The 46434-nt window shown below is 44.3% G+C and carries 39 protein-coding genes and 1 other annotated feature; of the genes, 1 reads left to right on the plus strand and 38 read right to left on the minus strand.

Going from position 1 to position 46434, the window contains the following annotated elements; translation table 11 throughout:
- Positions 1-149 precede the first annotated feature (149 nt).
- From yabP to WMO75_RS10830, 28 genes are all read right to left on the minus strand, one after another.
- Positions 150-431, minus strand: coding sequence for a sporulation protein YabP (gene yabP, locus WMO75_RS10695; protein WP_022214787.1), 282 nt, complete (start codon positions 429-431; stop codon positions 150-152).
- A gap of 85 nt (positions 432-516) precedes the next feature.
- Positions 517-759 carry an RNA-binding S4 domain-containing protein gene (locus WMO75_RS10700; protein ID WP_118251644.1) on the minus strand — a complete coding sequence of 81 codons (243 nt, stop codon included), beginning with the start codon at positions 757-759 and terminating at the stop codon, positions 517-519.
- Between the two features lie 65 nt (positions 760-824).
- Complete coding sequence (locus WMO75_RS10705; RefSeq protein WP_022214789.1) at positions 825-1100, minus strand: HU family DNA-binding protein; 276 nt, start codon at positions 1098-1100, stop codon at positions 825-827.
- A 155-nt stretch (positions 1101-1255) separates the two neighbouring features.
- Positions 1256-1636 (minus strand): MazG nucleotide pyrophosphohydrolase domain-containing protein, encoded by a 381-nt coding sequence (locus WMO75_RS10710; protein ID WP_022214790.1) that lies wholly within the window; start codon positions 1634-1636, stop codon positions 1256-1258.
- Positions 1637-1651: 15 nt separating this feature from the next.
- Positions 1652-3385, minus strand: coding sequence for a phospho-sugar mutase (locus WMO75_RS10715; RefSeq protein WP_022214791.1), 1734 nt, complete (start codon positions 3383-3385; stop codon positions 1652-1654).
- A gap of 154 nt (positions 3386-3539) precedes the next feature.
- Entirely contained in the window at positions 3540-4523 is a 984-nt protein-coding gene (locus tag WMO75_RS10720) for a CotS family spore coat protein (RefSeq protein WP_022214792.1), read from the minus strand.
- A gap of 115 nt (positions 4524-4638) precedes the next feature.
- Positions 4639-5955 (minus strand): CCA tRNA nucleotidyltransferase, encoded by a 1317-nt coding sequence (locus WMO75_RS10725; RefSeq protein ID WP_118698106.1) that lies wholly within the window; start codon positions 5953-5955, stop codon positions 4639-4641.
- 1 nt (position 5956) lies between these two features.
- Entirely contained in the window at positions 5957-7390 is a 1434-nt protein-coding gene (gene proS, locus WMO75_RS10730) for a proline--tRNA ligase (protein WP_022214794.1), read from the minus strand.
- Positions 7391-7466: 76 nt separating this feature from the next.
- Positions 7467-7685: a binding site (T-box leader), on the minus strand.
- Positions 7686-7765: 80 nt separating this feature from the next.
- Complete coding sequence (locus WMO75_RS10735; RefSeq protein WP_118698105.1) at positions 7766-9673, minus strand: LTA synthase family protein; 1908 nt, start codon at positions 9671-9673, stop codon at positions 7766-7768.
- A gap of 13 nt (positions 9674-9686) precedes the next feature.
- Complete coding sequence (locus tag WMO75_RS10740) at positions 9687-10175, minus strand: deoxycytidylate deaminase (RefSeq protein WP_022214796.1); 489 nt, start codon at positions 10173-10175, stop codon at positions 9687-9689.
- Between the two features lie 116 nt (positions 10176-10291).
- On the minus strand, positions 10292-10753 hold the full coding sequence (gene rpiB, locus WMO75_RS10745) for a ribose 5-phosphate isomerase B (RefSeq protein WP_022214797.1): 462 nt from the start codon (positions 10751-10753) through the stop codon (positions 10292-10294).
- The gene (locus WMO75_RS10750; RefSeq protein ID WP_022214798.1) at positions 10750-11814 is read right to left on the minus strand and encodes an L-threonylcarbamoyladenylate synthase; all 1065 of its coding nucleotides are present in this window, start codon (positions 11812-11814) and stop codon (positions 10750-10752) included. Before WMO75_RS10750 ends, rpiB begins: the two co-directional genes overlap by 4 nt.
- Before the next feature lie 159 nt (positions 11815-11973).
- On the minus strand, positions 11974-14223 hold the full coding sequence (locus WMO75_RS10755; protein WP_227221899.1) for a DUF2298 domain-containing protein: 2250 nt from the start codon (positions 14221-14223) through the stop codon (positions 11974-11976).
- Positions 14213-16204: a hypothetical protein gene (locus WMO75_RS10760; RefSeq protein ID WP_227221898.1), complete on the minus strand. Its 1992-nt coding sequence runs from the start codon at positions 16202-16204 to the stop codon at positions 14213-14215. Before WMO75_RS10760 ends, WMO75_RS10755 begins: the two co-directional genes overlap by 11 nt.
- A 119-nt stretch (positions 16205-16323) precedes the next feature.
- Positions 16324-17031 carry an N-acetylmuramoyl-L-alanine amidase gene (locus WMO75_RS10765; RefSeq protein ID WP_319638473.1) on the minus strand — a complete coding sequence of 236 codons (708 nt, stop codon included), beginning with the start codon at positions 17029-17031 and terminating at the stop codon, positions 16324-16326.
- Between the two features lie 103 nt (positions 17032-17134).
- A complete protein-coding gene (gene sigE / locus WMO75_RS10770) occupies positions 17135-17866 on the minus strand; it encodes an RNA polymerase sporulation sigma factor SigE (RefSeq protein WP_022214802.1) in 732 nt (243 codons plus the stop codon).
- A gap of 12 nt (positions 17867-17878) precedes the next feature.
- Entirely contained in the window at positions 17879-18730 is an 852-nt protein-coding gene (locus WMO75_RS10775) for a sigma-E processing peptidase SpoIIGA (RefSeq protein WP_022214803.1), read from the minus strand.
- 246 nt (positions 18731-18976) lie between these two features.
- Positions 18977-20938: a threonine--tRNA ligase gene (thrS, locus tag WMO75_RS10780; RefSeq protein WP_227221896.1), complete on the minus strand. Its 1962-nt coding sequence runs from the start codon at positions 20936-20938 to the stop codon at positions 18977-18979.
- Between the two features lie 415 nt (positions 20939-21353).
- On the minus strand, positions 21354-22748 hold the full coding sequence (locus WMO75_RS10785; RefSeq protein WP_349078012.1) for an aldehyde dehydrogenase family protein: 1395 nt from the start codon (positions 22746-22748) through the stop codon (positions 21354-21356).
- Between the two features lie 120 nt (positions 22749-22868).
- The gene (locus tag WMO75_RS10790; protein WP_022214806.1) at positions 22869-23147 is read right to left on the minus strand and encodes a BMC domain-containing protein; all 279 of its coding nucleotides are present in this window, start codon (positions 23145-23147) and stop codon (positions 22869-22871) included.
- A 22-nt stretch (positions 23148-23169) separates the two neighbouring features.
- Positions 23170-24234 (minus strand): galactitol-1-phosphate 5-dehydrogenase, encoded by a 1065-nt coding sequence (locus WMO75_RS10795; RefSeq protein ID WP_303223480.1) that lies wholly within the window; start codon positions 24232-24234, stop codon positions 23170-23172.
- A 33-nt stretch (positions 24235-24267) separates the two neighbouring features.
- Positions 24268-24918 carry a deoxyribose-phosphate aldolase gene (gene deoC / locus WMO75_RS10800; RefSeq protein ID WP_334290848.1) on the minus strand — a complete coding sequence of 217 codons (651 nt, stop codon included), beginning with the start codon at positions 24916-24918 and terminating at the stop codon, positions 24268-24270.
- Between the two features lie 171 nt (positions 24919-25089).
- Positions 25090-25878 (minus strand): triose-phosphate isomerase, encoded by a 789-nt coding sequence (gene tpiA, locus WMO75_RS10805; protein ID WP_227221893.1) that lies wholly within the window; start codon positions 25876-25878, stop codon positions 25090-25092.
- Positions 25879-25998: 120 nt separating this feature from the next.
- Positions 25999-26223 carry an HPr family phosphocarrier protein gene (locus WMO75_RS10810; protein WP_298089008.1) on the minus strand — a complete coding sequence of 75 codons (225 nt, stop codon included), beginning with the start codon at positions 26221-26223 and terminating at the stop codon, positions 25999-26001.
- 100 nt (positions 26224-26323) lie between these two features.
- Positions 26324-27328: a substrate-binding domain-containing protein gene (locus WMO75_RS10815; RefSeq protein ID WP_118251672.1), complete on the minus strand. Its 1005-nt coding sequence runs from the start codon at positions 27326-27328 to the stop codon at positions 26324-26326.
- A gap of 70 nt (positions 27329-27398) precedes the next feature.
- Positions 27399-28346 (minus strand): ABC transporter permease, encoded by a 948-nt coding sequence (locus tag WMO75_RS10820; protein WP_022214812.1) that lies wholly within the window; start codon positions 28344-28346, stop codon positions 27399-27401.
- Positions 28343-29851: a sugar ABC transporter ATP-binding protein gene (locus WMO75_RS10825; protein ID WP_022214813.1), complete on the minus strand. Its 1509-nt coding sequence runs from the start codon at positions 29849-29851 to the stop codon at positions 28343-28345. Before WMO75_RS10825 ends, WMO75_RS10820 begins: the two co-directional genes overlap by 4 nt.
- Positions 29852-29875: 24 nt before the next feature.
- A complete protein-coding gene (locus WMO75_RS10830) occupies positions 29876-31378 on the minus strand; it encodes an FGGY-family carbohydrate kinase (protein ID WP_118251674.1) in 1503 nt (500 codons plus the stop codon).
- A 373-nt stretch (positions 31379-31751) separates the two neighbouring features.
- Between WMO75_RS10830 and WMO75_RS10835 the strand changes: the two genes are divergently transcribed.
- Positions 31752-32720: a sugar-binding transcriptional regulator gene (locus WMO75_RS10835; RefSeq protein WP_022214815.1), complete on the plus strand. Its 969-nt coding sequence runs from the start codon at positions 31752-31754 to the stop codon at positions 32718-32720.
- A 104-nt stretch (positions 32721-32824) separates the two neighbouring features.
- Here the strand turns inward: WMO75_RS10835 and WMO75_RS10840 are convergent, their stop codons facing one another.
- The 10 genes from WMO75_RS10840 to WMO75_RS10885 all read right to left on the minus strand — a co-directional run bounded on the left by WMO75_RS10840 (position 32825) and on the right by WMO75_RS10885 (position 46116).
- Complete coding sequence (locus WMO75_RS10840; protein WP_022214816.1) at positions 32825-33982, minus strand: iron-containing alcohol dehydrogenase; 1158 nt, start codon at positions 33980-33982, stop codon at positions 32825-32827.
- Between the two features lie 117 nt (positions 33983-34099).
- On the minus strand, positions 34100-35227 hold the full coding sequence (locus WMO75_RS10845) for an alcohol dehydrogenase catalytic domain-containing protein (protein ID WP_022214817.1): 1128 nt from the start codon (positions 35225-35227) through the stop codon (positions 34100-34102).
- A gap of 23 nt (positions 35228-35250) precedes the next feature.
- Positions 35251-36786 (minus strand): xylulokinase, encoded by a 1536-nt coding sequence (locus tag WMO75_RS10850; RefSeq protein WP_158565271.1) that lies wholly within the window; start codon positions 36784-36786, stop codon positions 35251-35253.
- A gap of 29 nt (positions 36787-36815) precedes the next feature.
- Positions 36816-37802 carry a Gfo/Idh/MocA family protein gene (locus tag WMO75_RS10855; RefSeq protein WP_022214819.1) on the minus strand — a complete coding sequence of 329 codons (987 nt, stop codon included), beginning with the start codon at positions 37800-37802 and terminating at the stop codon, positions 36816-36818.
- A gap of 111 nt (positions 37803-37913) precedes the next feature.
- Positions 37914-38966 (minus strand): substrate-binding domain-containing protein, encoded by a 1053-nt coding sequence (locus tag WMO75_RS10860; protein ID WP_022214820.1) that lies wholly within the window; start codon positions 38964-38966, stop codon positions 37914-37916.
- A gap of 38 nt (positions 38967-39004) precedes the next feature.
- Positions 39005-39982 (minus strand): ABC transporter permease, encoded by a 978-nt coding sequence (locus WMO75_RS10865; protein WP_022214821.1) that lies wholly within the window; start codon positions 39980-39982, stop codon positions 39005-39007.
- Positions 39979-41478 (minus strand): sugar ABC transporter ATP-binding protein, encoded by a 1500-nt coding sequence (locus WMO75_RS10870; RefSeq protein ID WP_173905253.1) that lies wholly within the window; start codon positions 41476-41478, stop codon positions 39979-39981. Before WMO75_RS10870 ends, WMO75_RS10865 begins: the two co-directional genes overlap by 4 nt.
- Positions 41479-41717: 239 nt before the next feature.
- Positions 41718-42752 (minus strand): substrate-binding domain-containing protein, encoded by a 1035-nt coding sequence (locus tag WMO75_RS10875; RefSeq protein ID WP_022214823.1) that lies wholly within the window; start codon positions 42750-42752, stop codon positions 41718-41720.
- A gap of 5 nt (positions 42753-42757) precedes the next feature.
- Positions 42758-44404 carry a response regulator gene (locus WMO75_RS10880; RefSeq protein WP_349078018.1) on the minus strand — a complete coding sequence of 549 codons (1647 nt, stop codon included), beginning with the start codon at positions 44402-44404 and terminating at the stop codon, positions 42758-42760.
- Between the two features lie 2 nt (positions 44405-44406).
- Positions 44407-46116: a sensor histidine kinase gene (locus WMO75_RS10885; RefSeq protein WP_173905251.1), complete on the minus strand. Its 1710-nt coding sequence runs from the start codon at positions 46114-46116 to the stop codon at positions 44407-44409.
- Positions 46117-46434: the final 318 nt, after the last annotated feature.

Consider the following 46434-nt stretch of genomic DNA (forward strand, 5'->3'; position numbering starts at 1 on the left):
GTACAAAAGGTCAAAAAACGCCACAGATCTCCGCCCCGGAAACATCCAGCGAAAAATTCCCAGGACCCTGTAAAACAAAAACAGCCCTGCACCGGTTCCTGCCGCTATCAGAAACAGGAACGTCTCTCTTTCCATATAACTGCTCATTTTCAGCGAAACATCCGTTTCAGAAGTTTCTCGTCCTTCTTCGGGGTGTTTCTGGAAAGATAGATCAGGCTGTTTATTTTGCCCTCGATATCTGCCTCACCTTTTTCCAGGTTCAGTCGTTTAACATGAAGTCCTTCGCCTTTGATCTGGAGCTTCCCTTCCTCGGTCAGAAGAAGGATTTCCTGTTCATGAAAGGACTGGACATCCTGGACTCCCGAAATCATGCTTTTTTTCCTGTTTTCGAGGACCAGTCTGTGAGGCTGCCGTGCGGTGCTCTGTTCCATCTCTCTGCCTCCTGTCGTTCCATTTGATCCATTACATTTCAGTTTATGTAAAGATCAGGGCAGATAGACCGGGCATTATCTGCGATCAGAGATATTTATAAAGATTCTCCGCGTCTTCCTTGCGGACAGTATCCTTTACTTCCAGAACTTCTACTTTGACATTCTTGCCGCCGCCAAACTGGATCTCAATGGTATCGCCTGCCTTGACCTGTGCGGATGCTTTGGCAGGACGGTCATTGACAAGGACCCTTCCTGCGTCACATGCTTCGTTCGCCACGGTTCTTCTCTTGATCAGACGTGAGATCTTCAGATATTTGTCAAGTCTCATAAGTTTCTCCTTTAAATTCCGTTAAAAAATGGGGGAACTCATCGTTCCCCCAGCTTACGCTATAATTATTCGTTTACCAGATCTTTCAGAGCTTTTCCTGCTTTGAATTTCGGTGCTTTGGAAGCTGCGATCGTCATTGTCTCGCCAGTCTGAGGATTTCTTCCTTCTCTTGCTGCTCTTTCGCTTACTTCAAATGTACCAAAACCTACTAACTGGATTTTTCCACCTTTTTTTAATTCGGATGCCACAACGTCGGTGAAAGATTTTAAAACTGCCTCTACGTCTTTCTTGGAAAGGTTTGTTTCTTTCGCCATTGCTGCTACTAATTCTGTTTTATTCATGGTGTTTCCTCCTCTAAATAATCTCTTTCTTAATTTATTGCGTAATGCTTCCTGGCATATGCACGCTATTTACTATATATATACCTTTTGTGTCAAATTGTCAAGGCTTTTCCTGCCATTGGAGGCGGTCTCCTGTCGTTTTTTAAAAGAAAAAATCACTCTGATTTCTTCTGTCTTTCACGGGCTTTCAATTCATCCCAAGACAAAGACACTGCCTCTGCATCATCCGGTGAAAAAATCTTCGGATGACGGAATTTCATCTTGGATTCCACGCCCGAGATCACATCCTTGATCGTAAAAAGCCCTTCTTCCTCCGCGATCACACTGTGAAGTGCAACCTGGAACAGAACGTCTCCCAGTTCCTCGCAGAGATTCTGGCTGTCGCCCTCTGCATTCAGGTGATCGATCCCCTCGAGGACTTCCCCTGCTTCCTCCATAAGATATGGCTTTAGGCTTTCATGTGTCTGCACACTGTCCCACGGACATTTCTTCCGGAGTTCCCGGACAACTTCCATAAATCTGTCAAATTCCTGCATACGCCAGTTACCTGATTATTTCATGGAGTCAACCATATCCAGAACTGCCTTGCCCATGATGTCAGATTTCTCATCTGCATCTGCAAGGGAAGTTCCCTTAACGCCGTAGTAGAATTTAACCTTCGGCTCTGTTCCGGACGGACGAACGCATACCCATGCATCATCTGTCAGTTCATAGTACAGAACGTTGGAGTTCGGAAGTCCTGTAGGTTTCACTGCGCCTGTTGCCACATCTGTGATCGTGTCTGCCTTGTAGTCTCTTACAGCAACGACCTTGTGTCCTGCAAACTCTGCCGGCGGATTCTGACGCAGGGAGTTCATGATCTCCTGGATCTTCTGAAGCCCTTCGATTCCCTTCATGGTTACAGACTGGATCGCATCCTTGTAGTAACCAAACTGTTCGTACATCTCGATCATTGCATCCCAGAGAGTCTTGCCCTGAGTCTTGTAGTATGCAGCAGCTTCGCAGAGTGCCATTGTAGCTACGATCGCATCTTTGTCTCTTGCATATGTACCGATCAGGCAGCCGTAGCTCTCTTCAAATCCGAAGAGATAGCTTCCCTTGCCGCTCTGCTCGAATCCGAGGATCTGCTGTCCGATGAATTTGAATCCTGTCAGAACTTCGATCAGTTTTACGCCGTATCCTTTGGCGATCGCATCTGCCAGGTTTGTGGTAACGATGGTTTTGATCAGAGCGCCATCCTCCGGAAGACTTCCGTTGATCGCTTTCTTCTGGCTGATCTCATAGTTTGCAAGCAGGCAGCCTGACATGTTTCCTGTCAGATCGTGATATTCGCCGTTCTTGTCCTTGACACGTACACCAAGACGGTCTGCATCCGGGTCTGTTGCCAGAACGAGGTCTGCATCTACTTCTTTGGCAAGTTTCAGTCCAAGTTCGAATGCCTCTGCTGCTTCCGGGTTCGGATAGCTTACTGTCGGGAAATCTCCATCCGGCAGTTCCTGTTCTTTGACAACGTAAACGTTCTCAAATCCAAGTTCTTTGAGGATTCTTCTTGCCGGGATGTTTCCTGTACCGTGAAGAGGTGTGTAAACAACCTTGAGGTTCTTGCCCTCAGCCTTGATCGCATCCATGTGAAGAACCTGTTTCTTAAGTTCTGCCATGTAAGCATCGTCTACTTCTTTGCCGATCACCTGGAACAGACCTGCTTTTTCTGCTTCTGCCTTGTCTATAGTCTTAACAGTATTCCAGTCAGAAATGGATTTAACTTCTCCCATGATTCCGCTGTCATGAGGCGGTGTGATCTGTGCGCCATCTTCCCAGTATACCTTATATCCGTTGTATTCCGGCGGGTTATGGCTGGCTGTTACGTTGATACCTGCAACACATCCGAGGTGACGTACTGCAAAAGAAAGTTCCGGTGTCGGTCTCAGTGATTCAAAGATATATGCCTTGATTCCGTTTGCTGCAAGACAGAGAGCTGCTTCCTCGGCAAATTCCGGTGACATATGACGGGAATCATATGCGATCGCAACACCCTGTGATTTCTTGTCAACCTTTGCGATGTAGTTTGCAAGACCCTGAGTTGCTCTTCTTACTACATAGATGTTCATGCGGTTGGTTCCGGCTCCGATGATTCCACGGAGACCTGCGGTACCGAACTCCAGATCCATATAAAAACGTTCTTTGATCTCATTATCATCTTCTGCAATATTTTTTAATTCTTCCTTTGTCGCTTCATCAAAGTATGGGTTGGACAGCCACTGCTCATATACCTCTTTGTAATCCATACTGATATACCTCCCTGTTGATAGTATTTTCCAGTCTTTTTGTAAGACCATTGGTGCTTTATATTATACACCTCTTTGCGTAAAAAAGGAAGAGAAAACCGTACAGTTACAGTCAAATTTACCAATTTTTAACCTTGTTCCTGATAAAAAGCAATCAAAAAGGATAATTTTCGAGACATTTTGCTCCGAAGTTTTGCCAGGCTTCTTTCTGCCCTGTCAGCTTCTTTAACTTCTGCGTGTTTTTTTCTGAGATCCAGGCTTTGTTGTGGGAATAGTAATAGTTTGCCAGTTTCCAGTATTTTTCCGGATAAAGAAAGCGGATATGGATATTCTGCCATTCATCCTCCGAGATACTTTTTTCTTTGTGATAGGCACTGAGCATTTTCATTCCAAGCCGCACATCCCAGTTATATTTCTCAAGGATCTTTCGCATAAAACGGTACAGATCAGCCATCTGCACATCAAAGCCCCAGTGCTCAAAGCTGGTGACTGCAGTCTCTTTTCTGATCATAAGGACATTATGCTGGTTATACTCCCCGTGGCAGATCCAGCCGTTTTCTGTCACATCCTGTCGAAGTTTCGAATAGGCAGAATCTCGCAGAAGCCCCAGTGCCATGTCACCTTTTTCCAGATAATCCTCCACCGTCGCCAGATACAGTTTTTCGAACTGACAGGATGCCCCTTTTTTGCGGATAAATTTACGGATCTTTCGCAGTTCCTGATTATGTCTCTGATAGATATCTTCCAGTGAAGGTTCCATATAATCCTGAACCAGTGGAAGTTTCATATATTTATGCATCTGTGCCAGAGTCCGCACGCTCCGCAGGATATCCTCCTCCGACCTGGTATCGCACTCCCTTCCCTCATACCAGAACTGCAGTGTGTATGGGATATTATCACGGTCCCGGCTGACCAGATTTCCTTCTTTATTCGGAAGATAACGGTCAACCCGGCAGCCGGCAGCCGAAAGTCCCTCGAGAAGTTCCTGCTGCTTCTTAAGCTTCTTCTCCGTCCCCTTGAATTCTTTCAGGATAAAAAGCCCCTCCTCGCAGCGGCAGAGAAGCGCCCCCCGCGTGCGGGCTGTGGAGAGCACGGTCAGGCTGTACTGTTCCAGCGTACTGAGTCCATAATCATACAAATTAAAATCCCCCTCTTGTTTTTGTACCTTCTATCTTATGTACCCCTTCACGCAGAAATGCAAAAAAGACTGCCGCGGTACTGCTTCATGTGCAGCCGCAACAGCCTTAAGGATGTCAGATGAGTGACATTAATTTTTCTTTTGTATTATCCTCCGGAACATCCAGAACGTGCTCCAGAAGCCGGTTCAGGATCTCGCCAAGTTCCGGTCCCGGCTTGTATCCTGCCTGGATCAGATCTCTTCCGGTCACTGCCAGTGTCTTGAGGGAAACGCACTGATTCTGCTTCAACATTTCCTCATAGCAGGCTTTTACGCTCTCCTGCCGGGCAATCTTTTCATCACGGCGGTATTCGCTCTGTGCCAGCATATCTGCTTTCTGGACTTTAAGATATAATGGAAAAAGTTCCTCCCCGATCCTGTTCACAGCCCTTCTCACAGATTTCATCTGTCCCTCCGGTCTGTCGTCATGATAACGGATCAGATGGGAAACCTGCATGATCGTATCATTATCAAATTTCAGTCGGCGAAGGATCTGCTTCGACATCTCCTCACTTTTTACCGCATGCATTTTGAAATGATCCCGTCCGTTTTCGTCCGTGGTCTTCATAACCGGTTTCGCAATATCATGAAGCAGCATCGTCAGGCGCAGCACCTTGTCCGCCTCCACATAAAGAAGGCTGTGCAGGATATGCTCTCCAACGGTAAAGCAATGGTACGGGGTGTTCTGTTCCGTTTCCATGCAGCGGTCAAACTCCGGCAGAAATTCTTTCGTGATTCCTGTTTCATATGCCACACGGAGATAATCCGGATGCGGCGAGACAAGAAGCTTCACAAGTTCTGCCTGAATCCTCTCGGCACTGACATTCCGGAGATTCTGAGTCAGTCTGCTGATCCCCGCCTTCGTCTCTTCCTCGATCTCAAAACCAAGCTGTGCCGAAAAACGCACTGCCCTCATGATACGCAGTGCATCCTCATGAAAGCGCTCCAGCGGATCACCTACACAGCGGATGACCTTGTTCTGCATATCATCCATCCCGTGAAAAAGATCGACAATTCCCTCCTTCGGATGATATGCCATGGCATTGATCGTGAAATCTCTGCGTTTCAGATCCTCTTCCAGACTGGAAGTAAACGTCACCTGCTTCGGATGACGGCCATCTTCATATTCACCGTCCACACGGTAAGTTGTCACCTCATAACCTTCCTTATCCATCATTACCGTGACAGTACCGTGCTGAAGCCCGGTATCTATCGTGCGTGGAAATAATTCCTTGACCTGATATGGAGAGGCAGAAGTGGTGATATCCCAGTCGTTGGGGCAGCGTCCCAGAATAGAATCCCGGACACAGCCTCCGACTACATAAGCCTCATGACCATTTTCATTTAAAACCCGCAGAATTTCTTCTGCATCGGATGGAATCGTTAATTTCATATTAGTATGCTCTTCCCCAGTAAACCATCTTCTTCGCCGGTTTTCCACAGCATACGCAGACATCGCTCAGATGCTCCTGTTCAAACGGCATACATCTGGATGTTGCCTGAACATCTTCTTTGATCTTGTCCTCGCACTCGCGGTTTCCACACCACATAGCTTTGACAAAGCCCGGTTTGTTGTTGATGGTGTCTTTGAATTCTTCGTAGTTTGTTGCAACATAAGTGTGAGCATCGCGGTGTGCACGTGCGCGCTCCAGCATTTCCTTCTGCATAAGATCAAGAACTTCCTGAACTTTGGACGCAAGTTCTTCAAAGGAAACGACATATTTCTCTCTTGTATCACGACGGCAGATAACAGCCTGTCCGTTCTCGATATCCTTCGGTCCACATTCGATACGAACCGGAATTCCTCTCATTTCCTGCTCTGCGAATTTAAATCCCGGGCTTCTGTCGGTATCGTCTACTTTGACACGGATGCCAGCTGCCTTGAGTGCTGCAGACAGTTCATCTGCTTTCTCAAGAACGCCTTCTTTGCGCTGCTGGATCGGAATGATGACTGCCTGAGTCGGAGCGATTCTCGGAGGCAGGACAAGTCCGCTGTTGTCACCGTGAACCATGATGATCGCACCGATCATACGTGTTGTCATACCCCAGGATGTCTGGTGTACGTATTTCAGTGTATTGTCCTTGTCTGTGTACTGAATGCCGAATGCTCTGGCGAATCCGTCACCGAAGTTGTGGCTTGTACCGGACTGAAGTGCTTTACCGTCATGCATCAGGGACTCAATTGTGTAGGTAGCTACTGCACCTGCGAATTTTTCTTTGTCTGTCTTCTGACCTTTGATGACCGGGATAGCCAGAACTTCTTCGCAGAAATCAGCGTACAGGTTCAGCATCTGGATCGTTCTCTCCTCTGCTTCCTCTGCTGTTGCGTGTGCAGTATGACCTTCCTGCCATAAGAACTCTCTGGAGCGAAGGAACGGACGTGTTGTCTTCTCCCAGCGGACTACAGAGCACCACTGGTTGTATACCTTCGGCAGATCTCTGTGAGACTGGATATCTTTCTGATAGAAATCACAGAACAGAGTCTCAGAAGTCGGACGTACACAGAGACGCTCCTGAAGTTCGTTCAGTCCACCGTGTGTTACCCATGCTACTTCCGGTGCAAAACCCTCTACGTGGTCTTTCTCTTTCTGAAGAAGAGATTCCGGAATGAACATCGGCATGTATACGTTCTGTACACCTGTCTCTTTGAATCTACGGTCAAGTTCGTGCTGGATGTTTTCCCAGATCGCATAACCTGCCGGTTTGATCGCCATGCATCCTTTTACGCTTGTGTAACCGCACAGCTCTGCTTTTTTTACAACGTCAGTATACCACTGTGCGAAATCTTCTTCCATGGAAGTGATAGCTTCTACTAATTTCTTTGCCATGATTTTCTCCTTTTCTGTAAATGATTTTATATCAGATCAGAGGCTTCTGTGTATAAAAAAAGTCCTCTGATCCCGGTAAAGGGACCGAAGGACTTCGGCGGTACCACCCTAATTAGCAACTCCTGTATGCCAGAAAAAAATTGCTCTCTCAAGCTCCCTTAACGCTGGATCTACGCTGCACTTCACTTGTACAGAGCTCCGAGGCCGGTTCCACGATTCGCGCACAGAATCCTCACACCATATGGATTCCTCTCTGAGATTGCTCCTCATGTACTATTCTCTTCATCGCCGTTATCTTATTTATGCCAGAAAACTTCTGCATATTTGATATTTATTCTATTCGAAATATCTGGTGATGTCAAGAGTGATTTTACCTCACTCAACTGTAAAAGCACTCTCTCTGATCTGTTTTTTCTCAAACTGGTTATTATACTGCAGAATCTGATATTCGTTCAAAAGGGTCTGGTATTTCTCCGGAAGATCGTCCATAGTATACCAGTTTCCGTCTTTATCACACACTGCACCCACTCCGATGATCGGAAGTTCCTCTTTCAGATTAGCAAGGAACTGTTCATATTCCGTAAGCTGAACACCCGCTTTTTCGAGCATGCTGGATCCGAGGTAATTGCAGCTGATATCCTCTTCTTTTGTCTCAGACGGGTAATTTGTCCATATGATATATGGTGTAGTGTAAGTTATCTGAGATTCTATAGTTTCCAGACTGCTTTTCTTTTTGCCAAGGAGCTGTTCAAAAAAGCCATCCTCAAGCTGCGGCCAGTGATCTCCGAACATGACGATCATTGTTGGTTCGTCAACTTTTTCAAAATATGTGAGAAGATCCTTAAACGCGAGATCCGACTGTCTTGCAAGTGACAGATAAGTTTCTGCATACGGATATTCTTCATCATAATTTAATTTGACATCCGGTTCATAGTCTTCTCCATTTGTAGTTTCATCATAACCGCCATGGTTCTGCATCGTCACACAGAATGTAAAAAGCTTCTGATCCTCTTCTTTATCCTCATACATCTTAATTATTTTGTCATAGACAGTCGCATCACTGTAATAATGTTTACGGACTCTGTCACAAAATTCATCGCCCCAGTTCTCTATACTCAGGAATTCATCAAATCCCATTCTCACATACACCTTAGAGCGATTCCAGTTGGATGCATTGTTCGGATGCATTGCTACAGGTTCATAGTCCTGTGACCCCAGGATATCTGCCAGACCATACTCCGGATCCCTGACATAAAGTTCATATGGCTGGCAGGCTGCCGGGAAAAACTGAATACTGTTTCCTGTCAGAGCCTCATATTCGGATCTCGCTGTTCCACCTCCAAATGTCGGTACATGCAGCTTACCATACGTCACATTCTTATTCAGGCTGTGAATAAATGGCAGAATTTCTGTATCCGTCTGAAGGTCACCTGTACTTTCAAAATCCGCAAGACTTTCATTCATGATCATGATAATATTCTGCGGAACAGTCTGGTTTCCTGCAGCTGTTTTCTTCTCTTCGGAAGTTTCTTTCTCATTTTCTGCCAGGATTTCATCTACTTTCTGCTGTGAATAACCATCTGGCTTTTCAACACTGATGTACCGCGCCTCAAGTAAAAGTGTGTATAAATACCCTTTCTGAGTATAGTCTTTGTTAACATTCCAGAGATTAACTCCCTGTGCATTCTTGAGAAGTGGAAGTGCCTGCACTGCTACAATAAAAAGTATTACCAGACTTCCCATACGGCAGATCAGATTTTTCCTGCTCTTTTTTCCAAGTTCCAGTTTCTGGAATACAAACTGGAAGATAAGGAATGCCGCCTCAAAAAACAGTATTATTTTGAGATGCCGCGGTACCGTGAAACTGTAATTTCCCATTACATCCGCTGCTGTTCCCATTCCCAGAACGTCCAGCAGCATAAATGCCTGCCCACGGAACATAACGACATAATAATTTACCAGTGTAATTACAGTCAGCAGTACTCCATATACCAGTACTGCCCATCGAATCTTCCGAAAGATGAGGATCAGTACAAAAAGCACTGCTATATAGATCCACATATTTTTTATGACATAATCTACCGGAATTTCTGTCAGTGATTTTACAACATTTCTGAACATTATATGTCCCAGTTGTTTCTGACCGCTCAGCCAGGTGATCATCTGCACAGCACAAAACATAACTACCGGTGATGCCACCAGCAGTAAAACACTTATAATATATCCGGGCAGGGAAGTTCTGCTTCCGGACTTAGCCTGTATGCTCTCTTTTTCTTCTTTCAAAATTTTCTCCTGTTCAGACAGTCAGATTGATCTCTCTGCCTGTCCGTTTGTATTTATAGTAACGTACTCCTGCCGCATCCAGCATTCGCTTGGACGCGATCACAGATGGTGTATTCTCGTATTTGTCACAGTCATAAACGATCGTCTTGATACCGGACTGAATGATTGCCTTGGCACATTCATTACACGGGAACAGGGAAACGTAAAGTTTCGCCCCTTCCAGGCTTCCGCCTCTGTAATTCAGAATCGCATTCAATTCGCTGTGCGTAACATACAGATACTTCGTATCCAGTGGTTCACCTTCCCTTGCCCACGGAAACTCATCATCAGAACAGCCCTTCGGAAATCCATTATAACCCATTGAAAGAATCTTGTTATCCTCACTTACGATGCAGGCCCCCACCTGAGAATTTGGATCCTTCGACCGCATGCCTGAAAGCATTGCCACACCCATAAAATATTCATCCCAGGAAATATAGCCTTTTCTTTTTTGATTATACATCTTCTGTAAAAACCTCCCCCGCAAATTTTGTTATTGCTGACAATAGCCAAATTTTACCGGCTTCCTGATATTCCAGAAAGCCGGCAGTAATTTTTTGTATATTTTATGATTGCGATTTATACTTCCGGATTCACATCCACGATATCTGTATCTTCTTCCATCTGTTTGATCCTGCGGATATGACGTTCCTCCTCAGAAAACGGAGTGTTCAGGAAAGTATCTACGATCTTGACCGCAAGTCCCGGGCCTACAACTCTTCCACCCATTGCAAGGATGTTTGCATTATTGTGAAGTCTTGTTGCCTCTGCACTGAAGCAGTCAGAACACAGTGCTGCACGGATTCCCTTGAATTTATTTGCTGTGATGGAAATACCGATTCCGGTTCCACAGATAAGGATTCCCTTATCACAGTCACCACTCTGGACAGCGATTGCCACTCGCTTTGCATAGATTGGATAATCTGTAGATTCCAGACTGTCACATCCGAAATCTGTATATTCCAGATTATGCTCCTCCAGATATTTGATGATCTCCTGTTTCAGTTCGTAGCCGCCATGGTCACATCCTAATGCTATCATTTCTCTTCCTCCTGTGTCTTGATAATTTTGTGTCCGGCCGCCTTGAGAAGCCGGTTCATGATTGCCTGACCCATCCTTGGTGTATAGAAAGCTTCTGAATAGATCACATTGACCTGCGCCTCATCAAAATCTCTCAGTACCCCATAAAGATGGTGTGCAATCGTCTCTTCTTCTTCTCTGCTGCCTATGCTTAAAACCAGTCCGTCTGCGTACTGATCTTTCGTCTCGTCTGTCGCGATAATTCCTGTCTTCAGCCCGGTTGATGCCGCTTCACGGGTCAGACGGTTGATGCAGGCGATCACCTCATCCTGCGGTCCTTCTACAATGGACAGATCTGCCTTCGGTGCATAATGCCGATACTTCATTCCGGGTGCTTTCGGATGTACACTGCTGTCAGTGATCAGAAGACCTCTGTCCATACGGACATCCCCCAGTGTATCCTTAAGCATCTCAAGCGAAATATAGCCAGGTCTTAAGACTACCGGTACATCCTCGGTGAAATCAACGATCGTAGATTCCAGACCGATACCGACCTGTCCCCCGTCAATAATCATCTCAATCGCATCACCCAGGTCCTCCTCGACATGCTCTGCCATCGTAGGACTCGGTCTGCCTGAAGTATTCGCGCTCGGTGCTGCCACAAAACCACCGGCAGCTTTAATCAGTTCCTGTGCAATACGGTCGCTCGGGAAACGTACTGCCACACTATCAAGCCCTCCCGTAGTCTCCTTCGGCACAATATCTGCTTTTGGCAGGATCATGGTCAACGGTCCCGGCCAGTATTTCTCTGCAAGGATACGTGCGCCCTTAGGAATCTCTGTCGTGATTTTTGCCAGATCGTCGATGTCTGCGATATGCACGATCAGCGGATTATCGGAAGGTCTGCCCTTCGCCGCATAAATCTTCATGGATGCTTTCGGATCCAGGGCGTTGCCGCCAAGTCCGTAAACTGTTTCCGTAGGAAAAGCGACAAGACCGCCCTCCTTTAATATCTTTCCTGCTTTTTGTATGGCTTCCATATCCAGATGCTCTGCATCCATTGCCACAACTTCCGCTTTCATTTCTGTATGTCCTCTCATTCTGTTTCGTTACTGTCCACTCCGTTCAGTTTTACTGAAGGATGTAGATTTTTCCATAATTTTCTCATGTGCTCTATTATAGTAGATTTCTGTGAAATGTACAACAGGCGATTTTGACGCATAATCATCTGATTTATAGGGTTATTTCTCAATCTTCACAATATAGGTCTCATAATCCGGATCCTGATATACGATCTCACCAAGGCTTTCCAGCCCTGCATTATTAAGGTTCTCGCCATATTTTTCTCTCTCACAGGAGCCTACAAAGATATAGGAAATATCATATTTCTCAATCAGCTCCTGAACTCTCGCAGTGTCTGTCGAAGTGTAGATAGTCTCGATTTCGCCGGATTTCTCATTCAGGTCAGCTACGTCATTTCGCCACAGCCATTCATGTACATACCATCCCATGACTGTCGGAAGACCGGTCATAGCGGAAACTCGTTCGTATTCAGAATAGCTGTCGCCGTTTGCCTCCAGCGCTACCGGGGAACCTTCGATGTTTTCTTTGAGCCATTTGATCGCACCGACATCCTCAACATAATCTGTCTCCAGGAAAGCCGTCGCATTCAGTCCTTTATACTGGGATGGATCCAAAACCTGTCCAAACCAGGAATTTACGCTTCTTCCAAAATATCCGCAGGTCCACAGAAGAAGAACCAGCCCGATCGCTGCGATCGCTTTGAGAATCTTTTTGCGATTCACGATCAGCAGGCGGAAAATCACGTATGCCATCGTCATTCCAAACATGATATACGCCTGATAAGTCAGCTTGAACATGGTGTTCGCACGGGCATTTCCGTTCTCATAAATATCACGGACATAAACCAGTTCCGGGATCGCCACAAGTCCGATCGCACACAGTCCCATAATTACCGCAAACAGGTCCGGCGTGCGGACTGCTTTCATCAGCCGGTACAGAGATTTATGCTCCAGTCCTTTGAGTTTCTCCACGATCAGCGAAATTACAAATACAAGCGTCAGAACTGTCGGAAGTCCCCACAGGATCAGAAGCTGGTGTGGAAGGGAGTGATTCTGTGCCAGTCTCACGCCCTGCACCATTGTTGTAAACTGTAAAGTAAACGGCAGGATGATCACTGTCGCAATGGCAAAGATCTCGACTGCCTGTGCTGCTGTCACTGCAGCGATCCGCCTGATATCACCCTTAAGGCAGATAATATTCATAAACAGAACCGTTCCGCCGGTCACAACATAATAGATAACGAAATCCCAGTAGTTTGTCCAGTGGAACATTCCAAGGAGCATTGCCGCTGCAAGGATCTGCGGCATCAGAAGCTGCTTCATCCAGAATTTCTTCCGGCCCTGTTTTTCCACAGACGGTGTCGTATTCCGTACTTTCTTCATCCATGCATACAGAAGTCCCAGAAGAAGCAGGACAAACATAATATTTACCACATGTGCATGGAGATCTCCTAATACAAATGAATAGCACGGAAATTCATGGATCGTCTTATCCGGCACATCCGGATTAAATCCAATATAGCGTGTCGCATCCGGAAACCAGTAGCTGCTCACTTCCTCGCCCTTTAATTTCTGGATCAGCGGAATAATCTGTGCATAGACAACATAATGCATATTTCCTGCAATGGAAACTGCCAGACCTGCAAGGAAGCCTGTGATGGACGGAAGATTCTTCTTCCATCCTGAAACTCTGCCCTGCATGTCCAGAGTCATCTGGTGTACCAGCGAAAACGGAAGTACAAAAGCAAACGCTGCCACAAAAGTACGCATCAGATTGTATGTGAGTTCTACTTTCGTTCCGGAAAGCTTCGTCAGAAATACGGCGAAATACTGACCGCCATAATAATAGTTGATCTTGCCCTGGGAATACCAGAGATCGGTTGCCGGAAGTGTCTTGCTTCGCATCATGGCTTCCATGAAACCATAGTCCATAAATTTCTCTGTCCCGTGTGCTGCCGGATGAAATCCTGCCAGATAGGTCCACAGAAGAAATACGGCAAAAAACAGAATCTCCTCTGCATAAACAAGATCCAGATTTTCGATCGGCAGGCAGTCATATCCCTGTCTCCGCTGTCTTTCATACAGAAAAATGCAGACAACGCCAAATGCCGCCGTAATTCCCACACAGGTAACAGTCGTGAATTTCAGTATTCTGACGGATACCAGAAACCATGTCAGGAATCCTGTGATCGTGATGGAAACAACCTTTGAAAACATCCATCCCTTATCCGCAAATCCCCGGAACAGCCGTCCTGTAACCGCCATTCCCACAATCCCCAGTACTCCTGCAAGCAGATACCAGGTCCAGAATGTCCACACATCTCCTTTGAGAAGGAACGCAGACAGCGCCACAAGAAAGACTGCCGGTATGACTCTTATTATTGTTTTTTTAATCATTTCAGGTTTCATAAATTCTTATTCTCCCATCCTCTGACTGGTATACAAGACGAAATGCCTCTGCAATCGTATCTTCTCTGCATTCCGTTTCTTCAAACGTCATTCCATCTTCGAATAAAATATAGGTGATTTTCTCCTGCTTTACAAGTTTTTTCACAGTATTTTCATCAGTTGAACTGTAAATTGTTTTTGCGATGTCCGCGCGTCTGTATGTGTCATAACCCGCTGACCATGCATAATACGGCCATCCCATATACATCATGACACCCGCCATTGTCACCTCATTGATGCTGTATTCCGGTGTCAGGATCAGATCTTCACTCGTCAGATTCTCTGCCAGCCAGTCTGTCAGTGCACTGTTCAGATTTACCGACACCCTTCTTCCCGGGCCATTGTCCCTGACAATGATCACAAAATCATAGATACCGGTGATCGTCAGGCAGATGGCGAGTACAACTGCTGCCAGTTTCCGCCAGATCCCCTTCTGGAACAGTTTCACAAATGCCCATCCCCAGAACATTGCCACAAATGCGTAGGAGATCATAATATATTTCTGGTTTACCGCAATATCCGGTGTCAGCGAAATACAAAATGCGAAAATCAACGGAAAGAGAAAACTTGTCAGAAGCACTCTCTGTCTGCGGTCTTTCAGAAAATACAGAAGTACCAGTGCGCCAAGAAAAAAAACTCCGCTCATCTGCAAAAGGAACCACAGTACCCCGTGCAGTGATTTGTCCTCTGCCAGAAATCCCCAGTAAAACGAAGTACTTACCGCATCGCCCCAGATAAAAACTTTCGCCTGAAGCTCTGCAAAAACAACTGCTGCTATGGCAGTCACAAGATAATCAAGCTTTCCGTCGGAGAACGCCGCAAATCCAAACAGGATCAGAAGTCCTCCGATCACAGCCGCTCCATTCCAGAAAGAAGTCAGCCCCAGCATCATACCTGCCATTAATGCATTTTCGAGGTTACGGCTTTTCCATGCCTCCCTGCTGAATATTCTTCCGGTCAGCCAGTTCCAGCCTTTCTCCTCATGTGCACAGCCTGCGTCCACCCAGTCCAGAAACATCCACAGAGCCAGTGTAACGATCAGAAGTCCAAATGCCAGGTGTCTCTGATTCAGATAAACATTAAAATTCCAGAGTCCCCAGTTTTCATTTGGCGTATAACCGATAAAGTTCATATTATTCCTGAACGTTTCCATAAGATCCCCTGCCCGAAGATGCTCCAGCACAAAATGAAAGAACGTCAGTGCACTTCGAAAGAAGAAAAAAACGATCGTCATTACAGAAGCTGCAAAACTTCCGGTAATCCGCAGTGCCAGATTATAAAGCATCATCAGAAATGCCAGTAATGCCAGAATACTGACGATATTATAGGCAAAATCCAGCCGCAGTCCAAGGAATTCCAGATTTCCTACAAGAAACTGAAACATAAAATGATATTTTACATCCTGACCGCCAAAATGTGGATACTGCGTTGGAAAATTGTTTCCAAGAGAGAAAGACCTCATCATCGCTGTATGCGGTGCATAGTCTCCATAAACCGTATAGCCGGAATAAAGGACACCGTCTTTTATGTAAAAAACATAGAACATGATCCATGTAAGAAATACAGCAAGGATCACAAGCAAAATCAGTTCCTTCCGGAATTGTTTCTTATCGTGGATCAGAGCCTGTTCATATTCTGACAGAATCGAATTCTCTTTTCGATAACGTCTGCCGTACAGAAGGGCCAGAAAAACAGCCGCTCCTGCCATCACTGCCAGATTTCCATAAATAAGTGGTTTCTCCGCTCCAAGTGCGCTTGCCGCCCAGGAAATCATATAAGTGATCCATCCAAAGATCAAAAGTCCGGTTCCCAGGGCTCCGGAAGCCAGAATCCAGAACTGATTTGTACGGGTACTCTTATTCCTGTTTCCAGAGACGAAAAACATGCCTGCCACTTCTTTTCCGATCAATATTGCCAGCAGACAGTAAATAATTCCTAACATATCCTATTCCTCCGGGATCGTACTTTCTGTATCATAATTCCTGTATTTTATCCTGCACTTACTTTTCTTACGATCCTCTAGTCAGTATAACAGAATACGAAATCAATAGCAAAAAAGTTTTATACTTTTCGCAAATATGTCACAATTCCATCTGTCAGTGCATCCGCTACCTTCTCCTGATATTCTTCTGTCTGGAGAAGATCTGCTTCATCTGGATTGGTCAGGAATCCGCACTCTGCGATCACCAGTACTCCTTTGCTTCTTTTGAGGAGATAGTAGCTCGTATTTCCTTTGATCTCCCGTGGCCGTTCAACTTCAAGTGTCGTATTCAGACTTTCCTGCAGATCTGCTGCCAGTTCTTTCCCTTCACCGGACGTTTCATAATAAAAGACCTGCGGTCCCTTTACGCTGGGATCATGGTAGCTGTTCTGGTGGATGCTCACAGTCAGCACAGGTGCAGTTTCATCAATCAGTGCGATCCTTCTCTGCATATCCTGGGCTTTTTTGTTCTGGGCTGAATCATCGTAGAGTCCCTGATCCGATTCTCTTGTCAGAACAACTGTATAACCTTTTTCTTCCAGTTTTTCCCTGAGAAGAAGGCTCACTGACAGGTTGATTCCTTTTTCTTCCAGTCCGTCTATACCGATCATGCCAGGGTCACTTCCGCCATGTCCAGGATCCAGTACGATTACATTCCCTTTCTGTTCTGCCTCTTCGGAATTCATCCAGACAGACACCGTCGCAGCCTGTCTGGACAGAAAATAAAAACATATCAGCAAAAAGCACGCCATTATCAGTTCCATTACACATTTTTTCAAAAAGAACACACCCTTTTGCATATTCTCTTTATGTATATGCCCGGGTGCGCTCTCTTATAAACAGAATCTGTTACTGTCCGCTTCGTTCACAGTAACTGTGTGTATTGCATCTTTATTCATATTTTACGATCTCTTTCTTCAGCCTCTTCATGATCCGTTTCTCAAGTCTGGAAATATAGGACTGGGAGATCCCAAGAAGATCTGCAACTTCTTTCTGGGTCTTTTCCTTGCCTTCTGCATTGTTGAGGCCAAAACGCAGTTTGATGATCATCTGCTCCCGCGGAGAAAGCTTGTTGATCGCCTTTCCGAGAAGTTTGATCTCCACTTCATCCTCCATCCTGCGTGAGATCACATCATCGTCTGTTCCCAGAATATCCGAAAGAAGAAGTTCATTTCCATCCCAGTCCACATTCAGCGGCTCATCGATGGAAACTTCCATCCTGGTCTTGCTGTTCCTGCGAAGGTACATCAGAATCTCATTCTCAATACATCTGGAAGCATAGGTTGCAAGTTTGATATTTTTGACCGGATTAAACGTATTGATCGCTTTGATAAGACCTATGGTACCGATCGAGATCAGATCCTCCACACCTACTCCTGTGTTATCAAATTTCTTGGCGATATAGACAACCAGCCTTAAATTATGTTCAATCAGGATTGCCTTGGCTTCCTGGTGCTGATCTGTATCCAGCTTGCTGATCACATATGCTTCTCTCCTCGGTTCCAATGGTGCCGGGAGGACATCGCTGCCTCCGATATAATAAACTTCTCTCGGTCTCGTAAGTACCAGTCTCTGAAAAAACTGAAACGGATTATAATCCACGCCTGCTGCTGATCTTGTCATAATCTGCCCCTCCTAACGCAATAATCTGGAATTCAACAATAGCTTATATTCCTTGCCCAAAGCGGAGGATTCAAATGTCAGAGCAAAAACCGGTTCTGCTATATGAATCACATCTCCGGGAGTATGGATGCACAGATCGTCTAATCTCACAGCAAGAAACGTCTGTGGGTCTTTTCCCACTGTCTTAAGTAACAGATAGTGTGGTTTCAGACCTGCGATCTCTGTGCTTTTCAGGTTCTCCGGATCTCCATTGAGGTTCTTCAGTGCCTCTGCATGTTCCTTCGGCAAAATCTTCGCAAGAAGTTCTGCCTCCATGATCGATACCGGCTTGCCGCTTATTGGATCTTCCAGCAGGTTTCCACTGTCATAAAGTCCGTAAGCCGACTGTACTCTGCCCTGATAGCCAAACGTCACCGGATAAATATTCCGTCTGCCCGCCCGGATCGAGTCCGCTGCAAAAAGAAATGCACTGCTGCCTGTGTACACCACAAACACGCATAACAGAAAAACTTTGATCGTAAGTGTTCTCTCTCTTGAAACAGCTTCCCAGAATCCACCACATAAGAACGCAGTCAGATACAACATCAGAAATGCTTTGAGGAGCAATGCTCCCTTCTGGATCTTAAGCCCGATCCGAAGCATCACCAGTGCACAGAATCCATGGAGTGCCACTGTCAGTACAGGAGTGTTTTCCGAAGGAATACAGAGGATCAGGCAGGAACCAAATGCACCCAGAGCAGCCGCCGCAAAGCATCGTCTGCGCCCCGCACGACACCGCAGGAACCATCCCACCAGACGGAGGAGAAGATAATCCATCAAAAGATTTGCCGCAAACACAACGTCTATGTAGATCTCCTGATACATAAATCCAAACCTCCCCAAAGAAAAAAGCCCTCTGAACCTGTATAAATCCTTCACTTTGGTAAGTGAGCTAATTATAGTGGACAAAGGGCGCAGATTTTGTCAAAACAGGGAGACAGATTCACAGAACTTCTCGTGCCTTATCGACAGAATAGAAACGTTTTTGCATCATAATGAAATTTTCGTAGAAAAAACAAAAAGAAAGAGAGGACTTCGCATCCTCTCTTTCGATAAAACATTTGTTATTTATTATTTTTTCTCTTCCTGAACTTCGATCTTGCGGATCGTTTTGTTCTTGATCTCTTCTTTGATCGCGCTCATGAAATCTCCGAGGTCTTTCATTCCTTCATCGCCAAGGTAACGGCTTCTTACGGAAACTTTGCCCTCTTCCTCTTCTTTTGCACCAACAACGAGCATGTATGGAACTCTCTCAAGACGAGCTTCACGGATCTTGTATCCCATCTTCTCAGAACGTCTGTCAACGGAGCAGCGGATTCCTTCTTCTTTCATCTGTGCTTCTACTTTGTCAGCATAAGCGTTGAATTTCTCGGAAATCGGGATCACACGAACCTGCTCCGGACACAGCCATGTCGGGAACATTCCTGCGTATTTTTCGATCAGCCATGCAAGTGTTCTTTCATAGCATCCCATGGATGTACGATGAATGATACACGGACGTTTTTTGTCACCGTTTTCGTCGATGTAGTACATATCAAACTGTTCAGCAAGAAGTGCATCCCACTGGATTGTGATCATGGTATCTTCTTTGCCATATACGTTCTTTGCATTGATGTCGACTTTTGGTCCGTAGAAAGCTGCTTCTCCGACATCCTCTGTGAATGGGATGTTCAGTTCTTCGAGCATCTGACGAATATCTTCTTCTGTCTCATTCCATACTTCCGGATCACCGATGTATTTTTCTCTGTTGTTCGGATCCCATTTGGACAGATGGTAGGTTACATCCTCCTCAACTCCAAGTACCTGCAGACAGTACTGTGCAAGTGCGATACAGTCTTTGAATTCTTTTACCATCTGGTCTGGTCTTACGATCAGATGTCCCTCAGAGATTGTAAACTGACGAACTCGTGTCAGGCCGTGCATCTCACCGGAATCCTCGTTACGGAACAGTGTGGATGTCTCGCCGTAACGCAGCGGCAGATCACGGTAGCTGTGCTGTTCTGCTTTGTATACATAGTACTGGAACGGGCATGTCATCGGACGAAGTGCAAATACTTCTTTGTCTGTCTCTTCATCACCGAGAACGAACATTCCGTCTTTGTAATGATCCCAGTGTCCGGAGATCTTGTAGAGGTCGCTCTTTGCCATCAGAGGAGTCTTGGTTCTTACATAGCCACGTTTTGTCTCCTCATCTTCGATCCATCTCTGCAGTTCCTGCATCATGATAACACCGTTTGGCATGATAAGCGGAAGTCCCTGTCCGATCACGTCTACTGTTGTGAAGATTTTCATCTCACGGCCAAGTTTGTTGTGGTCGCGTTTCTTGGCTTCTTCCATCTGCTCCAGATGTTCTTTGAGCTCATCTTTTGTTGCATAGGCTGTTCCGTAGATACGTGTCAGCATTGCGTTCTTTTCGCTTCCTCTCCAGTAAGCACTGGAAGAAGAAAGAAGTTTGAAGGCTTTCACGCCTTTCACGCTCATCAGGTGCGGGCCTGCACAGAGGTCTGTCCAGTCTCCCTGTGAATAGAAGGAGATTTCTGCATCTTCCGGAAGGTCTTCGATCAGTTCTACTTTGTAAGGTTCGTTTTTCTCTTTGAAGTATGCGATCGCATCTTCTCTGGATTTGGTGAAACGTTCGATCTTTGCGCCTTTTTTGATGATCTTCTTCATTTCTTTTTCGATCGTATCAAGGTCCTCACGGGAGAACGGCTCGTGATCGAAATCATAATAAAATCCTGTATCAATAGAAGGTCCGATGGCAACTTTGGCTTCCGGATATAAGTTCTGTACTGCCTGTGCAAGTACATGGGAAGCTGTATGACGAAGAACAGCAAGTCCCTTCTCGTCCTTAGCTGTCAGAATGTTCAGTTCGCAGTCGCTGTCAAGAACTGTACGGAGGTCTACAACCTCTCCGTTTACTTCTCCTGCACATGCTGCGCGTGCCAGTCCTTCGCTGATGTCATAAGCGATGTCAATTATGGATTTTGCTTCGGAATATTCTTTTTTGGATCCGTCTTTCAGTGTGATAATCATAGTTTTGAACTCCTTTTGTGTTTGAATAAATCTGTAAGTTTTTTCCACAGGGACGAGCTGACTTCTGATTCATTTGATAAATAAAAAAGTCCCTTACAATACATCTCTGCACTGTAAGGGACGAATATGATCATAGCATACGATACTCGCGGTTCCACCCTGCTTGCTGTAACTGTCATACGGCAGTCTCAGCCACTCTTATAAGATGATAACGGAATCACCGGACCGGATTAGGGCCACTCGGAGATGGTCTTCGACTGCTTCCAGCTGAAATACTCTCAGCAAATGTATTCCTCTCTGGAGCCTTCCACAGTTTACTCTTCTCGTCAACGTGTTTCTTATTTATTCTGTAGTTCATTATATCCGCACGTTTTCCGTTTGTCAATGGGTGATTTTGTTTTTTGGTAAGACCGATTTAAATAACGCGGAGTCCGCCATCTGCCAGCATGCAGCGTCTTCTTCTGGTGAAGCTTCTTGCACAGGTCAGGCCTTCACCGGTTGGTCCTGCAATTGTCATAGTCGTATGACCTTCACCGCCGATTCCGACACCGACAAGCGTTGCTGCATTTTTGGTAAAGATGGTTGTTTCGATTTCTTTTGCAAATCTTGTCATATGGTCTACGTTCTTGGAGAACATGGATGCTGTGTGGCGGTTTCCGTTTTCTGCAACTACAGCATATTTTACACAGTCCTCAAAAGTCTTGCAGCGGACGATCGGCATGATCGGCATCAGCTGTTCTACAAGTACAAATGGATGATCATGCGGTACTTCACAGAGAACCAGCCTGGTGTCTGCATCTTTGATTCCGATGCTTTCAAGAATCAGAGAAGCGTCCTTGCCGACCCATTTCTTGTTTACGGAATATTTGCCGTCTTTTTCCAGGAAAACAACTTTGAGAAGCTGCTCTGTCTCCTGCGGAGTGATAAGATGTGCACCGCAGGCACACATCTTGCGGATCAGCTCATCTGACACATTGTCCATAACGAAGGTTTCTTTTTCTGCCAGACACAGAAGGTTATTATCAAAGGATGCCCCTCTGTAAATCTCAGATGCTGCTTTGTCAAGATCAGCAGTGTCATCTACTACAACCGGAGGATTTCCGGCTCCTGCACCGATGGTCTTTTTGCCGGATTTAAGAAGTGCATTTACCATTCCCATGCCTCCGGTACCAACCATCAGACGGATCTTCGGGCTGGCAGTCAGTTTGTTGACTGCTTCCATATCCGGCTTTCTCTGCATGGTGATGAGGTTTGCAGGACCTCCGTTCTCTACGATTGTTTTGTGCAGGATCTGCAGGCAGACAGCGCAGACTTTCTTTGCGCCCGGATGTACGTTGAATACAACAGCATTTCCGCCGCCGATCATGCTGATGGTGTTATTGATGATGGTTTCTGTCGGATTTGTAGACGGTGTAATTGCACCGATAACGCCAAACGGAGCCTGTTCTTCGATCATAAGACCGGAATCACCGGAAATCGCATCTGTTACAAGACATTCCACACCCGGTGTCTTGTCGATAACGGCAAGGTTCTTGGTGATCTTATCCTCATAACGTCCCATACCGGTCTCTTCGTGGATCATTTTTGCGAACATCGGGGCATTTTCTCTTGCCACAACACGGATTGCCTCGATAATGCGGCGTCTGTCTTCTACTTTGTAATTCATGTACCAGTCTCTCTGTGCGATGTATGCGGCATCGATTGCATCGTTTACGTCCTCAAATACACCCTGGTCACTCTTACAGGAAATATCCAGATTTGTTTTCATCAGAACTTCTCTGACTATGTTTTTGATCATGATCTCATCCATGGATCGTTTTCTCCTTTCTTTATTCTGTTAAAAACGCCTCTGTCCGGAATATCCAGGCAGAGGCATTTAAAACTGCTTGACGTAGCGGCCGCTCATGTATCGCGGTCTTTCTTTATTTGATTATTTTACAGTAGGAAGAATTTTTTCTACGTCAGTGTGCGGTCTTGGGATTACGTGAGTTGCTACTAACTCACCAAGTCTGGATGCAGCTGCGCTTCCGCTCTCTACGGCTGATTTAACAGCTCCTACATCTCCACGAACCATAACTGTTACCAGTCCGGATCCGATTTTTTCTGTTCCGACAAGTGCAACGTTAGCTGCTTTACACATCTGGTCTGCTGCTTCGATCGCTGCTGTAAGTCCTCTGGTTTCTACCATTCCTAATGCTTCCTGTGTCATGATGATCTCCTCCTAATCTCTCTTACATTTCCGGTTTGAATAATACTTTTGTGAACACTTCTGTTCTGTTGAACATCATTTCAAATACTTCTTTGCAGTCCTCCAGACGAACACGATGTGTGATCAGTGGATTTACATTCATCTGACCTGTGCTCATGAATTCAAGTCCGCTCTTCCACTCGTTGATCGGCAGTGGATTGATAGAAGAGTTCCAGCTTCCGTGGATGGTAAGCTCACCACGAAGGATAGCCTGGATTACTTTGTTTGGATAAGTTACGTCGTCGTATGTAATACCGCCGTATACAACTTCACCGTTCTTCTTGCAGGATGCTACCGCCTGAACGTGTGTGATCTTGTTTCCAGCAAATTCAATTGCGATATCTACGCCTTCACCGCCTGTCAGTTCTTTGATCGCTGCCACAACGTCTGTCTTCATTCCGTTTACGCCAGCTGTTGCGCCAAGACGTTTTGCAAGTGCAAGTTTATCGTCTGCAACATCTACTGCGATAACCTTTGTGCAGCCAAGTGCACGGAGCCACTGAACACAGATAAATCCGATTGCGCCAAGTCCGAAAACTGCTGCTGTCTTGCCAGCTTCCATACGGCATTTACGAACTGCGTGGAGACCAACAGATACAGGGTCTGTGAAGGAACCTTCTTCATAATCTACGTTGTCCGGTAATTTCAGGCAGTTTGCAGATTCTACAACTACATATTCTGCCATGGCACCATCTCTTCTTGATCCATAGTAATCATAGTGATCGCAGAGGTGAGACTGTCCAACTTTACAGTACTGGCATTCGCCGCACGGGATCAGAGGCATAACGGAAACTCTGTCACCTACTGTCAGGTTATTCTTTACTTTATCGCCGCAGTCTACAATCTGGCCTGCAAATTCATGTCCGATCGTTGTCGGGAAATGGTAAGTTCCTTTTACCATTACCCGCGGAATATCAGATCCGCAAACACCGCAGCTTTTTACTTTGATCAGTACCTGTGTATCTTTCTCAATATGAGGAACGTCTACCTCCACACATCTGATATCTTTTGGAGCAAATAAACGAACCGCTCTCATTTTCTGTGCCATTTATATGCCATCTCCTTTTCTTACTTATACTTATTAGTATGTACTTTTGCTTGTCTCACCTTTTGCAATTGCAACTCCGGCACTTGTTCCCAGTCTGTTTGCACCGGCTGCGATCATTGCCTTTGCATCTTCCGGTCCTCTGACACCGCCGGATGCTTTCACTCCCATATCCGGTCCTACAGTCTTTCTCATCAGTGCAACGTCCTCAACAGTTGCTCCACCTGTGGAGAATCCTGTAGATGTCTTAACAAAGTCTGCACCGGCTTCTTTGGCGATCTGGCAAACCTGAACTTTTTCTTCGTCTGTCAGAAGGCAGGTTTCGATGATAACTTTGACGATGGCTCTTCCATGAACGGCAGTTACAAGATCAGCGATATCTTTCTTTACGAACTGCCAGTTTCCAGATTTGATCTTGCCGACATTTACTACCATATCTACTTCATTGGCACCGTTTTCTATTGCTTCGTTTGCTTCAAAAATTTTGGATTTTGTGGTAGTTGCTCCCAGAGGAAAACCGATTACTGTACACACTTTTACCCCGCTTCCACGAAGCTCCTCATAGCATAATGGAACATAACATGGGTTTACGCACACAGAACAAAAATGATATTCCTTTGCCTCCTGGCATAATTTTTTGATCTGTTCTTCACTTGCATTCTGTTTCAGCAGTGTGTGGTCGATCATTCCGGCTACGCTTCCGGCTGTATTAAAGGATGCACTGACTCCGCCCTGATTCTGCATAGTTTTCAGAATCTCCGTCGTAATCTTACTGACTAACTGTTCCATCTCCATAGCTTATTCCTCACTTTCCATTTGTAATTGCTTGTATATGGTAAACTCCCTTCTGCAAGGGTCTTACTCTCGTTTACTTACTTCGATGATCTTTCGGAATTTCTCCGGTTTCAGGCTGGCTCCTCCGATCAGGAATCCATCTACTCCCGGGCAGCTTCCAATGTCTGCGGCATTCTTCTCATTGACACTTCCACCATACAGAAGCGGGATATCGCTTCCGGTGAGTTCCGAAAGAACTGCCTTAAGATATCTGTGTGTTTCTGTGATTTCTTCCGTAGAAGCACTTACACCGGTTCCGATCGCCCAGATCGGTTCATATGCGATCTGTATGTATGGAATCCTGTCTGCCGAAAGTCCCTCCAGGTCTTTCTCAAGCTGTTTTCTTAATACATTCTTCCACTGTCCGCTCTTTCTCTCTTCCAGATTTTCACCGATGCAGAGCATTACGGAAAATCCTTCTTTGAGTGCCGCCTGTATTTTCTTCTGAATCTCTTCATCCGTTTCGTTGTAGTAGCTGCGGCGTTCGGAATGTCCCACCAGCAGACAGTCACAGCCGAGTTCTTTAATCATAGGAAGAGAAATCTCTCCTGTATATGCCCCGCTTTCCTTATAGTGGAAATTCTGCGGTCCATAGATAATCCCTCTCTTACGGAACTCTCCTGCAAGAACTGCCAGGGTTGTATACGGCGGAAAGATCATTACCTTACCGTCGACCGGTCCCAGTTTCTCCAGAAATTCCATGCCTTCTCTGACCGTCATATTCATCTTCCAGTTTCCTGCAACGATCAGGGATCGGTTCATATATCTGGCTACTGTCTCCCGGATGATCTGGTCCAGATTCTTCTGTTCCATAGATCCTCCTTCCTGCCTTACAAAAGCAGGCAATTTTGTATTCACCTTTTGCATTAGTTTACAAATGTTCCTGCGTTTATATCATTTGTAACTTCTGTGCTTATCTTAGCACAAAGGTTCTTACATGTCAACTGCCCATTTGTCCAACTTCTTCAAAAAATCCTCATCTTCAGTAACTACTTTGACTGGCTGATCGTAGTCCAGTGCCATCAGGCCAAGAATTGACTTCGCATCTGCGATCTGGTTATAATCCGTATGCACACCTACATCACTCCTGCATTTGCATGCAAGGTTCATAAAGTCTCTTAAGTCATTTGCCTCTGTCAGTTTGATTAATCGGTACATGTTCTTCCTCCTACTGTGTATAACATTTATTAATAAAAGAAAATCTGGTCAAAAAAGGCCGGTCAAATCCATGACCAGCCTTTTCCTGCAAAATTTTCTATTATTTCATTGCTGCGAAAGCAAGGCTGTCGTCTACATAATCGGCTACATTGCTGCTGTCAATAACGCCAGTACCTGCATCTACAAATTCGTCATAATCTTCCCCATTCAGAACTTTGAGAGTTGTGTTCATAGCAACTTTCAGCAGAGAACCTGGGTCATTCATGGTTGTGATGGAATATTTACCATCCTGGATAGCCATAACAGCTTCCATAAGTCCGTCTACACCTGTTACCTTAACGCCTTCGATTCCTTTTTCTTCGAGAACCTGAGCTGCTCCAAGGGACATATCATCATTGTGTCCGTAAACAGCAACGATGCCGTCATTACTCTGAAGTAAGTCCTGTGCAGCTGTAACAGCTTTGCTTCTTGTGTAATCGCAGTATGCGGACTGGATTACTTCAAGGCCAGGAGCTTCTGCGATCGCAGCTTCGAAGCCGTCACGTCTTGCCATCATAACGGTATCACCGGCTGTTCCCTGAATCTCAAGGATCTTGCCTTCTGCCTTGTCCTTACCGCCGAGTTCTTCTACAAGAGCTTCTCCTACGAGTCTTCCCATCTCTTCGTTGTCACGGCCTACATAAGCGGTGTTTCCATCATTTACATTACGGTCAACGGTGATAACCGGAATGTCTGCTTTCTGGCAGGCTTCGATTGCCGGAGCAACACCTTCTGCATTGATCGGATTCAGGATCAGCGCATCGATTCCACTGGAGATCATGTCGTTGATATCGTTGTTCTGTTTGGTAACATCATCATCCGCACTTACACAGACAAAATCAACACCAAGCTGTTTTGCATAATCTTCTGCAACTTCTTTCATGGTTACATAGAACGGAGAAGCCAGTGTGCACTGTGAGAAGCCGATCTTGTAATCTGCTTTTCCTGTGTAATCAGCCAGAACATCTTCTGTGGATGCAGCGTCGTCTGCCGCGTAAACGCAAACTCCCATAGACCCGATCATTGCCATTGCTGTCAGAATTGCAAGGAAACCTTTTCTTTTCATGTTGAAATCCTCCTTTAAAATGATATAGTTTTTTTATTATGATAAGCACCCCTTGTACTTCATCATTCTGTTATTTTTTTGCATCGATAGCTCTGTTAAGAAGAAGAGCTGCGATGATAATGATACCTTTGGCGATCTGCTGATAGAAAGAAGCAAGACCTACAAGGTTAAAGATATTGGTGATGATCTGCAGAAGGAATACACCGCCGAATGTTCCAAGCATGGAACCAATACCACCGGAAAGGCTGGCGCCGCCGATTACGGATGCTGCGATCGCATTCAGTTCCATTCCATCACCTGCTGTCGGCTGTCCTGTTGCCAGCCAGGATGCGGTAAGAACACCTGCAAACGCTGCCAGGGCTGCACAGAGAACATAAGTGATCGCATAGTTTCTTGTTGTTTTGATACCGGAAAGTGTTGCTGCCTCACGGTTTCCGCCGATTGCAAACAGGCTTCGGCCAAAGGATGTATATTTCAGAAGCAATGCAAAGAAGATCGTCAGAATGATCCAGATGATACCGCTGACAGATACTTTGCCGATAAAACCGCCGCCGATGAATTTGAAATCATTTGAAAGTCCGAAAACAGGGACACCCTGTGTAGTCAGAAGGGCAGCACCTCGGGCAATCTCCATCATTGCAAGGGAAGCAATGAAATCCGGAAGTCCGAATTTGGCGATAAGGATACCTGTAACAAGACCAAGTGCCGCTCCGAGAACCACACCTGCAAGTACAGCTATAATAATAGGAACATTTTTACTTACAAGGATCGCACTGATCATTCCTGCAAACGCTGCAACAGATCCAACAGACAGATCAATACCGGAGATGATGATTACAAGGGTCATACCAATGGCTACGATTCCCGGTATTGATGCCTGCTGTAAGAGGTTCAGTACATTCCCGACTGTCAGGAAATTTGGTGATAATATAGAAGCAATAACGATAAATACGATCAGCAGTACCAGTAAGTTATATTTTTTAAGCAGATCGCCGATCTTCATAGGTTCTTTTCTCATGATTCGTTCCTCCCCGTAACAGATACTGATAAAATTTTGTCTGGATTAAAGTTTTCTTTTGATGAAGTCATAACTTCTTTGCCATCGAACATTACAATGATATTGTCACAGATTCGAAGCAGTTCATCCAGTTCTGAAGAAACCACGATCATACTCTTACCTTCGTCTGCGAGGTTACGGATGATCTTGTAGATCTCCTCTTTTACCATAACGTCGATTCCCTGTGTCGGCTCATCGATCAGAAGAATATCACAGTCACGGAACAGCCATTTCGCAATGATGACCTTCTGCTGATTTCCACCGGAAAGGTTCTGAATCACCGTATTGATCGACGGTGTTTTTACATTGAGACTCTTCTTATAAAGTTCACAGGTTTCGCGGATCACGCCATAGTTGATGACTCCATTTTTCTTGCACTTGTCAAGTGCAACCATTGTCATGTTTTCCCAGACAGGAAGGATCTGGACAAGTCCCTGTGTCTTGCGGTTCTCCGGGATCAGACCGATCTTGTTTGCGATCGCCTCACCGGTATGTCTGAAATGTACCGGTCTGCCATGAAGCTTGATTTCTCCTTTTTCGTATGGGTCTGCTCCAAAAATCGAACGGATAACTTCTGTTCTGCCCGCACCAACCAGACCATACAGTCCGAGAACTTCTCCTTTATGAAGATCGAAGGAAATATTCCGTACTTTATGATTGGTAAGCCCTTTTACTTCGAGGACTTTTTCATCATTCAGAGGTTTTGCTTCTGTATATTCGTTTTTCTGGCTGACTTTGGCTCCTGTCATGTATTCCACCAGATGATCTTCGTTGATCTCTGATGCGTTACGACAGGCCACAAACTTGCCGTCGCGGAGAATCGTGATACGGTCTCCGACCATAAACAGTTCTTCCAGATGATGTGAGATGTAGATCAGGGTGATACCCTTGGCTTTCAGGTCTTTGATCAGCTGAAGCAGTGTTTCAAACTCTCGTTTGGAAAGCGTTGAAGACGGCTCATCCATAACGATCAGCTTCGCATTGCTGGCAAGTGCCTTCATGATCTCTGTCATCTGCCTCTGGCCAATGTTCAGGCTGCTGACTTTGGCTTTGACATCGATCTGCATGTTCATCTCATCTGCAATTTCCTGTGTTTTCTTATAGACCTCTTTCCAGTCTACAGTTCCTAATTTTGTCTTCGGGTAATTGTTGATATATACGTTTTCACCTACCGTAAGTTCATTTACCAGAGAAAGTTCCTGATAAATAACGGAGATGCCTTTTTTCTTACGTTCCAGTGTTCCATGCGGTTTGAGTTTCTCACCGTCAAAAATGATCTCGCCGCCATCCTCTACATAAGCTCCTGAAAGAATCTTCATCAATGTAGATTTACCGGCTCCATTGGCGCCGATCAGACAGTGTACTTCGCCTCTTCTTACCGAAAAGTCCACTCCATCCAATGCCTTAACTCCTGGAAACAACTTATCGATCTTTCGCATTTCCAGAATGTTGTCACGTTCCTGCACTATGTACTCCTCCTTTGCCTCTGCTTATTGATGCATCAGATTTTTCAGGCTTTCATATAATTCCAGGTATTTATGGAAATATGGCTGATATTCTTCGTGGTTCTGCATATCCGGCTCCACAATAAATTTCGGTTTTATCATGTGGGCTGCTGCTGACTGAAAATCATCGTAGAATCTTCCTTTGGATGCCGCTACAACACAGCAGCCAAGGACACCTGCCTGTATATTTTCATTTACAATGATCGGTTTTCCGGTAACATCTGAGATCATCTGCAGCCAGCGGCGGTCTTTGGTTACGCCTCCGCATGCTGTAATGGATTCTACCGGATATCCCTGTTCTTCAAAGTTTCGGATAATATTCTGTGTTCCGTAGGAAACAGATTCCAGAACTGCCCGGTAAATGTGTTTCCATGTATGCTTGATGTTCAGACCGAAGATCACGCCCTTTGCCATTGCATCCTTATATGGTGTACGGTTTCCCTGGAAAAAATCGAGTACGGTAACTCCGTCTGCACCGATCGGAATCTCATCTGGAATTCCCAGAAGGTTTCCATATGGATTGCCGTCCTTTTCCGGAATGTGGAAATTATGCCGGAACCAGTTTACCAGTCCGGAGGCAGAAATCTGTCCGCCTTCAAGGAGCCACATATTATCAAGGACTGCTCCATCGTAAGGTCCCCAGATACCTTTCATATCTGGTTTCTCATCAGAAAGACACAGATGTACGAAACTTGTTCCCATGATAACGCCAAGCTTGCCTGGCTTCAGGACATCCAGACCAAACATTGCCATATGGGCGTCAATGCCGCCCTGCACGATCTGCATTTCTCTGGAAAAGCCATATTTCTCACTGAGTTCCGGGCGAATGGTTCCTACCGGATCCCCAATCTTGTCGACCCGCATGGTCAGTTTTTCTTCATAATCTTCAAAACCGATCTGCTCAAAAAAATCTCTCTGATAACCGCCCATGGAAGAAACATAATTCCATTTGCAGGTTGTATTGCAGATTGAACTTGACCACTCCCCGCATAACTGATAATTCATCCAGTCAAGCTGATCTACGATCCTGTAACAGACATCATAAATATCTTTCCTGTGTCTCTTGATCCAGAGTGCTTTGGGAATCATCCATTCGAAGGATGTCTCCTTGCCACAGTAATCAAGTACCGGATGACCGGTATCGTTGATCTCCTGCATTTCTTTTCTTGACCGGGCATCCATCCACATCATGGCATTCATGAGCGGGCGGCCTTCCTGATCTACCGGAATAGCAGTGGTAGAGGTAGCACATACGCAACAGGCTCTGATATTCTGTCGGATCTCAGAATCCAATGTGTGTGCAATCTGTTCAAAAATTCCGTTGACAGCTTCCCACCAGTTCAACGGATTCTGTTCAGCCCATCCAACCTTTGGAAATTCTGTCTCCCATTTCTGTTCCTTCTCAAAGATCAGTTTTCCTCTGGTATCGCTGATTCCAATCCGCACGCCCTGAGTTCCGGTGTCTATCCCCATAAAATAAGCTTCCATCTTTAACCTCCGCGCTAATAAAATCGGAATTTTCTATTTTCTTTTGTTCTTACATTTGTTACTATGAACATTTGTTACTGCACTTGTATCGTTTGTTTATAATTGAATATTACTATACGATTTTGATATTGTCAATCACTTTTTGGGAGTTTATCCAATTTTTGCTCGTTAATAATTTGTTTTATTTCTATTTTGCATTATAAACATTTTTTTCTTGCATTTTCGTTCGTCATTTCAGCCAATAGTTTTCTTTTTAGCGAATATTTTGACAACAAATTGACAAAAGCCTTATTGCGATACAGAACAATTTGTGTTATACTCGCAGTAAGTAGAACTATCGAAAATATTATGAAAAAGAAAGAGAACACAGCTTATGCCAGATTACAAACGAATTGAGCTGCTTGTTAAAGTGGCTAAACTTTATTACGAGAATGATTACAGTCAGGAAATGATCGCGAAGAAACTTGGACTTTCCCGTCCATATATTTCCAAACTCCTGAACGAGTCCAAATCGAATGGTATTGTCAAGGTTCAGGTAATAGACCCCTTAAGCATCGAAACTCCTCTGGAGAAAAATCTTCGTGAGCATTTCGGTCTGGAGAAAGTCCGGATCGTTCCGATGTCCGAGGGAATTGCATCCCTTTCCCGGCTTGGACTGGAAGCAGCCAGGTATCTTGATACCATTCTTCAGGATGGTGATATCATTGGCCTTTCCTGGGGTGCCACTGTTTACGAATGTTCCAAGGCACTGATCCGCAGAGATGATCTTCGTGATATCATCAATGTCCAGCTCTGCGGTGGTGTCAGCAATCTGAACAAGAACGTTTTTGCAACAGAGATCGCCCAGAATTTTTCTACCGCTCTCGGAAGTTCTTCTTTTATCCTTCCGATGCCGGCAGTTCTCGATTCCAGGAAAATGCGTGATCTTCTGGAGGAGGATCACAACATGGGCAAAGTTTTCCAGTATGGGCGTGATGCCAACATCGCACTCGTGACTATGGGTTCTTTCGGACCTAAGAGTGCACTTGTACATACCGGCTACATCAGCCAGGACAAGATGGATGAACTTTCTGCCAGAGGTGCAGTCGGCGATATCTGTACACATCTCATTGATATTAACGGAAATATCTGCGATCAGGAACTGGATCAGCGCACAGCCGCTGTCCCGCTTGAGGATATCCGAAATAAGAAATACCGGATCGGTGTTGCCCAGGGTCTCAGCAAAGTAGACTGTATCCTCGGTGCACTTAAGGGTAAGATCGTCAATGTCCTGATCACAAATGAAGAGACTGCACAGTGGGTTCTCAGCAAGGATGAGCAGCTCTGTGCCGATGCTGTATAGACTGCCAGTTCCCTTTAGTTGTCTTTTCGATATGTATCAAACAGCAAAATGCCCTCTGCATTTCAAACTGAATGCAGGGGGCATTTCCTGTTTGTCTTTTTTATTTATTTTGCGTAGTATGCGTCCATGAACACTTTCTGTACATCTACAAGGGTTGCTTCTCTTGGATTCTCCGGCATTCCGGTATCTTCGAGTGCATGAAGAGAAAGTGTCAGCACATCCGACGGTTTGAATGCAGTCTCTGATAATTTCGGGATATGTATTCTTTCTGCAAGCTGTTCAATATAGGTGATTGCTGCATTTGCTGCCTGATCTGGTGTCATATGTGCTGTATTGATCTTGAGTGCACGTGCAATATCTGCATAGCGTTCCTTACAGGAAGGGAGATTGAATTTCATTACGTGTGTAAGGAGGATCGCGTTTGCAACTCCATGCGGTGTATTATAAAATCCACCAAGCTGATGAGCCATCGCATGTACCATGCCAAGTCCTGCATTGGAAAAAGCAAGCCCTGCCATATATTCTGCCCAGCACATATCTGTTCTTGCATCCATGTCGCGTCCATTTTCGCAGGCTTTCTGCAGGGATTTGGCTACCAGTCCGATTGCTTCAAGTGCCAGACCGTCAGTAAACGGAAAATGCGACTTCGCAACATAGGCTTCGATCGCATGGGTCAGAGCATCCATTCCGGTAGCTGCGGTAAGGGGTGCCGGCATATCCACCATCAGTGCCGGGTCGTTCAGTGCCAGATAGGAAAGGCAGTGTGCATCGACCATCAGCATCTTTACTTTACGAACTTCATCTGTTACTACATATGCTCTGGTAACTTCTGATCCTGTTCCGGCTGTTGTATTGATCGCGATCAGCGGAACACCGGATTTCTTTGATTTGTCAAGTCCATTGTAATCTTCGATATTACCGCCGTTTTTTGCCAGGATACTGATTGCTTTAGATACATCCAGCGGGGAACCGCCTCCGATTCCGATCAGGTAGTCGCATCCCTCTCTGTCGTAAACTGCCTTCGCCTCATTGACCAGGGATACGGTCGGGTTTGGCTTAACTCCGGTATACAGCGCATACGGTTTACCGGCACGATCCAAAACATCTGTTACCTTCTTCACTGTACCAATCTTATACAATCCCTCATCCGTAACGACCAGCGCCTTATTTCCGGCTATGGTATCGATATATCTTGGTATCTCCTGAATGCAACCCTTACCAATGATGGTATGTGCAGGCTGGTACAATTCTTTGTAGTTCATATTGACTTCCTCCATTCATCCTAAGCCTTTCTATGAACAAATGATACGCATTAAGTAACTTTCGTTCTTGATTCAGAGTATCATATTGCTTTAAAAAAGTCAATATTTATCGGAAGATTATGGGTGAACCAGTACTTTCATTGCGTTTCTGTCTCTGATTGCCAGGAAGCCTTCTGAAATATCCTTCAGATCATAGACATCTGTTACATATTTTTCCAGGTTCAGTTTCCCCTCTTCCACATATCTGATGATTTCTTTCATCATTCCTGCGGTAGTTGCATGAACACCATGAATGGAAAGTTCTTTGTAATGAATCAGATTACTGTCCAGATATCCTTTTCCGTCGCCTGCAATTCCACCGAACAGGCTGATTCGTCCTCTCTTGGCTGCGATGATCTGTGCTTCTGTGTGGGCACTCGGAACAGAAAGTGCTGTGATTACAACATTTGCGCCTCTTCCGTTCGTGATTCGTTTCACTTCCTCTACAGTGTCCTGCTCCTTCGGATTGATTACGATAATGTCCGGAATCATTTTCTTTGCAATCTCAATTCTTGGTTTTGCAATTTCTACCATGATAATCTTGGATGCACCTGCAAGACGGGCAAGTTCTGCATGAATACAGCCAATGTATCCACTTCCATAGATGACTACATAATCATCTGGCTGAATATTCAGATAGGTCTGTGCGTTAAATGCACATGCTGCCGGTTCAGAAAGTGCTGCTGACATATCAGAAACACTGTCCGGAATTTTGATCACATTTCCCATATCAATAACGTGCTTCGGAATTTCCATTTTTTCTGCAAAAGCACCTTCATACTGGAAACCAAATGTCTTAAGAGAATCGCACATATTGGTGTGACCGGTCTGGCAGGACCAGCATTTGCCGCATCCTACTGCCGGTGCTACCGTTACACGGTCTCCTTTTTTGAATCCTTTTCCTTCTGCATACGCACCGACATGTATTACAACTCCTGCCGATTCATGTCCCATGATCCTCGGTGGGGTAATTTTGGCATTGCCTTTCATAAAAGTTCTGAAATCGGTTCCGCAGATAGATGCATAATTAATTTTTACAATCATGTTATCTGCTTTCGGAACTGGTTCCGGCATCTCTTTGATCACCATTTTTCTTTCTTCATTCATCACATATGCTTTCATTTTGCCGGAAACAGTTGTTTCTGATACATATTCTGTAATTGTATTCCGTACAATAGATTCTACCTGTGATTTTGTCAAACTCATTTCTCCGTTCCTCCTGTCAGCCTTTATTCATTCGCAAGATCCTGGATCCTCTTATAGAAATCATGCAGCTCTGTCACATATTTCTTATACAGACTCATGTATTTATAATACCGTTTTCCATTCTCCGGATCTGGTGTGTAGATTGTCTTGCTGCTTACAAATTTCTTTGCGGTTTCTTTAAGATCTCCAAATACACCAATTGCATTTCCGGCGAGAATGGATACGCCCCACATTGCCACGTCATCTCTGTTGATGGTCGTATACTTTTTGTTCTGGATATCTGCACTGAGCTGCGTCCAGACCGGTGATTTTGCACCGCCTCCTATAATTTTGACCAGATCAATCGTATATTCCGGATACAGTCTCTCAATGCTGTTCATACATAACGTAAAATCATAAGTAAAGCTTTCAATCAGAGCTTTGTAAAAATGCGCTTTGCTGTGGCTCCAGTCATATCCCATCCACATTCCACGAAGTGCACCATCAGATGGCATGGAATTTCCTCCAAGGAGTCCGATCGCCATCAGTCCGTCACATCCAGGCGGGATGTTTTTCATTTCTTCTTCCATCTGTGCAAACATCTCTTTGGAAGTGATTCCTTCGTGTTTCACAAAAGTGTTCATAAACCAGTCCAGTGTAATTCCTGAACCTGCAACAAAGTGTGTCGCATAGAAGTCACCTGGAATCGCCGATGGCAGAACATCCAGTCTGCGTTCTTCCATATCCGGTCGATATTCCGGTACACAGGTGCTGACTTCGCCGTAAGATGAAGCTTCAAAAATCGTATCACCATAGTCCACAATTCCTGCCCCCAGGCATCCTGCTACTTTGTCACCTGCACCGGAAACCAGCGGAATTCCCTCTGTAAACCCTAACTCTGCTGCCATTTTTTTGTTCAGATGTGCACAGATATGATTTGAATTTACGATTCTCGGAAGATATTTCTGGTCCAGATGGATCGCATCACAGATTTCATCTGACCAACGGTCGTTCTGCACATCTGCAAGTCCTGTCCACTCTGTAAACGATCTGTCCATTACTGCATCTTCTGTAGAGATATCGCCCAGTTTTCCGATTACATAGCCACTGATCATCAGATACTTCGCAATCTTTTCGCTTTCTTTCGGATATTCGCTGCGGAACCATTCTACCTTTGGTGCCATCTGTGGAAAGTTGGTTCCTCCGACTCTCAGGAACTCATCTTTTAATTCTTTCATCTGCCGCTCTGCATATGGCATATAACGGCTGTCCAGGGAACAGGACCAGGTTGTGATATCATTCCAGTCTTTATCAACTCCCATGAATCCTGACATCTGTCCGGTAAAAGAAATCGCTGCGATATTCTTCTTTCTGTCACCGATTTTTTCTCCGACTTTTTTCATGCACGCAATTACCGATGCAAGAAGTTCTTCTCCTTTCTGAATAAAAACTCCCGGCTTTGGACGGTAGTCTTTCACAGGTTCCATCTCAATTGCAATGCACTGACTTTCTGTATTGTAAACCCCTGCTTTGATAAAGCTTGTACCAAGGTCAACCGCCATTAATAATATTTCTTTCATACTCAATCTGCCCTTTCTGAATTTGTGCGTCAGTCTGATGCATAAAGGATTCCCCATTCTTTTCGGGTCTTTTCTATCAGTTCTCCAATTGCGATCGACTCTTTCCAGGTGAAATGCGGACACTCCTTCTTTCCCTGTTCCAGACATTTCATAACTTCCTGTATTTCATACTGAAATCCTGTTTCACAGTACTCCTCACTGAAACATTCTTTTTTTCCATTGTTTAAAATCAGCTTTGCCGTGGTCGGATGCCAGAATTCCGGTCCTATCAGGATCCTGCCTTCCTCTCCTACGATCTCCACTTCTGCATTTCCTATCTGATTAAATGCTCCGCTCAGTATTGCTGCTCTGCCTTCTGAATACGTGAGAAGCATTTGGAAACATTCATCTACCTCTCCGTTTGATTTCATATTGGAATAAATCTTCTGTGGGCCTTCCGGGAATACCAGATACGCCATTCCAAGAGAATAAATTCCAACATCCCGAAGTGCACCTGCTGCATATTTGATTCCGGCTTTCCAGGGCTGCCAGTCATCAATATCCGGCTTGATATCAAAGCCGGCACGGACTGTCAGTGGCTTTCCGATCCGTCCTTCTTTGATCCAGTTTCTTGTCTGTATGACTGCCGGAAAACATCTCGTCCACATGCCTTCCATCAGAAATGTATTCTTTTCTTTTGCTTTGTTCAAAACCTGCGTAAGCTGCTTTCCATTATCAACCATTGGTTTTTCGCTCAGTACAGGGATTCCTCTTTCCAGAATCTCCATAATATATTCAAAATGACAGGAATTCGGAATTGCCAGATATACGATATCGATTTTTTCTGTATCCAGCATTGTTTTCAGATCTGTGTAGACTTTTTCACAACCATATTTCTGTGCAAATTTTTTGCCTGAATTTTCACTTCTGGAAACAACAGCTTCCAGAATCGCATCCTCCACTGCACGCATCCCGGATACAAACTGATTCGCGATATATCCTGTCCCGATAATCGCCCATTTTGTTTTTACTGCCATATCTTTCAGCACCCCTTATTCAGAAAAGCACCACATAATAACATTCTCTCGTTATCCTGCAGTGCTTTTCTCTTTTACCTGAAACTATATTTAATTAATGCAGGATTTCCTTTAGTATGTATTTCCGTCATACTGGTCGAGATTTTCTTCTGTGATGTTGTCGCCGCTTACATAGTAATGTTTTGCAACCTCATCTTCTTTTCCTGCCCAGATAAGTTCTGCACATTCCATTGCTTTGTTTGCGATCGTCTTCGGGAACTGTACCGGTGAGCAGAGGATCTGTCCTTCTTTGATCATATCGATATCATTCTGTGCACCATCGATATCTACTACAGAAATCTTGCCTTCCAGACCTGCTGCCTTGATTGCTGCCGCTGCACCCTGTGCTGTCGGAGAGTTGATTGCAAAGACTCCCTTTACATCCGGATAAGTCTGAAGGAAGGATTCCATAATACTCTGTGCATCTTCTACTACACCAAAAGCATCCTGGTCTGCTACGATCTCTACATTCGGATAAGACTCCTCGATCACTGACTTAAGACCTTCTACACGCTCACGTACTGCCTGAAGTGTTGACCAGTTGATAACTACGATCTCACCTTCGCCGTCAATGGAATCACAAAGTGTCTGCGCTGCCATTTTTCCCATTGCCACATTATCAGATTCTACAATAGATGCGATCAGATCTTTATCTTCTACGTTGGAATCAATCGCAATTACAGGAATGGAAGCTCTCTCTGCTTCCTGCAGTGCAGGTTTGATTCCATCTTTGTCAAGAGCATCTACAAAAATAACATCTACGCCTCTGGCAACCATCTGTGTGATATCCTCTACCTGTGTGTTGATATCATTTGCCGGGTCAGGTGCAATCACTTCTGCATCAATACCGCCTTTTTCCAGTGTAGCTTTAACACCGTCGATCTCTGCGAGGAAAAATGCATTTGCATGTGTCTGTACAGAAACACCGATTGTTTTGCCTTTGCTCAGTTCGGTAGCAGCAAACGGCAGTCCATCTTCCGCTTCAAGAGGGTCTACATAAACCACATCTTCATCCCCTGCGGCTTCTGCGGTCTCTTCTTCTGCAAATACTGATACTGCGGACACACTTCCCATACTGCATACCATTGCTGCTGTCATTAAAACTGCTACTAACCTTTTTTTCATCCTTGAATCCTCCCTTGTTTGTTTTTTATATTAATTTTTTATTTTTTCTTTATCTGAAGATCAACGAATACTGCCCCGAGAACTACAACGCCCTGACACACATACTGCCAGTAGAACGGCACGTTCATGAAATTCAGTCCACTGCTTAAAAGATCCATGATCAGTGCGCCGATAAAAGTGGCTCCGATTCTTCCAACACCACCACTCATACTGGTTCCACCTACAACTGCAGCTGCAATTGCAGTAAGCTCTGAGCCCTGTCCAAGTGTCGGCTGTCCACTGTACAGTCTGGAACAGGAGATAACACCATAGATACCATACAAAAATCCAGCAAATGTATATACGATCCAGATAACTTTTTTGCTGTTGATTCCTGAGAATCTGGCAGCTTCTGCATTTCCGCCGATTGCATATACTTCACGGCCAAACTTTGTCTTATTGAGCAGAACATAAGTGATTGCCAGAATAACAGCTGTATAGATAATCGGATATGGAATCGTATTCATTAAATATCCGTTTCCGATTTCTCCGAAATCACCGGAAATACGAATCGGTGTACCTGCAGAACAGGTGTAGGCAATTCCTCGTCCAATGTTCATGGTTCCAAGAGTTACAATAAATGGTGGAATTTTTGTATTTGCAACGATTCCACCGTTTATTGCACCAAACACAGTTGCGATCAGAACACCTACCAGAAGTGCACCTGCTGGATGCAAACCATTGGAGATCAGGAGTGCACAATAGGTACTTGCACATGCCATCAGAGCACCAACAGAAAGGTCGATACCACCTGTGATAATGATGAGCGTTACACCAAATGCTGCAATACTGTCAAGACTGGTGATTCTTAAAATATTGATAACATTTGCTCTTCCCCAGAATTTAAATTCTGTCAGAAATCCAAATACGAGAAAGATTCCCAGTGCTCCTGCCAGAATGCCTTTATTCAGGTATAAATACTTCATAACCGGATTTTTTGGAACGCCTCCGGAGATTTTTTCCTTCTTTGTTGTCATTTGTTGGCACCTCCTGTTGCATATTTTAATACCAGTTCTTCTGACAGTTCTTCTCTTGCCAGTTCACCTGTCTTCTGTCCTTCATGCATTGTAATCACTCTTGTTGAAAGATTCAGGATCTCCGGAAGTTCTGATGATATGAAAATAATTCCTACCCCTTCTTCTGCCAGCTCTGTGATCATTTTATAGATCTCAAATTTTGCCCCTACATCAATTCCCCTTGTCGGTTCATCCAGAATCAGAATCTTCGGGTTGGTAGCCAGGCATTTTGCAAGAACAACCTTCTGCTGATTTCCACCGGATAACTGCCCTGTAATGTGCGCTGCAGAAGTTGCTTTTGTCCGCATTTTTTTCATATATTTTTCTACGATCTCTGTTTCCTGCTTTTTGTCTGTTTTTACTCCGTGGATCAGTTTGTCCAGAATCGCCAGAACTGTATTAAACCGAATATCCTGTATGAGAACCAGACCCTGTTCTTTTCTGCTCTCAGGTGCCAGAATAATACCTGCTTCAATTGCTTCCTTTGGATTTGATACTTTAAACTCTCTGCCCTCCAGCCATGCGTTGTAAGCAGCTCCTTTATCCACACCGAACAAATACCTCATAATCTCTGTTCTGCCGCTTCCCACCAGACCGTAGAAGCCAAGGATTTCACCCTGATGCAGTTCAAATGAAATATCTTTGAGAAATTTCCCATCATCCAGATGTTCCACTCTCAAAAGTTCTTTGCCTTTTGTCAGGTTTACTTCCGGATAAACATCTTTCATTTCACGTCCAACCATGAGACGGATCACATCATCGTAAGTTACCTCCCCAATATTCCTGGTTGCTATGTACTGTCCATCACGGAACACCGTAATCCTGTCTGAGATCTGGAATACTTCATCCATACGATGTGAAATATAAATGATTGCAACTCCCTGATTCTTAAGCATCTGAACAAATTCAAGAAGCTGTACTGTCTCACGCTCGGTAAGAGATGCTGTCGGCTCATCCATGATCAGGATCTTGCTGTCAACCGAGAGTGCTCTTGCGATCTCTACCATCTGCTGCTGTGCTACTGTCAGATTTGCCGGATAATCATTTACGTGGATCACATCCTGAACGCCCAGTCTTTCCAGAACTTTATAAGCATCTGCTTCCAGTTTCCTGTCATCTACAAATCCACTCTTTTTGGATGGCATCCTGCCGAGATAAATATTCTCTGCAACTGTCATATATGGAACAAGACTCAGTTCCTGATGAATAACTGAAATTCCAAGTTCTTTTGCATCACTTACTTTTTCAATTTTTACTTCTTTTCCATTGATAAAAATCTGTCCTTCTGTCGGTGTATGAATTCCCGCAAGAATTTTTATCATGGTTGACTTTCCGGCACCGTTTTCTCCGAGAAGTGAATGGATCTCTCCTTTTCTCAGATCAAACTGGATCTTATCCAGAGCTTTTACACCGGAAAAGTGTTTAGAAATATTTTTCATTTCCAAAATAGTTTCCATACTCACACCCCATACATTTCACTTTTCTTCTGTTGCTCATGTTGTTTTCCGTTTCGTTTTTGTTAATCAAATTATAGCAGGCTGACCACTTTAATCTATCTTCCACTTTTGGTTTTTGTTTGTCATTTTTGTTTTTATAAAGCAAAAAACAGTAATGTTTTTGGTGATTTTCACCGTATCGCATTACTGTTCATTGTTAATTTTGTTTTATTTTATTGTCTTTTTTATCTGTTTTCTGGTTATTTTTTGCCCTGTTCCAGAATCTGTCTCATCGTTTCGATATAGTCTCTTGCTTCTCCCGGACGGCTTCTCGACAGAAGAATTCCCGGAATTACAATTTCAGATTCATAATCCTTTCCCATCAGATATCTGCACAGATTTTCCATGGAACGTTCCCCAAGCTGTACCGGATCCTGACCACCAAGTGCCTGCAGGATATTATCATCATCCAGCATCATGTTCACCAGCTGCTCCGTAATATCAATTCCAAACACCGGAATCTTCAGTCCCGCATTCTGCACCGCCATAACGGCTCCGACTGTACCGCCTTCGTTCGCGCAGAAGATCATATCCAGATCCGGATTGGCATCCAGCACTTCTTTGACAATTGGTGTCGATGTACTTGCATCCCAGGCATCCACATCCTGAACAACATCAATCAGACTCTGTGTCATGGACAAAAATCCTCTCGTCCGGCTTTTACTGGTATCCGGAAGCAGTGCACTGAACTGGATGATTGCAGTTTTTGGCTTCCTGTCCGGAAAATTTTCCCGGATATACTCTGCACATTCTTTTCCAACCATCTGTCCTATATTGTACTGGTTCGCTTCGCAATATCCTGTCAGCCATTTACTTTCCATGCTCAGATCCACAGAATAAATGTCAATTCCCTGTTTTGCCGCATTTTCCAGACCTGCAAGCGATCCCGTCGGACTGACCGGATAAATGCAGATTGCATCCACTTCCTGCTCCATATAGTCACTGAGCAGTCGTGTTTCCCTTTCCAGTTCTCCACCGCTCTGCCCTTCAATGACGGTTGCCCCATATTTTTCTGCTGTAACGCGCATGGCAGTCTGCATTACTTTTTCGGTCTGATCTTCCAGAAGAATTACAGATGCAATTGTCGTCCCTTTTAAATCATCATTTTTCTCTTCATCTGCCAAATTTTCTGTATTTTCGTTTTTCATCTCCTGTATCCGGACTCCCCAGATCAAAGCGACAGTAATACCAATGACAGCCAAAAGCAGAAGCCCTATTTTCTTTCTTTTTTCCATTCTTATCACTTTCCTGTGTATTCATCTTTTACCGCAGAACGCATCTGCCGGAATGCAGATGGTGTCAGTCCTTCTTTTTCCTTAAATATGGTCGAAAAATACTGTACATTCGTGTACCCTACCGCCTCAGCAATATCGTACAGCTTCATATTTGTCTGAGTCAGCATCATTTTTGCTTTTTCTACCCTTACATTGATCAGATAATTTGAAAAAGTGCATCCCATCTGTTCATGAAAAAGTTTGCTGAAATACGAAGTATTCATAAAAAAGCGGCCGGCAATATCCCTGGTGGACAATGCTGTATTGTAATTTTCTTCTACATACTGCAGAACCTGATCAATCATCCAGTGCTTTCTTTTCCCGTTGTTTTCCTGATAGACTTCTACAAGTTTTTCGACAAATTTTCTGAGGCAGTCCCACATTTCCGTTACAATCGTATCGCTTCCAATATAAATCAGCTCCCGCATGACAGTCATGCACTGCATCGCCAGTTCATCTGCATACGCCTCGCACTCCGGAAGACATGCTCCTGCAATCCTGTTAATAAAATTCATATAAAACAACTGCAGTTTCATCATATCTGCACTCTGCAGACGTCTGGAGGAACTTTGCAGAATCGCCTGAAGTTCTGTCTGTGCTTTTTCTGAATCTCCATTACGGATTTCTTTAATCAGCAATTTAAAATCATATTCTCCATAAACATCATCAAATCTGGTATTCAGTTCCTGCTCTGTCTCCTGATTACGAAGTGCCAGGATTCTTTTTTCTTCGGCACGTTTCTCTTTAATCTTCTTCTGTGCCATTTCATAAGATCTGTGGATTCCGGAAAAATCATCAGTCACATCTCCTGCTGCCATAAACAGTGATATATTCAGTTCCTTCTGCAATGCCTCAAGAATCAGCTGAACCCAGTTTTCTACCCGCTCCATGAACTTCGCTTCCGGATCATCCCCGAATAAAAGCAGTACGATCTGGCTTCCTCTCATATAAAGATACTGACATTCATAGCAGTCTTCCTGAAGATTTCGTCTGAGCCACTGGTACACAGACCACATATCTGATTTCACTTTATCATTCACAAAAAAGGTATGCTCTCTGACCTGCATATTCACAACTGCTGCCGACTGAAATGGAAAACCTATTTCTTTCCTGCTTAATTTTTGCAGAAGTTCTTCTGTTCGTTTTTCTGAAGTTTCAAAAATCAGATCTTCATAAATATGTTCCATCAGCATTTCAGATGCCGCTGACTGTTTATCAAACACTGTTTCTTTATTTTTTTCTTTTTTCAGTTCTTCCACACAGCGCTTGACGCTATCCAGCAGTTCTTCTTCATCCACCGGTTTCAGAAGATAGTTTATTGCACCCATGCGGAGTGCTCCCTGTGCATATTCAAAATCATCATACCCACTTACTACGATCATTTTGGAAAATATGGAGTTTTCATTTAATTTTTTCATAAGATCAATTCCAGACAGTTCCGGCATTCTGATATCTGTAATCACAATATCCGGTTTTTCTTTCAGTGCGATTTCCAGTGCTTCGCCTCCATCTTCTGCCTCATAAACTTTTGAAATCCCATATGATGACCAGTCGATTGTCGATACCAGCCTTTTTCGTAGCCATAGTTCATCTTCTGCAATTAACAGCCGCAATATCACACAACTCCTTTCTCCACTTCAGAAATATTTTCCAGTCTGATTACTGCTGTGGTTCCCTCTCCATAAGTACTTCGGATCGTAAGCCCGGAACGTTCCCCATATTGAAGCTGGATCTGATAATTCAGATTTCTGAGTGCATATCCTTTGTTTCCCATAGAATTCTCAAAAGTATTATCACATATCTTTTCGTTCAGTTTTTCCAGCTCCATTTCACTCATCCCAATTCCATCATCTTTTACGGTAATCTGTACACAGTCTTTTTCTTTTAAAGCAGTTATTTCTATCTTCCATTTGTCACTCTTATTTCGAAATCCATGAATTACCGCATTCTCCACCAATGGCTGCAGAAGGAACTTCGGAACCGCCAGTTCTTCCACTTCCGGATCGATATCATACACAAATGTGATCTTATTATTGACCCGCACATTCTGTACTATGATATACTGCTTTGACAGTTCAAACGCTTCTCTGAAGGTTACGATCCGCTTTCCTCCTGATACTGCGATCCGGAAAAATTTTGATAATGCCATAACAAGCTGTGCAATTTCTTCCTGCTTGTTGATTTTTGCAATGCTGTACGCAGATTCCAGTGAATTGTACAGCATATGCGGATCCAGTTCTGTCTGAAGCATCTGGATCGTTGTCATTGTAACTTTGTCCTTCTGTTTAAGAGCTGCCCTCGCTACATTACATACACGTTCTGTCATCCTGTAAAATTCGTCACTGACTTCCATATATTCATCTGCCTGTCGTCCTTGTTCCGGTTTTTGCAGTACATCCGGAACTTTATTCTCCGAAACCTGTTTTTCGATATCATGAAGAACCGACAGCATTCTCTCATTTCTCTTTTCTATCATTGCATTTACAGTCCAGGCTGCACCAAAGGCCACTGCTGTCAGAAATACAAATGCAAAAACTTTGATTTCATCTGGAAAACCATTTTCTGACAGAATCTTTCCTGCATCTGTCACACTCACATAATACCAGTTATTTGCTGCAGAATAGTTCCAGTTTAATATGTAATTTCTTCCATCAATTTTCAGTTCTCCGATCTGTTCATCTTCTTTTGATGTGATATAGTTTATGATATCTGTATAGGGATCTTTGACTTTTTTGAAATCCTGCTGTTCTTTGGTACTTACTATATTTCCATAAGGATCCAGAATTGCAAGCCAGGTCGGCTGAATCTGAAAATTTGCAGACAAAAGCCTGTTGATATAACGCTCATCCACGCAGGCAGTCAGATATAGTTCGTTGCCTTCTTCGTCACGGATTTCATAATTTCGCACCAGATCATAATCATTAAAATATTTTCCCAATGTCGGATTGCAGATAATGTTCTGATAGGGTGTCGCAATTCCCCATTTACCCACTTCTGCCTGATAACAGTCCATCGTATTTGACAGAACATTTGGAAAAAAAGTAGCATCAGATACCAACAGCAGCTGCCGATATGGGTAATAAAGATAAAATCCAGAAAATCCGCCGACATTATATGTCTCATCCAGCAGAGAAGTATAGGTAGAAAAAGTTTTCTGCACCAGAGAGTAAATATCAATATCCCTGCATTTCAGGTCAGGAATCATCACCACATTGTTCTGTTCCATTGCAAATTTTAACGATACACCCGCATCAGAAACTGCATCCAGTTTTCCTTCTACAGATGCCATGTTTTCTGTCAGCGTATGCTGAATATCTTCTGCCATGGACTGTTTTGATTTTTCCTGTGAATTCTGATATAGAATATAGGAAATCAACATACAGGGAATAACCAGGGCAATCCAAAAAATTATAAACAGTCGAATTCTGAATTTATTTGGTCTTTTCTTTTTATTTTTCATTCTCTTCCTTTAACATTTGTGCACTATTAGTTTACATATGTATAATATCATTATCCCAATAACATTTCAACCGTTATACTTTTTCCAATTAATGGATAAAACACCAACAGTTACTGTTCACTCCGTTCACAGTAACTTGGTCAAAATGCATTCCAAATCACCTTCGGTGATGGCATTTTGCCC

Source organism: Blautia intestinihominis, assembly GCF_040096655.1.
Taxonomy (GTDB): Bacteria; Bacillota; Clostridia; order Lachnospirales; family Lachnospiraceae; genus Blautia_A; species Blautia_A intestinihominis.

Bases quoted from the DNA above. Each gene is read 5' to 3' on its own strand.
- WMO75_RS10795 (WP_303223480.1), bottom strand. From the start codon at position 24,234: ATGGCACAGAAAATGAGAGCGGTTCGTTTATTTGCTCCAAAAGATATC.
- WMO75_RS10750 (WP_022214798.1), bottom strand. From the start codon at position 11,814: ATGAAAGCGGAAGTTGTGGCAATGGATGCAGAGCATCTGGATATGGAA.
- deoC (WP_334290848.1), bottom strand. From the start codon at position 24,918: ATGATCGACCACACACTGCTGAAACAGAATGCAAGTGAAGAACAGATC.
- WMO75_RS10885 (WP_173905251.1), bottom strand. From the start codon at position 46,116: ATGGCAGAAGATATTCAGCATACGCTGACAGAAAACATGGCATCTGTA.
- WMO75_RS10835 (WP_022214815.1), top strand. From the start codon at position 31,752: ATGCCAGATTACAAACGAATTGAGCTGCTTGTTAAAGTGGCTAAACTT.
- WMO75_RS10865 (WP_022214821.1), bottom strand. From the start codon at position 39,982: ATGACAACAAAGAAGGAAAAAATCTCCGGAGGCGTTCCAAAAAATCCG.
- WMO75_RS10715 (WP_022214791.1), bottom strand. From the start codon at position 3,385: ATGGATTACAAAGAGGTATATGAGCAGTGGCTGTCCAACCCATACTTT.
- WMO75_RS10810 (WP_298089008.1), bottom strand. From the start codon at position 26,223: ATGTACCGATTAATCAAACTGACAGAGGCAAATGACTTAAGAGACTTT.
- WMO75_RS10875 (WP_022214823.1), bottom strand. From the start codon at position 42,752: ATGGAAAAAAGAAAGAAAATAGGGCTTCTGCTTTTGGCTGTCATTGGT.
- WMO75_RS10725 (WP_118698106.1), bottom strand. From the start codon at position 5,955: ATGAAATTAACGATTCCATCCGATGCAGAAGAAATTCTGCGGGTTTTA.
- rpiB (WP_022214797.1), bottom strand. From the start codon at position 10,753: ATGATAGCATTAGGATGTGACCATGGCGGCTACGAACTGAAACAGGAG.
- WMO75_RS10760 (WP_227221898.1), bottom strand. From the start codon at position 16,204: ATGTTAGGAATTATTTACTGTCTGCTGGCAATATTGATCGGAAAAGAA.
- WMO75_RS10860 (WP_022214820.1), bottom strand. From the start codon at position 38,966: ATGAAAAAAAGGTTAGTAGCAGTTTTAATGACAGCAGCAATGGTATGC.
- proS (WP_022214794.1), bottom strand. From the start codon at position 7,390: ATGGCAAAGAAATTAGTAGAAGCTATCACTTCCATGGAAGAAGATTTC.
- yabP (WP_022214787.1), bottom strand. From the start codon at position 431: ATGGAACAGAGCACCGCACGGCAGCCTCACAGACTGGTCCTCGAAAAC.
- thrS (WP_227221896.1), bottom strand. From the start codon at position 20,938: ATGATTATCACACTGAAAGACGGATCCAAAAAAGAATATTCCGAAGCA.
- WMO75_RS10790 (WP_022214806.1), bottom strand. From the start codon at position 23,147: ATGACACAGGAAGCATTAGGAATGGTAGAAACCAGAGGACTTACAGCA.
- WMO75_RS10830 (WP_118251674.1), bottom strand. From the start codon at position 31,378: ATGGAAGCTTATTTTATGGGGATAGACACCGGAACTCAGGGCGTGCGG.
- WMO75_RS10870 (WP_173905253.1), bottom strand. From the start codon at position 41,478: ATGGAAACTATTTTGGAAATGAAAAATATTTCTAAACACTTTTCCGGT.
- WMO75_RS10815 (WP_118251672.1), bottom strand. From the start codon at position 27,328: ATGAAAAGAAAAGGTTTCCTTGCAATTCTGACAGCAATGGCAATGATC.
- WMO75_RS10785 (WP_349078012.1), bottom strand. From the start codon at position 22,748: ATGGATGAGATCATGATCAAAAACATAGTCAGAGAAGTTCTGATGAAA.
- WMO75_RS10740 (WP_022214796.1), bottom strand. From the start codon at position 10,175: ATGTATAATCAAAAAAGAAAAGGCTATATTTCCTGGGATGAATATTTT.
- WMO75_RS10755 (WP_227221899.1), bottom strand. From the start codon at position 14,223: ATGAAACCTGAAATGATTAAAAAAACAATAATAAGAGTCATACCGGCA.
- WMO75_RS10700 (WP_118251644.1), bottom strand. From the start codon at position 759: ATGAGACTTGACAAATATCTGAAGATCTCACGTCTGATCAAGAGAAGA.
- WMO75_RS10820 (WP_022214812.1), bottom strand. From the start codon at position 28,346: ATGAGAAAAGAACCTATGAAGATCGGCGATCTGCTTAAAAAATATAAC.
- WMO75_RS10705 (WP_022214789.1), bottom strand. From the start codon at position 1,100: ATGAATAAAACAGAATTAGTAGCAGCAATGGCGAAAGAAACAAACCTT.
- WMO75_RS10845 (WP_022214817.1), bottom strand. From the start codon at position 35,227: ATGAGTTTGACAAAATCACAGGTAGAATCTATTGTACGGAATACAATT.
- WMO75_RS10775 (WP_022214803.1), bottom strand. From the start codon at position 18,730: ATGTATCAGGAGATCTACATAGACGTTGTGTTTGCGGCAAATCTTTTG.
- WMO75_RS10840 (WP_022214816.1), bottom strand. From the start codon at position 33,982: ATGAACTACAAAGAATTGTACCAGCCTGCACATACCATCATTGGTAAG.
- WMO75_RS10855 (WP_022214819.1), bottom strand. From the start codon at position 37,802: ATGGCAGTAAAAACAAAATGGGCGATTATCGGGACAGGATATATCGCG.
- tpiA (WP_227221893.1), bottom strand. From the start codon at position 25,878: ATGGAACAGAAGAATCTGGACCAGATCATCCGGGAGACAGTAGCCAGA.
- sigE (WP_022214802.1), bottom strand. From the start codon at position 17,866: ATGACAAGATCAGCAGCAGGCGTGGATTATAATCCGTTTCAGTTTTTT.
- WMO75_RS10850 (WP_158565271.1), bottom strand. From the start codon at position 36,786: ATGAAAGAAATATTATTAATGGCGGTTGACCTTGGTACAAGCTTTATC.
- WMO75_RS10710 (WP_022214790.1), bottom strand. From the start codon at position 1,636: ATGCAGGAATTTGACAGATTTATGGAAGTTGTCCGGGAACTCCGGAAG.